General features: G+C 70.3%; 50 protein-coding genes and 2 tRNA genes (2 of these 52 cut by a window edge). 16 read left to right on the forward strand and 36 right to left on the reverse strand.

All coding sequences use genetic code 11. The annotated features are described in order from the left end of the window. Positions 1–178, reverse strand: partial view of an HU family DNA-binding protein gene (locus tag QRX60_RS02145; protein WP_285999109.1) — the beginning only. 488 nt of this gene lie to the left of the window's left edge; only the first 178 of its 666 coding nucleotides appear in the window; it begins with the start codon at positions 176–178; the stop codon falls past the left edge of the window. Between the two features lie 1,026 nt (positions 179–1,204). Here QRX60_RS02145 and QRX60_RS02150 point away from each other — a divergent pair. Then, a complete protein-coding gene (locus QRX60_RS02150) occupies positions 1,205–1,615 on the forward strand; it encodes a histone-like nucleoid-structuring protein Lsr2 (RefSeq protein ID WP_285999110.1) in 411 nt (136 codons plus the stop codon). A gap of 328 nt (positions 1,616–1,943) precedes the next feature. Here QRX60_RS02150 and QRX60_RS02155 read toward each other — a convergent pair. The 4 genes from QRX60_RS02155 to gltX form a co-directional block, all read right to left on the reverse strand. Further along, a tRNA-Glu gene (locus QRX60_RS02155) sits at positions 1,944–2,019 on the reverse strand. Positions 2,020–2,121: 102 nt separating this feature from the next. Beyond that, positions 2,122–2,193: transfer RNA gene (locus tag QRX60_RS02160), tRNA-Gln, on the reverse strand. Between the two features lie 49 nt (positions 2,194–2,242). Then, a complete protein-coding gene (locus QRX60_RS02165; protein WP_286003476.1) occupies positions 2,243–2,977 on the reverse strand; it encodes an HAD family hydrolase in 735 nt (244 codons plus the stop codon). Between the two features lie 202 nt (positions 2,978–3,179). Further along, positions 3,180–4,658 carry a glutamate--tRNA ligase gene (gene gltX / locus QRX60_RS02170; RefSeq protein WP_285999111.1) on the reverse strand — a complete coding sequence of 493 codons (1,479 nt, stop codon included), beginning with the start codon at positions 4,656–4,658 and terminating at the stop codon, positions 3,180–3,182. A gap of 95 nt (positions 4,659–4,753) precedes the next feature. Here gltX and QRX60_RS02175 point away from each other — a divergent pair, with 95 nt between their 5' ends. Then, positions 4,754–6,001 carry an FAD-dependent oxidoreductase gene (locus tag QRX60_RS02175; RefSeq protein WP_285999112.1) on the forward strand — a complete coding sequence of 416 codons (1,248 nt, stop codon included), beginning with the start codon at positions 4,754–4,756 and terminating at the stop codon, positions 5,999–6,001. A 63-nt stretch (positions 6,002–6,064) separates the two neighbouring features. Here the strand turns inward: QRX60_RS02175 and QRX60_RS02180 are convergent, their stop codons facing one another. From QRX60_RS02180 to QRX60_RS02205, 6 genes are all read right to left on the reverse strand, one after another. After that, the gene (locus tag QRX60_RS02180) at positions 6,065–6,835 is read right to left on the reverse strand and encodes a fumarylacetoacetate hydrolase family protein (RefSeq protein WP_285999113.1); all 771 of its coding nucleotides are present in this window, start codon (positions 6,833–6,835) and stop codon (positions 6,065–6,067) included. Between the two features lie 93 nt (positions 6,836–6,928). Further along, positions 6,929–8,533, reverse strand: coding sequence for a citramalate synthase (cimA, locus tag QRX60_RS02185; protein WP_285999114.1), 1,605 nt, complete (start codon positions 8,531–8,533; stop codon positions 6,929–6,931). A 389-nt stretch (positions 8,534–8,922) separates the two neighbouring features. After that, positions 8,923–9,963 carry a 3-isopropylmalate dehydrogenase gene (locus QRX60_RS02190; RefSeq protein WP_285999115.1) on the reverse strand — a complete coding sequence of 347 codons (1,041 nt, stop codon included), beginning with the start codon at positions 9,961–9,963 and terminating at the stop codon, positions 8,923–8,925. Between the two features lie 227 nt (positions 9,964–10,190). Next, positions 10,191–13,553, reverse strand: a complete 3,363-nt coding sequence (locus tag QRX60_RS02195) for a S8 family serine peptidase (RefSeq protein WP_285999116.1) — start codon at positions 13,551–13,553, stop codon at positions 10,191–10,193. Positions 13,554–13,786: 233 nt separating this feature from the next. Further along, a complete protein-coding gene (serA, locus tag QRX60_RS02200) occupies positions 13,787–15,385 on the reverse strand; it encodes a phosphoglycerate dehydrogenase (RefSeq protein ID WP_285999117.1) in 1,599 nt (532 codons plus the stop codon). 124 nt (positions 15,386–15,509) lie between these two features. Further along, the gene (locus QRX60_RS02205) at positions 15,510–16,073 is read right to left on the reverse strand and encodes a TetR/AcrR family transcriptional regulator (protein ID WP_285999118.1); all 564 of its coding nucleotides are present in this window, start codon (positions 16,071–16,073) and stop codon (positions 15,510–15,512) included. 87 nt (positions 16,074–16,160) lie between these two features. Between QRX60_RS02205 and QRX60_RS02210 the strand changes: the two genes are divergently transcribed. From QRX60_RS02210 to QRX60_RS02225, 4 genes are all read left to right on the forward strand, one after another. Then, positions 16,161–17,060 (forward strand): TIGR03620 family F420-dependent LLM class oxidoreductase, encoded by a 900-nt coding sequence (locus QRX60_RS02210; RefSeq protein ID WP_285999119.1) that lies wholly within the window; start codon positions 16,161–16,163, stop codon positions 17,058–17,060. After that, positions 17,057–17,887, forward strand: coding sequence for a TIGR03620 family F420-dependent LLM class oxidoreductase (locus QRX60_RS02215; RefSeq protein ID WP_285999120.1), 831 nt, complete (start codon positions 17,057–17,059; stop codon positions 17,885–17,887). Before QRX60_RS02210 ends, QRX60_RS02215 begins: the two co-directional genes overlap by 4 nt. Before the next feature lie 261 nt (positions 17,888–18,148). Further along, the gene (locus QRX60_RS02220; protein WP_285999121.1) at positions 18,149–19,477 is read left to right on the forward strand and encodes an ankyrin repeat domain-containing protein; all 1,329 of its coding nucleotides are present in this window, start codon (positions 18,149–18,151) and stop codon (positions 19,475–19,477) included. Positions 19,478–19,547: 70 nt separating this feature from the next. After that, on the forward strand, positions 19,548–20,411 hold the full coding sequence (locus QRX60_RS02225) for a nuclear transport factor 2 family protein (RefSeq protein ID WP_285999122.1): 864 nt from the start codon (positions 19,548–19,550) through the stop codon (positions 20,409–20,411). On the opposite strand, the gene QRX60_RS02230 is transcribed toward QRX60_RS02225, so the two are convergent. The 4 genes from QRX60_RS02230 to QRX60_RS02245 form a co-directional block, all read right to left on the reverse strand. Further along, positions 20,408–20,686 (reverse strand): DUF397 domain-containing protein, encoded by a 279-nt coding sequence (locus tag QRX60_RS02230; RefSeq protein WP_285999123.1) that lies wholly within the window; start codon positions 20,684–20,686, stop codon positions 20,408–20,410. The genes QRX60_RS02225 and QRX60_RS02230 overlap by 4 nt on opposite strands. An 86-nt stretch (positions 20,687–20,772) precedes the next feature. Continuing rightward, the gene (gene ilvC / locus QRX60_RS02235) at positions 20,773–21,786 is read right to left on the reverse strand and encodes a ketol-acid reductoisomerase (RefSeq protein ID WP_285999124.1); all 1,014 of its coding nucleotides are present in this window, start codon (positions 21,784–21,786) and stop codon (positions 20,773–20,775) included. Positions 21,787–21,822: 36 nt separating this feature from the next. Beyond that, a complete protein-coding gene (gene ilvN / locus QRX60_RS02240) occupies positions 21,823–22,329 on the reverse strand; it encodes an acetolactate synthase small subunit (RefSeq protein ID WP_003080760.1) in 507 nt (168 codons plus the stop codon). Position 22,330: 1 nt separating this feature from the next. Continuing rightward, positions 22,331–24,223, reverse strand: a complete 1,893-nt coding sequence (locus QRX60_RS02245; protein ID WP_285999125.1) for an acetolactate synthase large subunit — start codon at positions 24,221–24,223, stop codon at positions 22,331–22,333. 254 nt (positions 24,224–24,477) lie between these two features. Here QRX60_RS02245 and QRX60_RS02250 point away from each other — a divergent pair, with 254 nt between their 5' ends. Continuing rightward, positions 24,478–25,008, forward strand: a complete 531-nt coding sequence (locus QRX60_RS02250) for a PH domain-containing protein (RefSeq protein ID WP_408630252.1) — start codon at positions 24,478–24,480, stop codon at positions 25,006–25,008. A 107-nt stretch (positions 25,009–25,115) separates the two neighbouring features. Beyond that, entirely contained in the window at positions 25,116–26,960 is a 1,845-nt protein-coding gene (gene ilvD, locus QRX60_RS02255) for a dihydroxy-acid dehydratase (RefSeq protein WP_285999127.1), read from the forward strand. A 176-nt stretch (positions 26,961–27,136) separates the two neighbouring features. Here the strand turns inward: ilvD and QRX60_RS02260 are convergent, their stop codons facing one another. Together QRX60_RS02260 and QRX60_RS02265 are read right to left on the reverse strand one after the other, a co-directional pair. Next, positions 27,137–27,712 carry a DoxX family membrane protein gene (locus QRX60_RS02260; protein ID WP_285999128.1) on the reverse strand — a complete coding sequence of 192 codons (576 nt, stop codon included), beginning with the start codon at positions 27,710–27,712 and terminating at the stop codon, positions 27,137–27,139. 45 nt (positions 27,713–27,757) lie between these two features. Beyond that, positions 27,758–28,666, reverse strand: a complete 909-nt coding sequence (locus tag QRX60_RS02265; protein WP_285999129.1) for a 2-hydroxyacid dehydrogenase — start codon at positions 28,664–28,666, stop codon at positions 27,758–27,760. A gap of 65 nt (positions 28,667–28,731) precedes the next feature. On the opposite strand from QRX60_RS02265, the gene QRX60_RS02270 reads away from it, so the two are divergent. Continuing rightward, positions 28,732–29,940, forward strand: a complete 1,209-nt coding sequence (locus tag QRX60_RS02270; protein ID WP_285999130.1) for a PQQ-dependent sugar dehydrogenase — start codon at positions 28,732–28,734, stop codon at positions 29,938–29,940. Between the two features lies 1 nt (position 29,941). Here QRX60_RS02270 and QRX60_RS02275 read toward each other — a convergent pair whose 3' ends face one another. The 8 genes from QRX60_RS02275 to gatC all read right to left on the reverse strand — a co-directional run bounded on the left by QRX60_RS02275 (position 29,942) and on the right by gatC (position 38,056). Next, positions 29,942–31,084, reverse strand: a complete 1,143-nt coding sequence (locus QRX60_RS02275) for a Gfo/Idh/MocA family protein (RefSeq protein ID WP_285999131.1) — start codon at positions 31,082–31,084, stop codon at positions 29,942–29,944. Continuing rightward, on the reverse strand, positions 31,081–31,821 hold the full coding sequence (locus QRX60_RS02280; protein ID WP_285999132.1) for a cupin domain-containing protein: 741 nt from the start codon (positions 31,819–31,821) through the stop codon (positions 31,081–31,083). The genes QRX60_RS02275 and QRX60_RS02280 overlap by 4 nt, the downstream gene beginning before the upstream one ends. Beyond that, the gene (locus tag QRX60_RS02285) at positions 31,818–32,738 is read right to left on the reverse strand and encodes a DUF6807 domain-containing protein (RefSeq protein WP_285999133.1); all 921 of its coding nucleotides are present in this window, start codon (positions 32,736–32,738) and stop codon (positions 31,818–31,820) included. Before QRX60_RS02285 ends, QRX60_RS02280 begins: the two co-directional genes overlap by 4 nt. Continuing rightward, positions 32,735–33,877 carry a Gfo/Idh/MocA family protein gene (locus tag QRX60_RS02290; RefSeq protein WP_285999134.1) on the reverse strand — a complete coding sequence of 381 codons (1,143 nt, stop codon included), beginning with the start codon at positions 33,875–33,877 and terminating at the stop codon, positions 32,735–32,737. The genes QRX60_RS02285 and QRX60_RS02290 overlap by 4 nt, the downstream gene beginning before the upstream one ends. A 318-nt stretch (positions 33,878–34,195) precedes the next feature. Further along, complete coding sequence (locus QRX60_RS02295; protein WP_285999135.1) at positions 34,196–34,732, reverse strand: hypothetical protein; 537 nt, start codon at positions 34,730–34,732, stop codon at positions 34,196–34,198. Positions 34,733–34,740: 8 nt separating this feature from the next. Then, positions 34,741–36,246 (reverse strand): Asp-tRNA(Asn)/Glu-tRNA(Gln) amidotransferase subunit GatB, encoded by a 1,506-nt coding sequence (gene gatB, locus QRX60_RS02300; RefSeq protein ID WP_285999136.1) that lies wholly within the window; start codon positions 36,244–36,246, stop codon positions 34,741–34,743. After that, positions 36,243–37,760 carry an Asp-tRNA(Asn)/Glu-tRNA(Gln) amidotransferase subunit GatA gene (gene gatA, locus QRX60_RS02305; protein WP_285999137.1) on the reverse strand — a complete coding sequence of 506 codons (1,518 nt, stop codon included), beginning with the start codon at positions 37,758–37,760 and terminating at the stop codon, positions 36,243–36,245. The genes gatB and gatA overlap by 4 nt, the downstream gene beginning before the upstream one ends. Next, on the reverse strand, positions 37,757–38,056 hold the full coding sequence (gene gatC / locus QRX60_RS02310; protein ID WP_003080804.1) for an Asp-tRNA(Asn)/Glu-tRNA(Gln) amidotransferase subunit GatC: 300 nt from the start codon (positions 38,054–38,056) through the stop codon (positions 37,757–37,759). Before gatC ends, gatA begins: the two co-directional genes overlap by 4 nt. Positions 38,057–38,292: 236 nt before the next feature. Between gatC and QRX60_RS02315 the strand changes: the two genes are divergently transcribed. Beyond that, the gene (locus QRX60_RS02315) at positions 38,293–38,946 is read left to right on the forward strand and encodes an ACT domain-containing protein (RefSeq protein ID WP_285999138.1); all 654 of its coding nucleotides are present in this window, start codon (positions 38,293–38,295) and stop codon (positions 38,944–38,946) included. A 66-nt stretch (positions 38,947–39,012) separates the two neighbouring features. Here the strand turns inward: QRX60_RS02315 and QRX60_RS02320 are convergent, their stop codons facing one another. The 4 genes from QRX60_RS02320 to QRX60_RS02335 form a co-directional block, all read right to left on the reverse strand. Next, positions 39,013–39,507 carry a GNAT family N-acetyltransferase gene (locus tag QRX60_RS02320; protein WP_285999139.1) on the reverse strand — a complete coding sequence of 165 codons (495 nt, stop codon included), beginning with the start codon at positions 39,505–39,507 and terminating at the stop codon, positions 39,013–39,015. Beyond that, on the reverse strand, positions 39,500–41,680 hold the full coding sequence (gene ligA, locus QRX60_RS02325; protein WP_285999140.1) for an NAD-dependent DNA ligase LigA: 2,181 nt from the start codon (positions 41,678–41,680) through the stop codon (positions 39,500–39,502). The genes QRX60_RS02320 and ligA overlap by 8 nt, the downstream gene beginning before the upstream one ends. Before the next feature lie 11 nt (positions 41,681–41,691). Further along, on the reverse strand, positions 41,692–42,396 hold the full coding sequence (locus QRX60_RS02330; protein ID WP_285999141.1) for a hypothetical protein: 705 nt from the start codon (positions 42,394–42,396) through the stop codon (positions 41,692–41,694). Between the two features lie 84 nt (positions 42,397–42,480). Continuing rightward, the gene (locus tag QRX60_RS02335) at positions 42,481–43,518 is read right to left on the reverse strand and encodes a uroporphyrinogen decarboxylase/cobalamine-independent methonine synthase family protein (protein ID WP_285999142.1); all 1,038 of its coding nucleotides are present in this window, start codon (positions 43,516–43,518) and stop codon (positions 42,481–42,483) included. Between the two features lie 134 nt (positions 43,519–43,652). On the opposite strand from QRX60_RS02335, the gene QRX60_RS02340 reads away from it, so the two are divergent. The 5 genes from QRX60_RS02340 to QRX60_RS02360 all read left to right on the forward strand — a co-directional run bounded on the left by QRX60_RS02340 (position 43,653) and on the right by QRX60_RS02360 (position 48,079). Beyond that, positions 43,653–44,477 carry a phospholipid scramblase-related protein gene (locus QRX60_RS02340; RefSeq protein ID WP_285999143.1) on the forward strand — a complete coding sequence of 275 codons (825 nt, stop codon included), beginning with the start codon at positions 43,653–43,655 and terminating at the stop codon, positions 44,475–44,477. Positions 44,478–44,581: 104 nt separating this feature from the next. After that, complete coding sequence (locus QRX60_RS02345; protein WP_285999144.1) at positions 44,582–45,625, forward strand: MBL fold metallo-hydrolase; 1,044 nt, start codon at positions 44,582–44,584, stop codon at positions 45,623–45,625. Positions 45,626–45,704: 79 nt separating this feature from the next. Then, complete coding sequence (locus tag QRX60_RS02350; RefSeq protein ID WP_285999145.1) at positions 45,705–46,106, forward strand: GNAT family N-acetyltransferase; 402 nt, start codon at positions 45,705–45,707, stop codon at positions 46,104–46,106. 10 nt (positions 46,107–46,116) lie between these two features. Then, complete coding sequence (locus tag QRX60_RS02355) at positions 46,117–46,569, forward strand: GNAT family N-acetyltransferase (RefSeq protein ID WP_285999146.1); 453 nt, start codon at positions 46,117–46,119, stop codon at positions 46,567–46,569. Positions 46,570–46,798: 229 nt separating this feature from the next. After that, the gene (locus QRX60_RS02360; protein WP_408630199.1) at positions 46,799–48,079 is read left to right on the forward strand and encodes a DUF222 domain-containing protein; all 1,281 of its coding nucleotides are present in this window, start codon (positions 46,799–46,801) and stop codon (positions 48,077–48,079) included. Between the two features lie 7 nt (positions 48,080–48,086). Here the strand turns inward: QRX60_RS02360 and mnmA are convergent, their stop codons facing one another. The 4 genes from mnmA to QRX60_RS02380 form a co-directional block, all read right to left on the reverse strand. Next, positions 48,087–49,178, reverse strand: coding sequence for a tRNA 2-thiouridine(34) synthase MnmA (mnmA, locus tag QRX60_RS02365; protein ID WP_285999148.1), 1,092 nt, complete (start codon positions 49,176–49,178; stop codon positions 48,087–48,089). Positions 49,179–49,182: 4 nt separating this feature from the next. After that, positions 49,183–50,379, reverse strand: coding sequence for a cysteine desulfurase family protein (locus QRX60_RS02370; RefSeq protein WP_285999149.1), 1,197 nt, complete (start codon positions 50,377–50,379; stop codon positions 49,183–49,185). Positions 50,380–50,443: 64 nt separating this feature from the next. Beyond that, positions 50,444–51,811: an MFS transporter gene (locus tag QRX60_RS02375; RefSeq protein ID WP_285999150.1), complete on the reverse strand. Its 1,368-nt coding sequence runs from the start codon at positions 51,809–51,811 to the stop codon at positions 50,444–50,446. 44 nt (positions 51,812–51,855) lie between these two features. Then, positions 51,856–53,139, reverse strand: a complete 1,284-nt coding sequence (locus QRX60_RS02380) for a helix-turn-helix transcriptional regulator (protein ID WP_285999151.1) — start codon at positions 53,137–53,139, stop codon at positions 51,856–51,858. A 150-nt stretch (positions 53,140–53,289) separates the two neighbouring features. Here QRX60_RS02380 and QRX60_RS02385 point away from each other — a divergent pair, with 150 nt between their 5' ends. Then, positions 53,290–54,192: an NADP-dependent oxidoreductase gene (locus tag QRX60_RS02385; RefSeq protein WP_285999152.1), complete on the forward strand. Its 903-nt coding sequence runs from the start codon at positions 53,290–53,292 to the stop codon at positions 54,190–54,192. Positions 54,193–54,341: 149 nt separating this feature from the next. On the opposite strand, the gene QRX60_RS02390 is transcribed toward QRX60_RS02385, so the two are convergent. The 3 genes from QRX60_RS02390 to QRX60_RS02400 form a co-directional block, all read right to left on the reverse strand. After that, positions 54,342–55,226 carry a lysophospholipid acyltransferase family protein gene (locus tag QRX60_RS02390; protein ID WP_285999153.1) on the reverse strand — a complete coding sequence of 295 codons (885 nt, stop codon included), beginning with the start codon at positions 55,224–55,226 and terminating at the stop codon, positions 54,342–54,344. Then, positions 55,223–56,005, reverse strand: a complete 783-nt coding sequence (locus tag QRX60_RS02395) for a GNAT family N-acetyltransferase (RefSeq protein ID WP_285999154.1) — start codon at positions 56,003–56,005, stop codon at positions 55,223–55,225. Before QRX60_RS02395 ends, QRX60_RS02390 begins: the two co-directional genes overlap by 4 nt. Positions 56,006–56,162: 157 nt before the next feature. After that, positions 56,163–56,968, reverse strand: partial view of an electron transfer flavoprotein subunit alpha/FixB family protein gene (locus tag QRX60_RS02400; RefSeq protein WP_285999155.1) — the 3' portion only. It continues 157 nt past the right edge of the window; 806 of the gene's 963 nt are visible here — the last part of the coding sequence; the start codon falls outside the window, past its right edge; its stop codon occupies positions 56,163–56,165.

The raw sequence follows: 56,968 nt of genomic DNA on the forward strand, positions 1-56,968 counted from the left end.
CGGTACGGGCCGCACGGGCACGCTTCTCAAACACCCCGAAGCCGGTGATGTTGACCTTTTCGCCCTTGTTGACCGTCCGGATGATGATGTCCACCAGACCGTCAACGGCCTGCGAAGCCACCTTCTTGTCGCCCAGACGCTCCGACAGCGCCTCGATCAGCTGGGCCTTGTTCGTCATTCCAGTCCTCCATAGTGGAACTAGCAGTCAGGCCCATCTCGGCCGACGTCACACAGAGTATTACCAGGACGGCCGAAATTCCAAACAGGGGTGACTGAGAACTCCGTTGTGTCGCCGGGGAAGTCGGGCTTCGACAATGCCCGCTCAAGACCCGCCCCTCGGTACGAACATCCCCACGATCGGCCGCTGACCTGCGAACTTGCCGAAAAGCAGAGCGCGATGTCCATATAGGACAGGGACAGCACAGGCTATCCATTCGCTCAATTGTTCGACCTGAAGTCGCGAAAAACCCAGGCGGCTCAACGAGTAGGGGCCGCGGTTTGCGCGCCCGGCGGGTCGGAACCCGGCCCGAATCCGGAACCGGGACGCGGTGAACCGCAGCCGCGGACGGGGCCCGACGTGGCACGGCACCGCCGTCACCCCGGCCCGCCGCCAACGGCTTCCGGGGCACCCAGCTCGTGGGGCCGAGAGCGACGGCGTCGTGGTCGCCGGCGGGCCGCCCGAGAGTCCGATGTGGACTGCCCAGCGCCCGCAACCGGCAGGCAACGACGCCTCGGGCGGGCGGCAGGACGCCTTGGACGAGCCGGCGATCCGGTTCCGCGCCGACCGCCGACCGCCGACCAGGCAAGAAAGCAACACTTCACCCTGGGCCGCTATTCGTCATCTCGCCCCGGCGGACGTCGAACGCGCCGATCATTCGTCCGCGGCGAAACTGTTCTTCCCCCGCGGCGCCGTTTCGCAGTTGCCACTCCGAACGGATCGTCCGGATGGTCCAGCAACGAGCCCCGCACACGTGCAACTTGCACATACGCGGTGCTCCTTGCCGCTGTTTGCGGCTTCACGGTGGCTTCTCCTCCGCGGGCTCGCGTTTCCTCCGAGCCGCGCGTACCGGCGGCGTATTCGATACCTTCAGGCGAGATATCTCCACAAACCGACTGGTATGTATATACTCCACAGTGGAGCACCTAATTCATGCGCTCGGTCACCGCCACCCATAACTGGTATATACCGCTTCAAGGAGCAGGAATGGCCCAGAAGGTCCTCGTCGAGATGCTCGACGACATCGACGGCACCCCCGCCGCCCACACCGTCCCGTTCTCCCTCGACGGCGTCATGTACGAGATCGACCTCTCCGATGACAACGCCGCCGCCCTGCGCGACGAACTCGCCCGCTACATCGCCGCCGGCCGCCGCACCGGGGGGCGCAAGGTCCGCGTCGCGACCGGCCAGTCGACCACGACCAGCACGACCGACCGCGAACGCAACCAGCAGATCCGCGCCTGGGCGAACGCGAACGGCTACGAGGTCTCCGAGCGCGGCCGCCTGTCCTCCGAGGTGATCGCCGCTTACGAATCGGCTCAGGCGGCCGAGGCCGCGGCGCCGGCGGCTCCGCGCAAGCGCACCCCGCGCAAGAAGGTCGCCGCTGCCAAGAGGTAACCATGACGACGGCCGGTCACTGGGGAGAGATCACGCAGTCGTCCCCTCGATTCCGTCGGCGGCGAGGACGCCTCATCCTCGTCGCCGACGGCCACTTCTCCCCCGCGCGATCAGAGCGCCGACGGATGCCGGCGCACGGGCGTGCGAAGCCGTCAACGCCGGGCAGCGAGCGATTCCCGAGGGTTCGCACCGGCCGGCATCGCAGCTCGGCCCTGCCAGGTGATCAGCCACCCAAGACGGCGTTCACCGCGGGAACGATCTCCGAAGCCGGAGCGGAAACCAAAAAGCTCGCCTGACCTCGGTCAGACGAGCTTCGGTTCGCTACTGCTGGTACCCCCGATGGGATTCGAACCCACGCTACCGGCGTGAGAGGCCGGCGTCCTAGGCCGCTAGACGACGGGGGCTTAGGATCTTTCCCTGGTCTCCCAGGGGCTTTTCTGTTTTTCTTGCTGGAGAGAACTTACCAGAGGCGATTTCTCGCCCTGCAGGGGGGTCACTCTCCGCAGCTGGGGTACCAGGACTCGAACCTAGACTAACTGGACCAGAACCAGTCGTGCTGCCAATTACACCATACCCCAGTGAGGTACCTGCCGACCTTGCCGGTTCAGCACCGCACGAGGAGAAATACTAGAGCACGCCGTTCCGGACGGTGAACGCGGGGGTGCCACTTCCGCGCTGAGCGGGGACGCCGATCGTCGCGTACTCCGAAACCAGCAGCTCAGGCAGCTCGGCCAGGGCCCCCACCCGGTGGACCCCCTCCGGCGCGCGCTCGCCGATGGCGTCCCGGTCGAGCCAGACCGCACCCAGGCCCGCGTCGCGGGCGCCGATCGCGTCCGTGTCGAGTTTGTCCCCGACGTGGACGGCCTGGGCAGGTGCGCAGCCCAGGCCGAGACAGACCGTGTGGAACATCACCGGATCGGGTTTCGCCACCCCCAGCTCGCCGGCGATGGCGACGTGGTCGAAGAACGGTGCCAGCCCCAGGTCGGCGATCTTCTTGCGCTGGTGGACGCCCGAGGCGTTCGTCACGGCGGCCAGCATGAGGCCGGCGGCGCGCAACCACTCCAGGCAGTCGAGGACGTCGTCGAACAGCTGCCACGAATGGTCGAGCAGCTCTCTTCGGCGATGTTCGAACGAGCTCACCTGCTCGTCGTCGGCGAGGATGCCGATCTCCGCGAGGAAGCATTCGGTGCGCCGCTGGTGCATCGTCGCGTAGTCCAGCTCGCCGGCGACGACGAGGGCGACGTGCTCTTCGGTGATCAGGTCCCACAACGGCCACAGGTCGCCCCGGCCGGTCAGGATGTGGAGGCTGCGGCGGATCGCGGCCGTGCAGTCGATCAGGGTGTCATCGATGTCCAGGCACACCAGCCGCAGCTCCGGCGGCGCCCAGGGCTCGGGCGCCGCCTCGGCGGGGACGGTTCGCGACGGGGTCCGGGGTGCCAGGGCGAAATCCACCCAGTGAGGCTAGGGCAACCGCAGCGTTCGCGACGCTGCCAAAGAGGTGATTGCCGGTGGCCCGTTCCGGCGCACCGGTTCTACTCCCAGTTGGCGAACCGTCTTCTTTCGGTTATCCGACCAATGCGCGGCGAAGACGTCCCAGTGAAACGTCGCGGCCGAGCAGCTCCATCGACTCGTACAGCGGCGGCGAAACGGTCCGTCCGGTCACGGCGACGCGAACCGGCGCGAAAGCCTTGCGGGGCTTGAGACCCAGACCGTCCACAAGGGCGTCTTTGAGCGCCTGCTCGATGGCCCCTGCCTCCCAGGACGGCAGCGCCTCGAGTGCGGCGACAGCCGCTGTGAGCACCGGCTGCGCGGCTTCGCCGAGGTTCTTCGCCGCGGCGTCTTCCTCCGGCGCGAAGGCGTCTTCGGCAACGAAGAGGAAGCGCACCATCGCGGTCGCGTCCGAAAGCACCGTGACGCGTTCCTGCACCAGCGGCGCGATCGCGTCCAGCCGGGCCAGCTGCTCCTCGCTCGGCGATTCCGGAAGGACACCCGCGGTGACGAGGTAGGGCGTGACGCGCTTCACGAACTCGGCCGCGGGCAGAGCCCGCACGTGGGTGCCGTTGATCGCTTCGGCCTTCTTGAGGTCGAAGCGCGCGGGGTTGGCGCTGACCTTGGTGACGTCGAAGGCGGCGATCATCTCCTCGACGCTGAAGACGTCGCGGTCGTCGGCGATCGACCAGCCGAGCAGGGCCAGGTAGTTGAGCAGGCCCTCGCGGATGAAGCCGCGGTCGCGGTAGTTGAAGAGGTTCGACGAAGGGTCGCGTTTGGACAGTTTCTTGTTGCCCTCGCCCATCACGTACGGCAGGTGGCCGAACTGCGGCGTGAACTCCGCGACGCCGATCCGCTCCAGCGCCGCGTAGAGCGCCAGCTGGCGGGGCGTCGACGGCAGCAGGTCCTCGCCGCGCAGCACGTGCGTGATCTTCATCAGCGCGTCGTCGACCGGGTTGGTCAGCGTGTACAGCGGCTCGCCGTTGGCACGCACCAGCACCGGGTCGGGGATGGTGTTCGCCGGGAAGGTGATCTCGCCGCGCACCAGGTCGGTCCAGCCGAGGTCGGTGTCCGGCATGCGCAGGCGCAGCACCGGCGCGCGCCCCTCGGCGCGGTACGCGGCGCGCTGCTCGTCGGTGAGGTCGCGGTCGAAGTTGTCGTAGCCCAGCTTCGGGTCCAGGCCGGCCGCCTTGCGCCGCGCCTCGACCTCTTCGTTGGTGGAGAACGCCTCGTACAGCTCTCCCGCCTCGAGCAGCTTCGCGGCGACGTCGGCGTAGATCGCCCGCCGCTCGCTCTGGCGGTACGGCCCGTACTCGCCGCCGGCCTCGGGGCCCTCGTCCCAGTCGATGCCGAGCCAGCGCAGCCCGTCGAGGAGCTGCTCGTACGACTCCTGCGAGTCGCGCGCGGCGTCGGTGTCTTCGATCCGGAACACCAGCTGACCCTGGTTGTGCCGGGCGAAGGCCCAGTTGAACAGCGCCGTGCGGATCAGCCCCACGTGCGGGGTGCCGGTCGGCGAAGGACAGAAGCGCGCGCGAACCACCGATGTCTCACTCATAGCCCGATCAGCGTATCCGTCGCCACACGGCTTGACGCCGGGGACCGGCCGGGTGCATCCTCAGTTTATTCAACAGGCGATGAATAGATGGGGAGATGGTCGAGATGACCGAGCGCACGGGCTGCGTCGTCATCGGTGGCGGGCCGGCCGGGATGGTCACGGGACTCCTGCTGGCGCGGGCCGGCGTCGAGGTGACGGTGCTGGAGAAGCACGCGGACTTCCTGCGCGACTTCCGCGGGGACACGGTCCACCCGTCGACGCTCACGCTGCTCGACGAGCTGGGCCTCGGCGAGAAGTTCCACGCGCTCCCGCACAGCGAGCTGACCGCCGCCGGGTTCCCGCAGGAGAACGGCGAGCTGATGAAGCTGGCCGACTTCACCCGGCTGAAGGTCCCCCACCCGTACATCGCGATGGTGCCGCAATGGGACTTCCTCGACCTGCTCGCCGAGAGCGCGCGCAAGGAGCCGACGTTCGTCCAGCGCATGGAGACCGAGTGCACGGGCCTGGTCCGGGAGCACGGCCGGGTCGCCGGCATCACCTACCGCACGGCATCCGGAGAGACCGGCGAAATCCGCGCCGACCTGGTGATCGCCGCCGACGGCCGCTGGTCGCTGGCCCGGCGTGAGGCCGGCCTGGTGCCGCACGAGTACGCCTGCCCGTTCGACGTCTGGTGGTTCCGGCTCTCGCGCGGCGATGGTGAGCAGGGCGGCATGCTGCTGCCGAAGATGCGGGACCGCCGGTTCGCCGTGCCGCTCCCCCGGCCGGACTTCTACCAGGTCGCCTACCTCGCCCCGAAGGGCGAAGACCTGCGCAAGCAGGGCATCGAGGCGTTCCGGGAGAACGTGACGCAGATCTGCCCCGAGTTCGGCGACCGGGTGCACGAGCTGGCGACGATGGACGACGTCAAGTTCCTCGACGTGCGGCTCAACCTGCTGCGCCGGTGGCACGTCGACGGCCTGCTGTGCATCGGCGACGCGGCGCACGCGATGTCGCCGATCGGCGGGGTCGGCATCAACCTGGCGGTGCAGGACGCGGTCGCGGCGGCGACGCTGCTGGCCGAGCCGCTGCGGCGGGGGCGCCCGGCGGAGGCTGACCTGGCGAAGGTGCGCTCGCGGCGGCTGGCGCCGACGCTGCTGGTGCAGGGACTGCAGCGGCTCCTGCACCGGACGGTCGTGCGCGGCGTGATGACCGGCAGGCGCAACGGCCCGCCGATGCCGATGATCAAGGCGTTCGCGCGGTTCCCGAAGCTGTCGTACTTCCCGGCCCGGCTGCTGGGCCTGGGCCTGCGGCCCGAGCACGCCCCGGCGTTCGCCCGGCGGCCGATGGAGCCGGCCCGGCGCTGAAAAGCCGTGAATGGCCCATCGAGGGACTTCAAGTCCGTCGATGGGCCATTCACGGGCTTCGGGCTAGACGTTCTCGACCGGGTTGGTCAGGGTGCCGATCCCCTCGATGGTGATCGAGACGCTCTGGCCGCCCTCGATCGGGCCGACGCCCTCGGGCGTGCCGGTGAGGATGACGTCGCCGGGCAGGAGCGTCATGACCCCGGAGACGAACTCGACCAGCTCGGGGATCTTGTGGACCAGGTCTGAGGTGCGGCCGTCCTGCTTGAGCTCGCCGTCCACCTCGGCCCGCAGCGACAGGTCGGACGCGTCGAGCGACGTCTCGATCCACGGCCCGAGCGGGCAGAACGTGTCGAAGCCCTTGGCGCGGCCCCACTGGCCGTCGGACTTCTGGAGGTCGCGGGCGCTGACGTCGTTGGCGACCGTGTAGCCGAGGATCGCGCTCGCGGCGCGGGCGGCGGGCACGTTCTTCACTGGCTGCCCGATGACGATGGCCAGCTCGCCCTCGAAGTCGACGCGGCCGACGCCGGACGGGCGGCGGATGGCCGCGTTCGGGCCGATGACCGTGGTCGACGGCTTGATGAACAGCATCGGGGCGGCCGGGACCTCGTTGCCGAACTCGGCCGCGTGCTTGGCGTAGTTCCGGCCGACGGCGATCACCTTGGACGGCAGGATCGGGGCCAGCAGCCGGACGTCGGCCAGCGGCCACCGCTTGCCGGTGAAGTTGGGCTGGCCGAACGGGTGCTCGGCGATTTCCAGGACCTGGGCGTCGTCACCGTCCCCTTCGACCGAAGCGAACGCGACACCACCGGGATGAGCAATACGGGCTAGGCGCACGCGGCCAGTCTACGTGCGCCCACCCGACGGTCTTCGGGGGTTCCGGGTGGCGGAGCCCCCGGCACGGGCCGAAGACCCGGATGTCACGGTGACTCAGGCCACGGTCGTGCTCTTGTGGACCAGCGCGTCGCACAGGGCCAGCCAGCTGGCCTCGACGATGTTCCCGTGCACCCCGACCGTGGTCCACTCCCGTTCGCCGTCGGTGCTCTCGACCAGCACGCGCGTCACGGCGTCGGTCCCGGGGTGGCCCTGCAGGATCCGCACCTTGTAGTCGGCGAGCTCCACACTGTCCAACCAGGACAGGTGCGGCGACAGCGCCTTCCGCAGCGCGGCGTCGAGGGCGTGCACCGGGCCGATGCCTTCGGCGGTGGCGATGACGCGCTGGCCGCCGACGTGCACCTTGACCGTCGCCTCGGCGACGACCTCCGCGTCGGCGCGGTGGTCGAGCACGACCCGGTAGGACTCCAGCTCGAACGGGGCCTCGGCGGGGGTGTCGGCCTCCTGGCGCAGCAGGAGTTCGAGGGAGGCGTCGGCGGCCTCGAAGGACCAGCCTTCCGCTTCGAGGCGCTTGACCTTGGTGATGGCGCTCGTCAGCGCCTCGGGCCGGCCGGCAAGGTCGACCCCGAGCTCACGTCCCTTGAGCTCGAGGCTGGCCCTGCCGGCCATCTCGGTGACCAGTACCCGCATGTCATTGCCGACAGAAGCTGGATCGATGTGGTTGTACAGCAACGGATCCACCTTGATCGCGCTCGCGTGCAGTCCCGCCTTGTGGGCGAAAGCCGACGCCCCTACGTAAGCCTGGTGGGTGTAGGGGGCGAGGTTGGCGATTTCGGCAAGGGCATGGGAGACCCGGGTGAGCTCGGCGGCACCTCCGGTCGGGAGGACCTCCATCCCGAGCTTGGTCACCAGGTTTCCCGTCACGGCGAAGAGGTCGGCGTTGCCGGCCCGCTCCCCGTAACCGTTGGCGGTGCACTGGACGTGCGTCACGCCGGCCTGCACCGCGGCGACGGAGTTCGCCACGGCGCAGGAAGTGTCGTCCTGACAGTGGATCCCGAGCCGGAATCCGGTCTTTTCCTTGATGTCCCGCACGGTCTCGGCGAGCCCGAGCGGCAGCTGGCCGCCGTTGGTGTCGCAGAGGACGAGGACGTCGGCGCCCGCGTGCGCGGCGGCGTCGAGGACCCTGAGCGAGGTTTCGGGCGAATACGCGTAGCCGTCGAAGAAGTGCTCGGCGTCGAGGAAGACGCGGCGACCTTCCCGCACGAGGAAGGCGACGGTGTCGCGGACCATGGCGCACGCTTCGTCGACGTCGACCCGCAGGGCGCGTTCGACGTGCCGCAGATCGGACTTCGCGACGAGCGTGACGACCGGCGCTTCGCTGTCGAGCAGCGCCCGGACCTGCGGATCGGCGTCGGCGGTGGTGCCGGCCTTGCGCGTGGCCCCGAAGGCGACGAGGGCCGCGTGCTTCAGCGGCAGCTCGCCCTTCGCGGCACGGGCGAAGAACTCCGTGTCCTTGGGGAGCGCCCCGGGCCAGCCGCCTTCGATGAACCCGACGCCGAGCTCGTCCAGCAGCCGCGCGACGGCCAGCTTGTCCTGGACGGAGTAGGAGATGCCCTCGCGCTGCGCACCGTCGCGCAGGGTCGTGTCGTAGAGGTGGAAGGCGTCGCCGAGCGGGGTATCGGCGGGCTCCTGGCGGGTCACGATGGTCTCCTAGCGTTTCGAGGCAACAAAAAAACCTCCCGCATGGGTGCGAGAGGTTGCGCGCCGGGGGCTCTTGTGGAGCTATCGTCCGGCGCGCTCGTCGATAATGATCGCGAAGCTGGTCATGTTGGCATCATGCCACAGGGCTTCGACGGAAGTCCACAACCTGGGTCAAGCTCCCACCATCCGGGAAAGTCCAGACGTCGTGAATGACTCATTCATGTCCCCGGACGAGGTGAATGAGTCATTCACGACAGCACGGCCACGCTTTCGAACCGGCCGGGCCGGGCCCCAGAAGGTGCAGGCTCCGGGGCCAACGCAGCCCCGCGGCCCCGCGCACGAAAAAGCCCCGCACCACCAGGGTGCGGGGCTCCTCCGAAAGCGAAAACTCAGCCCGCTGTGCGCACGTTGGACGACACGAGCGCCGCCAGCCGGTCGCCGACCGCCGTCGTCGCGCCCGGGGACGCCTGGTCCCGCGTCGCCAGATCGAACGCCACCGAAGCCTCGATCCGCCGCGCCGCTTCCTTCTGGCCCAGGTGGTCCAGCAGCATCGACACGGAAAGGACCGCCGCCGTCGGGTCGGCCAGGCCCTGGCCCGCGATGTCCGGCGCCGAGCCGTGCACCGGCTCGAACATGCTCGGGTTGCGGCGGGTCATGTCCAGGTTGCCGCTCGCCGCGAGGCCGATGCCGCCCGTCACCGCCGCCGCGAGGTCGGTGATGATGTCGCCGAACAGGTTGTCCGTCACGATCACGTCGAACCGGGACGGGTCGGTCACCAGGTGGATCGTCGCCGCGTCCACATGCGAGTACGCGACCGTCACCTCCGGGTGCTCCAGCGAAACCTCTTCGACGATCCGCGACCACAGCGACCCGGCGAACGAGAGCACGTTGGTCTTGTGCACCAGCGTCAGGTGCTTGCGCGGCCGGGCCTCGGCGCGGGCGAACGCGTCCGCGACCACGCGCCGGACGCCGTACGCCGTGTTGATGCTGACCTCCGTCGCGATCTCGTGCTCGGTGTCCTTGCGGATCAGGCCCCCGGTGCCCGCGTACGGGCCTTCGGTCCCTTCCCGCACCACGATCATGTCGACGTCACCGGCGTCGGCCAGCGGCCCCCGGACACCCGGGTACAGCCGCGCCGGGCGCAGGTTGACGTGGTGGTCCATCTCGAACCGCAGGCGCAGCAGGAGGCCGCGCTCGAGGATGCCGCTCGGCACCGTCGGGTCGCCGACCGCGCCCAGCAGGATCGCGTCGTGCTGGCGGAGCTCGCCGAGCACCGACTCCGGGAGCAGCTCGCCGGTAGCGTGCCACCGCGCGGCGCCGAGGTCGTAGTTCGTGATCTCCGCCGTCGGTACTACCTCACCGAGCACCTTCAGCGCCTCGGAGACCACCTCGGGCCCGATCCCGTCTCCTGGGATCACCGCGAGCCGCATCCACACACCTCCGTCGACCGGGCCACCAGCGCACCGATGGCCCACCGCAACAAAACGCCAGCAGCCGGAAGGTTACCGGCCGTAGACAAACGGCCGTAGCCGCACCACCCTTATGCCGCATCCTCCCGCAGGGTGAGACACCCGATCGGGTTAACAAGAGCAGGGCGCCCCCGGCGGAGAACCGCCGGGAACGCCCCTGCTCCTGCATCGATCGATCTTGCCGGGAACTAGTGGTGACCAGCCCCGATCGGCTGACGGTCGTTCCCCGGCCGGGCGCCCTGGGCGGCGTCCACCTTGACCACGTTCGCCCGGTTGCCCGCGGCGTTGTGGTGCTCGATGGCGAGCAGCCCGAGCGCCTTGTCGGCCGCGGCCGAGGCCGCGTTCCGGTTCACGACCAGCGCCGTTCCCGGCTTCGCGACGTAGCCCAGCGCGGCGTCGCCGCCGCCCTGCACCGAGTAGCCCGGCGCGAGCGCGTCGAACGAGAGCGGCGTGCCGACGTAGTCGATCAGCCCGTTCGTCGTGCCCGGCGCGACGTAGAAACCGCTCACGCCCACCGTGTAGGAGATGCGGTGGCTGTCGGCACCTCCGTCGATGCCCAGCGCCGCCAGGGAAACCGGCAGCGTCAGCACGTTCGTGTCGAACACGTTCGTGTCGACGTCGCCGAGCTGGCCGTTGACGGCCTGGACGTCGACCTGCGGGAAGCCCGGGGTCAGCGCGACCGTGACGGCCAGCAGCACGTCCGTGGACGTCGCCTTGGTCACGTAGGTCTCGAAGTCCGGCGTCCCGTCCCCGGTGGTGTCGATGTCGACGAACGGCGAGGTGTTGCTGCCGATGTTCGCCCAGTCGCCCCAGGTGGACAGGCCGAACGCGAGGATCGCGTTCTCCGGCTCACCCTGCTCCTTCGCCAGCGGCGCGGTGGAAGCCGCGCCGATGTAGCGGAGGTCGCCGCCCTTCGCGGTCTTGTTCACCGTGCAGTCGGTGACCACGTCCGCGTCGCACTCGGGCAGCTGCGGGGACTCCGCCTGCAGCTCGAGCACGCTGATCAGCGAGCGGTACCGCTGCGCGCCGGAGCCCTGGTCGACGCCCTTGCCGCTCAGGTTCAGCACGGCCTGGGTCGCTTCGGGCGAGAACTTCACCGACTGCGGCGTCGAAATCGTCGAGACCGGCTTGGGTGCCGCGTAGACCGAAACCCGCAGCGGCACCTTGGCCCCGCTGACCGGGGTGAAGGCGACGCGGCCGGAGGCGTCGGCGACGAACTGCCGCGCCAGGCCGGCCTGGGTGGCCTGCATGGTCGGGTCCATGACCTTGCGCAGCGCCTTCGGGTCGGTGATCTTCAGCGTCACCTTGACCTTGGCGGTGCCGCGCGGGGTCAGCTTCACCGACTGCTTGTCCACTGTGTACTCGACGCCCGGGAGGGCGTTGACGGCCTGGTAGGCCACGGTGTACTCGGCGGGCGTGACGCCCTTGTTGACCAGCTTGATCGTCTTCGACAGCGTGACGGGGCCGCCGGCCTCGACCGTGCCGAAGCTGACGCTCACCGCGCCCGGGTCGTCCTGGACGTAGGCGAGCACCTGGTTGTCCAGCGCCGCCTTGGCGTCGATCCGGCCGCTGCCGACGCGCTGCGGCGCGTAGGTGTGGCCCGCGCCGTCGGAGACGTCGTGGCCGGCGGTGTCGATGACCGAGGCCTTGACCTCCTCGACCGACCAGTCCGGGTGGGACTGGCGGACCAGCGCGGTGATGCCCGCGGTGTGCGGGGCGGCCATCGACGTGCCCGAAAGGACGGTCCGGCCGTTGCCGCTGCCGCGGAACGCCGAGGTGATCGTGTCACCCGGCGCGGCGACGTCCGGCTTGACGGCCGGGCCGCGGGTGCCGCGCGAGGTGAACGAGCTCGGGGTGTCCACGATGGTCTTGTCGTAGGTCTGGGTCGAGGCGCGCCCGGCGCCGTAGAGCCGGACCTGCAGCGTGCCCGCGGTCAGCGCCGCGCGCAGCGTCTTCGTCGCGGAGCCGGTGAACTGGAACATCGGGATCGCCGCGTTGCCCGCGATGCCCGCGCTGAAGTGCTCCAAAGTGGACGACAGCAGCGCGCCCTTCGCCCCGGCCGCCTGGGCGTTGTTCGCCCGGGCCGCCGAACCGCACGCGCGGGTCGAGTCGTTGTCGTCCCACTCCAGCCAGACGAACTTGCCGGCGGCCTTCGCCTTGTCCTCCGCGGAGTACGGCGCGCAGCCCGCGTTGTTCGCGGCGGACAACGCGACGACCGGAGCCGTCAGGTCCAGGGTGTCGTAGCCGGTGTAGTTCTGGCTGTACTGCCCGGTCTTCTGGCCCGCGGTGTTCGCGGGGGCCTTCGCCTCGGCGGCGTCGCGCAGGATGCCCGCGTCGCGCGTGCTGGCCACGGTGAGCGCCTCGGGGGTGTTGCCCGGCGAACCGGCGATGTCGTTGATGTCGCCGCCGTTGCCCGCGGAGATCACCGGGAGCACGTTGTTCGCGGCGAGCTTGCGCACGAACAGCGAGTCCGGGTCGTCCGGCGCGCCGAAGTCGGAGCCCAGCGAGAGGTTGACGATGTCGAGGTGGTCGGTGAAGTCGCCGTCGCCGTCCGGGTCGAGCGCCCAGTCCAGCGCCTGCGAGGTGACGTTGGTCGAGCCCGCGCAGCCGAACACCTTGATGGCGTAGAGGAGCGACTTCGGCGCGGTGCCCGGGCCGATCTGCATCGCGTCGACCTTCTTGGCGTCCAGCTTCTTGTAGTCGCCCTTGAAGGTCTTGCCGTCGGCGGTGACGCCGAAGCCGCCGATGGTGCCGGCGACGTGCGTGCCGTGCTCACCGCAGGCGAGCGGGTTCGGGTCCGGCGCCGGGGTGGTCTTGCCCGGCGTCGCGGCGTCGTAGTCGTCGCCGACGAGGTCGGTGCCGCCGACGACCTTCGCGCTCGGGAAGAGCGGGGTCGGCTTGGTGCGGTCGACGCCGTTGTAGGCGGCCTTCGTGCCGGGGCCGCCGAAGTCGGCGTGGGTGTAGTCGATGCCGTCGTCGATCACGCCGACGCGGACGTTGTCGCCGAACTTGCCGGTCTGCTGCCACGCCGCGAGCGTGTTGGTCAGCTGCTCGGCGCTGGCGTTGGTGCGGGTCTTCGGCACGACCGTGCGCACCGAAACGACGTCCGCGCGCTTGGCGACGTCCCGCAGCTTCGCGGCGTCGGCGGTGACGACCACGCCGGGGACCGCGTTGGCGGTCTGGGTGACGACCTGCGGCTTGGCGTCGGCCGAACGCAGCTGGCCGAGGACCGAGTTCACGGCGGCGGCGGTGTCGTCCTTGGCGGCCCGGGCGGCGCGCTTGGCGGCTTCCTTGCCCTGGGGCTGCGCGGAGGTGAAAGCGTCGACGGCGGGCTTCTTGGCCAGCTCGACGAACGCGGTGACGCGGCCCTGCGCGGCGCCGAGCCGCGGCGAGAGCTTGCCCTGCAGCTTCGCGTCGTCGATCTTCGCCGGCGCCACCCCGTCGGCGAGCGGCGCGTCGGCGGCGGTGGCGACCGGCGCCCCCAGCGCGGCCGCCAGCACGACGGCGAAGAACGCCGTCGTGGCGCGCGCGGGTAAGCGGGATCTGCTCATGAGTCGGCCCCTTACTCGAGGTCTGGACCCGAACCTGCCAGCCGCTCCTAGCACCCCCGACGGTGAAGCACGGCGACCGCGCCGTGCCCTCGACGGCGCGTGGTTCAACCTCGCGGGGAGAACTTAATGCCCCAAAACACCTACTTCCGTAGGCAAAGGACTCCGTTATTCGAATGTGATTGCGCGAGAAGGCCCCCTCGCCGGACCGGCAAGGGGGCCTTCTCGCGGTTACGTCAGTTGAAGTCGACGGCGCGGATCGTGTGCGCCCCGACCGAAGCCCCGATCGGCTCCAGCAGGTGGGCGTCGATGTGGCGGTCGACGCGCAGGAGCATCACGGCGTCGGAGCCGTCGGTCGTCTGGCTGATCTGCGCGGCCTCGATGTTGATGCCCGCCTCGCCGAGCAGCGTCCCGACGCGGCCCATCACGCCCGGGCGGTCGCCGTACTCGACCAGCAGGACGGTGCCCTCGGCCCGCAGGTCGAAGCCGCGGCCGTTGACCTCGACCAGCTTCTCGACCTCGTCCTTGCCGGTGACCGAACCGGACACGGTCAGCACCGCGCCGTCGGCGTGCACCGCGCGAACCGTGACCAGGCTGCGGAACTTCGGGCTCTCCGACTCGGTCTCCAGCTCGACCTGCACGCCCAGCTTCTCCGCCAGCTGCGGCGCGTTGACGAACGTGACCTGGTCCTCGACCACGCCGGTGAACACCCCGCGCAGCGCGGCCAGCTGCAGCACACCGGTGTCCTCACTGGTCAGCTCGCCCTTGACCTGCACGGTCACCGACGTCGGCGCCGTCGGGTTCAGGGCGGTGAGCAGCTGGCCGAGCTTCTGCGTCAGCGTCAGGTACGGGCGGACGTGCTCGCCCACCGCGCCGCCGCCGGAGACGTTCACCGCGTCCGGCACGAAGTCGCCGCGCAGCGCCAGCAGCACGGACTTCGCGACGTCGGTGCCCGCGCGGTCCTGTGCCTCGGCCGTCGACGCGCCCAGGTGCGGCGTCACGACGACGTTCTCCAGCTCGAACAGCGGGCTGGAGGTGGTCGGCTCGGTGACGAAGACGTCGACGCCGGCACCGCCGACGTGACCCGAGCGCAGCGCGTCGGCCAGGTCCTCCTCGACGATCAGCCCGCCGCGGGCGGCGTTCACGATGATGACGCCCGGCTTGGTCTTCTTCAGCGCCTCGGCGTCGATGAGACCCTTGGTCTCCGGGGTCTTCGGCAGGTGGATGGAAATGGCGTCGGCGCGCGACAGGAGCTCGTCGAGGGTGACGAGCTCGATGCCGAGCTGGCCCGCGCGCGCGGCCGAGACGTAGGGGTCGTAGGCGATGATCTTGGTGTCGAACGCGGCGAGGCGCTGGGCGAACAGCTGGCCGATCTTGCCGAGGCCGACCACGCCGATGGTCTTGCCCTGCAGCTCCACACCCGAGAACGAGCTGCGCTTCCACTCGCCGCCGCGCAGGCTCTGGTCGGCGGCCGGGATCCGGCGCGCGACCGACAGCAGCAGGGCGACGGCGTGCTCGGCGGCGGAGACGATGTTCGACGTCGGGGCGTTGACGACCAGGACGCCGCGCTCGGTGGCGGCGGGCACCTCGACGTTGTCCAGGCCGACGCCGGCGCGGGCGACGACCTTCAGCTGCGTCGTGGCGCCGAGGACCTCGGCGTCGACCTTGGTGGCGGAGCGGACCAGCAGCGCGTCGGCACTCTTCACCGCCTCGAGCAGCGCGGACCGGTCCGTGCCGTCGACGTGCCGGACCTCGACCTCGTCACCGAAGACGCTCAGCACGGAGGGGGCGAGCTTCTCCGCGATGAGGACGACGGGTTTGCTGGGCTTGCTCACGATGCGGCTCCCACTATCTGGTCATTTCCAGGACGCTGTGTGTCGACAGACGGACTCAGCACGCCGTTGTGCCCCGGTCAGGCGGAGTTTAACCCGCTGGGCCGCCCCCTGGCTTCCCACGGTGTTAACTCGCCCGTAATCCCTCGAAAACAAGAGCCAGGAGGCGGTGCATGCCGCCCGCGCCCGGCAGGTGCCCACCCGCCCAGGATGCCGCGTGCAGCAAGAGAAGAAGCTCGTTCGTGGTGACGTCGGGGCGAAGCTCGCCTTCCCGTTTCGCACGTTCCACTAGATGGGAACCGGCCTCGCGCATAGCGTGGCACGACGCGTGCAAACGGGACGATTCGTCGTCGAGCGCGTCGGCGGTGAGTTCGACCAGGCCGCGGAACGTGCCGGTGGCGTCGCCGAGCCCGCCCAGCCAGGTCTGCAGCGCGGTCAGGGGCTCGGGGTGGGCGAGCAGTTCGCGCGCCCGCTCGGCCTGCGCGTCGAACCGGGCCCGCAGCAGGGTTTCGAGCAGGGCCTCCCGGGTCGGGAAGTGCCGGTAGAGCGTGCCGATGCCGACGCCGGCGCGGCGCGCGATGTCTTCCAGTGACGCCTCGACGCCGTGCTCGGCGAAGGCGCGCTGGGCCTCTTCGAGGAGGCGCTCGTAGTTGCGGCGGGCGTCCGCGCGCATCGGCTTGACTTCGGTCATCGCCCTTCCGACCTTACCGGGTAGCCAATCGGAGGCTACCTCCGTATATTAACCGGAGGCAGCCTCATATTACTGGAGGGAACGAGGATGACCCTGGTCGACGACACACGGGCCCGGCTCGGCGCGATCGGCGCCTGGCTGCCGAGCGCGCCCCTGCAACCACCGCCGGACGTCGAGCGAGCGGCCACCCGCCGGCTCGCCGACGCCGGCTACCGCTCGGTGTGGAGCGGCGAAGGACCCGGCACCCGCGAGGTGTTCGCCCACTTCGGCGACCTGCTCGCCTCGGTGCCGGACGTCGTGCTCGGCACCGGCATCGCGAACACCTGGGCACGGCCGGGACGGACCGCCGAGAAGGGCGGCACGACGCTCGCCCACGCCCATCCGGGCCGGTTCGTGCTCGGCATCGGCGTCGGGCACGCGTTCCAGGCGGCGAAGTACGGCGAGGACTACCGGCCGCGGGACCGGATGCGCGCTTATCTGTCCGAAATGGACGCCGCGGCGGCCGAAAACCCCGCGCCCGTGCCATTTCCGCGCGTACTGGCCGCCGTCGGGCCGAAGATGCTCGAGCTGTCCCGCGAGGGGGCGGACGGCGCGCACCCGTTCGCCCAGCCGGTCTCGCACACGCCGTACGCCCGCGAGATCCTCGGGCCGGACAAGCTGCTGATCCCGCAGCAGACCGTGCTGCTCGGCAGCCGCGAGGACGCCCGGGAGAGCGTGCGGCGCCGGGTGGCGCAGTCGCGCGAACACTCCGTCACGGTCTACCTCGCGGGCTGGAAGCGGCTCGGTTACACCGACGCCGACATCGCCGGCCCGAGCGACCGGTTCGTCGACGACCTCGTGCTCTGGGGTGACGCCGCGACCATCGCGAAACGTCTCGGCGAACTGCTCGACGCGGGCGCGGACCACGTGCTGCTGACGCCGTCGGCAGCCACCTTCGAGTCCACTGTGGACGTCCTGGTGGAGCTGGCCCCGGAGGTGGTCCGATGAGCGTCGGGATCTGGCGGTTCCTGGACGGCGCCCCGATCTCCGCGGTGCGTGAGACGGCCGCCGAGGTCGAGGAGCTCGGCTTCGACGCGCTCTGGTTCGGCGAGTACGCCGGGCGGGAGGCGTTCACGCAGGCCGCGCTGCTGCTCGCGGCGACGTCGACGCTGACGATCGCCACCGGGGTCGCGCGGTTCGACCAGCGTTCCCCGCTCGCGGCGGAAGGCGCCGTCCGGGCCCTGGGCGAGGCCTACCCGGGCCGGTTCGTCGCCGGGCTGGGCGGGCACCGGCCGGGCGCTCGGCCGCTGACGGCGTTGCGCGAATACCTCGACGGGATGGACTCGGCCGAGCTGCCCGGACTGCCGCAGCCGGCACCGCGGCCGCGCCGGGTGCTCGCGGCGCTGGGCCCGAAGCTGCTGGACCTGGCGGCCGAGCGCGCCGACGGCGCCCACCCGTACTTCGTCCCGCCCGAGCACACCGCGATGGCGCGGGAGCGGCTCGGACCGGGCAAGTACCTGGCGGTCGAGCAGGCGGTGGTCCTGGACGCTTCCCCGGACGCGGCGCGGGAGCACGTGGACCTGTACGTCCGGCAGGCCCCGCACCACCAGGCCAACCTGCGCCGGCTCGGCTTCACCGACGACGACCTCGCCGACGGCGGGAGCGACCGCCTGGTCGACGCCATCGTCGCGACCGGCGAACAGGCGGTGGCGGACCGGATCCGGGCCCACCTCGACGCGGGCGCCGACCAGGTCTGCGTCCAGGTCCTGGCCCGCACACCGGATTCCTACCGCCGCCTGGCCGACGTGATCCGAGGGGCATCACTCGTGTCCTGACGGGCATCACCTGTGATTGGCGGGGCATCACGCTGATGCCCCGCCAATCACGTGTGATGCCCCTCCGACCACGCGAAAAGCCCGTGGAATCACGCGTGGTGCCCCTTCCCGCACACGGCGGTAGGGTGACGGGGCGCGGTGAGGGCCGCGCCCCGTCCGCGGAAAGGGCCGAGCCCACCCCTGCAGCACCGCACCACCAGTTCCGCACCTTCTTTCCTGCCCGGTGCCGGCAGACCACGGGCGACGAGGGAAGGAGGCACCATGGGCACGCTGCCCGCGAAACCCAGCCTGGACCAGCTCCGCAAGCGCGCGAAGGACCTCGCACGCGCCGAAGGCGTCAAACTCTCCGAAGCGCAGTTCCGGATCGCCCGCGACCACGGCTTCCCGAGCTGGCCGAAACTCCGGGCGTACGTCCGGCGCGTCACCGAGCACGGCGAAACGCTGCAGCACCCCTACCACCAGGACGTCCACTACTACGCCGAGCGCGCGCTCGGGCTGCTCGCGTCCGCCGTAGACGAGACGCCCGGAGCCCGCGAACCGTTCGAACGCTGGGAGCAGCCGCTCACCCGGGACGGCGCTCTCGTGGTCGTCGCCCGCGAGCACGGTTTCGTTTCCTGGCGGGCACTCCGCGAGCACGTCAAGTCCCTTGTGGACAGTGGTGAGCCGTTCGCGCGGGCGTACCGGGCGGTCGAAGCGAGGGATCTCGACGGGCTCGACCGGCTCCTGCACGAGTTCCCCGGCCTGGTCACCGCCCGCGGCACCAACGGCAACGACCTGCTCGGCATGGCCGGCGCGACCTGCGACGAGCGGCTCAGCCGGCTCCTGCTCGACCACGGCGCCGACCCGTCACGCGGCAACGTCCACGGCTGGACCCCGCTGCACCAGGCCGCCTACCGCAACCTCCCACTGCTGCTCGACATGCTGCTGGACGCGGGCGCCCCGGTCGACGTCTCGGCTCGCGGTGACGGCGGCACTCCCCTGGTCGTCGCCCTGTTCTGGGGCCACCGCGAAGCCGCCGAAAAACTGGCGTCCCGCAGCCGGGCCCCCGGCAATCTGCGCGTCGCGGCCGGACTCGGCGACGCGGACCTCCTCGCCGAACTCCTCGAACCGGGCCACCCGGCCGCCGGCGCGCACCGGGGTTTCTACCGCCCGCACAGCGGTTTCCCGGCCTGGCACCCGGAAGACGACCCCGCCGAGGTCAAGAACGAAGCCCTGGCCTGGGCGGCCCGCAACGACCGCGCCGACGCGCTGAGGACACTCGTCGCCCGGGGCGCGGACGTGAACGCCGATGTCTACCGCGGCACGGCACTGACCTGGGCGGCGGCGACCGGGCGCGTCGCCGCGATCCGGGCGCTGCTCGACCTCGGCGCCGACGTGAACCACACCGGCACGTTCGGCGGCCCGAACCACGGCGAAGGCGTCACGGCCCTGCACCTGGCCGCGCAGTCCGGGCACCTCGACGCGATCCGGGCGCTCGTCGAAGGCGGCGCCGACCTCGAGGCGCGCGACGGCATCTGGAACACCACCCCCGAGCGGTGGGCGGAGGTGTGCGAGCAGCCGGCGGCGAGGGACCTCCTCCGAACCCTGTAGACAACCGGAGTCTGCAGTCCGTATCTTCGGAGACGGACTACGGACTCCGTTTTGCCCACTGGGAGGATTCATGACCACACCCCGCGACGTGTTCGCCGCCCTGTCCGACGGCATCAGCGAAGGACGGTTCGGCGAGCTTTCCGCGCTCTACGCCGAGGACACCGTCGTCGAGCACCCCCAGGCCGTGCCGCGGCCGACGCGCCTCACCGGCCGCGCCGCGGTCCACGAGCGCTTCACCGGCGCCCTGGCGGGCGCGTACCGGCTCAAGCGCAAGAACGTGGTCGTCCACGAGACGACGGACCCCGAGGTGATCGTCGCCGAATACGACTACGACGCCGAGTCGGTCGAGACCGGCCGGACGACCACGACGGCCAACATCCAGGTGCTGCGCGTGCGCGACGGCCTGATCGTCCACTCCCGCGACTACCACGACTACCTGCGGCTCGCCGTGATCCGCGACGGCGTCGACCAGCTTGTAAAGGCCTACGAGCAGGCACCGCCGCGCGAGCTGTCCCCGGTCACCCCGGAGAGCGCCGGCACGGTGTTCGAACGGCTCGTGCACGGCGTGGCGGGCGGACGCTGGGACGCACTTCCGGACCTGTACGCGGAGGAAACGCACGTGACGCACCCGTTCCTGCCGGGGTCGGCCGTGGTGCGGACGCACGACGAGCTGCGAGATCACTTCGCGGCGGGCAAGGCGCTGAACCCCGGGTTCGCGGTCGCGGACCTGGTCACCTACCGGGGCACCGATCCGGAGGTGCTGATCGGCGAGTTCGCCTACCAGGGCGAATACGGCGGGCGGCCGGTGCGGATCGCCAACATCTTTTCGATGCGCGTGCGCGACGGCCTGATCGTCGAGTCCCGCGACTACGGCGACCACCTCGGCATCGCCGGCGACACCGGCAAGATCCCCGAGCTGGCGGCGCGGCTTTAGGCCTCCGCGAGGTCCTCGGGCAGGTCGAACTCGCCGTCGCGGACGCCCTTGACGAACGCGTCCCACTCCGACGGGGTGAAGACCAGGATCACGCCGTCCGGCTTCGACGACTGCCGCATCGCGGTGTAGGTGACGCCGTCGGTGTGCTCGACGAAGGCGTACTCGACGCAGTCGTCGAGGGTCACGCCCTCCGGCTCGGCCCGGATCCACTCGGCCTTCGTGAAGTCGAGGTGGTGCCGGATGTGCGCCTTGTCGTCGACCGGCTGCTCACTCATGTCGCAAGCGTAGCGAAACGACCACCCAGCGCACTGAAGGGGACGCCCGGTGCGGGCGTCCCCTTCAGCGTCTTGCGAGTAAGGACTCAGGCGGTCTCGGTGATCGGCCGGTCCACCCACGACATGAGCGCGCGCAGCTTCTTGCCGGTCTCCTCGATCGGGTGCTGGTTGCCCTGCTCCTCGAGCTTGGTGAAGTTCGGCCGGCCGGCCTCGTCCTCGGCGACCCATTCGCGGGCGAACGTGCCGTCCTGGATCTCGCCGAGGATCTTCTTCATCTCTTCCTTGACCGCCGGCGAGATGACGCGCGGGCCGCGGGTCAGGTCGCCGTACTCGGCGGTGTCGGAGATCGAGTAGCGCTGGCGCGCGATGCCGCCCTCGTACATGAGGTCGACGATCAGCTTCAGCTCGTGCAGCACCTCGAAGTAGGCGATCTCCGGGGCGTAGCCGGCCTCGGTGAGCACCTCGAAGCCGGTCTGCACCAGCGCGGACGCGCCACCGCAGAGCACGGCCTGCTCGCCGAAGAGGTCGGTCTCGGTCTCCTCCGTGAAGGTCGTCTTGATGACGCCGGCGCGGGCACCACCGATGGCGGCGGCGTAGGAGAGGGCGAGCGCCTGGGCGTTGCCGGAGGCGTCCTGCTCGACCGCGATGAGCGCCGGGACGCCCTTGCCGTCGACGAACTGGCGGCGGACCAGGTGGCCCGGGCCCTTCGGGGCGACCATGGCGACGTCGACGTTGGCCGGCGGCTTGATCAGGTCGTAGCGGATGTTGAAGCCGTGCCCGAAGAAGAGCGCGTCGCCATCCTTGAGGTTCGGCGCGATGTCCTGCTCGTAGATGAAGCGCTGCTTCGTGTCCGGCGCCAGGATCATGATCAGGTCGGCTTCGGCCGACGCCTCGGCCGGGGTGAGCACGCGCAGGCCCTGCTCCTCGGCCTTCGCCCGCGACTTGGACCCCTCGGGCAGGCCGATGCGGACGTCGACGCCGGAGTCGCGCAGGCTCAGCGAGTGGGCGTGGCCCTGGCTGCCGTAGCCGATGACAGCGACCTTGCGCCCCTGGATGATCGAGAGGTCGGCGTCGTCGTCGTAGAAGATTTCCACTGCCATGGGGGTTACTGCTTCCTTTCCTGACTTACAAAGTTTTTAACGGGGCGAAGTCGCGGTGATGGAACGGGCACCACGCCCGACCGCGACCATGCCCGACTGCACCAGCTCGCGGATGCCATACGGCTCCAGCATCCGCAGCAGCGCGCCGATCTTGTCCGACGTCCCGGTGGCCTCGACGGTGAGCGCCTCCGGGGAGACGTCCACCACCTTGGCACGGAAGAGCTGGACGGTTTCGAGGACCTGGCTGCGCACGGTGTTGTCGGCGCGAACCTTCACGAGCAGCAGTTCGCGCTGCACGGCGGTCGACTGCTCCAGCTCGACGATCTTGATCACGTTGACCAGCTTGTTGAGCTGTTTGGTCACCTGCTCGAGCGGTAGCTCTTCGACGGCGACCACGATCGTCATGCGGGACACCTCGGGGTTCTCCGTGGGCCCGACGGCGAGGGACTCGATGTTGAAACCGCGGCGGGAGAACAGGCCCGAAACGCGCGCGAGCACACCCGGCTTGTTCTCGACCAGGACACTCAGCGTGTGGACGCTCATCTCAGCGCTCACCTTCCCCAGCGGCTTCCGCGGCGGCCTCGGTCGTCTCGACCGAAACCTCGTCGTCGTCGAACAGCGGCCGGATGCCCCGGACCGCCATGATCTCGTCGTTGCCGGTGCCGGCCGCGACCATCGGCCACACCTGGGCATCCTTCCCCACGACGAAGTCGATCACGACGGGGCGGTCGTTGATCTCCATCGCGCGGCGGATGGTGGCGTCGACGTCTTCCTTCGTCTCGCAGCGCAGGCCGGCGCAGCCCAGTGCCTCGGCCAGCAGCACGAAGTCCGGGATGCGGTGCTTGTGCGTGCCGAGGTCGGTGTTGGAGTACCGCTCCGAGTAGAAGAGGTTCTGCCACTGCCGGACCATGCCCAGGTTGCCGTTGTTGATGACGGCGACCTTGATCGGCGCGCCCTCGATGGCGCAGGTGGCCAGCTCCTGGTTGGTCATCTGGAAGCAGCCGTCGCCGTCGATCGCCCACACCTGCGTGTCCGGGACGCCGAACTGCGCGCCCATCGCGGCGGGCACGGCGAAGCCCATGGTGCCGAGGCCGCCGGAGTTGATCCAGGTGCGCGGGTTCTCGTACTTGACGAACTGCGCGGCCCACATCTGGTGCTGGCCGACGCCGGCGGCGTACACCGCGTCCGGGCCGACGAGCTCGCCGATCCGCTCGATGACGTACTGCGGCGACAGCGAGCCGTCGTCGGGCCACTCGTAACCGGCCGGGTAGTTCGTGCGCCAGTCTTCGGCCTGGGTCCACCAGTCGGTGAGGTCGGGCTTGGCGCCGTGGTCGAACTCCGTCTGCACGGCCGTGATCAGCTCGCCGATGATCTCCTTGCAGTCGCCCACGATCGGGACGTCCGCCTTGCGGTTCTTGGAGATCTCGGCCGGGTCGATGTCGGCGTGCACGATGGCGGCGTCCGGTGCGAACGACGAGAGCTGCCCGGTGACGCGGTCGTCGAACCGGGCGCCGAGCGCGATCAGCAGGTCGGCGCGCTGCATCGCGGCGACCGCGGCGACCGAGCCGTGCATGCCCGGCATGCCGAGGTGCTGCGGGTGCGAGTCGGGGAACGCCCCGCGCGCCATCAGTGTGGTGACGACGGGGATGTTCGTCAGCTCGGCGAGCTGCTTCAGCTGCTCGTGCGCCTCCGCCTTGATCACGCCGCCGCCGACGTAGAGCACCGGGCGGCGCGACTTCGCGATGAGCTTCGCCGCTTCGCGGACCTGCTTGCCGTGCGGGCGCAGCGTGGGGCGGTAGCCCGGCAGCCGCAGCTCGGTCGGCCAGGAGAACGAGGTCATCTCCTGCAGCACGTCCTTGGGGATGTCCACCAGGACCGGGCCGGGTCGGCCCGTGGACGCCAGGTGGAACGCCTCGGCGATGGTCCGCGGGATCTCCGCGGGGTCCGTGACGAGGAAGTTGTGCTTGGTGATCGGCATGGTGATGCCGCAGATGTCGGCTTCCTGGAACGCGTCGGTGCCGATCAGCGCCCGGCTCTGCTGGCCGGTGATGGCCACGACCGGGACGGAGTCCATGTTCGCGTCGGCCAGCGGGGTGACCAGGTTGGTCGCGCCCGGGCCCGAGGTCGCCATGCAGACGCCGACCTTGCCGGTGGCCTGCGCGTAGCCGGTGGCGGCGTGCCCCGCGCCCTGCTCGTGGCGGACCAGGATGTGGCGGACCTTCGTCGAGTCCAGCAGCGGGTCGTAGGCCGGCAGGATGGTGCCGCCCGGAATGCCGAAGACCACCTCGGCGCCGACCGCCTCGAGCGAGCGCACGAGCGACTGGGCGCCGGTGACGCGCACCGGGGTTCCCGCCGGTGGCGCCGGCTTCGGACGTGCTCCGGGCGTTCCGGGCGTCGGCCCGGGTTTCGCGTCGCTGCGCGACGTGGCACTGGTCATCGGTTCTGCCTCGTGGGTCTCGGTGTCACTCGTTCGGGTCGGTTTTGTGCGGTGGGGCGGGGAATCTCTTCCCGTGGGCAACAAAAAACCCTCGCCGACCGTAAGGTCGCACGAGGGTTCGCGCGTCGACGCAGCGGAAAGACTTCCCTAAGCGTCGACGCGCTTGGGAAGTACGAGGCCGGTCAGCGGTGTCACGACGCTGACGCTAGACCGAAGGCCTCGCAGGTGTCAACTCTGCGGGATGGCGGGTCCAGATCGTGGACACTCGAGCGGCGCATGTCACCCGCGTCCGACCCGGCTCCCGGCCGGTCCGCGCCGCGGTGCACCATTTCGGGGTGGCCGAAAAAGAGCAGGACGAAGGCCGGAAGGCCGTCTTCCGGATCCCCCGCACGTCGTTCATGGCGATCGCCCTCCTGACGATCTGCGTGACGCCGATCGCCCTCGGGGAGATCCCGTACCTGCAGTGGCTCTACCTCTTCCCGATCGCGCTCGCCGTGTTCGTGGTCCGGACCCGCACGATCGCGACGCGCGAAGGGCTCGCGACCCGCACGATGTTCGGCCACCGCGACGTCCCCTGGTCGGCGCTGAAGGGCTTGGCGATCAGCAAGAAGTCGCGCGTGCAGGCCGTGCTCAAGGACGACACGAAGGTGCCGCTGCCGACCGTCCGGACCCGGCACCTGCCGGTGCTTTCGCTGGTGAGCGAGGGACTGGTCGCCGACCCGAGCGGGCTCCTGGACGCCGAGGACATCAAGCCGGCCGAGACCGAGGCGCCGGCCGGGGAGTGACCCCCGTCGCGGACAGGCGCCGCCCGCGGGTCTAAATTGGTAGGACCAGTTTCGCCGGAGTGTCCCCGACCTCCGCCTGGCCCCACCATCCGACCTGGGAGTTCGCCGTGCCGCCTCTCCGTTCCCGGACCACCACCCACGGCCGCAACGCGGCGGGCGCGCGCTCGCTCTGGCGCGCCACCGGCATGACCGACAGCGACTTCGGCAAGCCGATCGTGGCGATCGCCAACTCCTACACCCAGTTCGTGCCCGGCCACGTGCACCTCAAGGACCTCGGCGAGATCGTCGCCGGCGCGGTGAAGGAAGCCGGCGGCGTCGCGCGCGAGTTCCACACGATCGCCGTCGACGACGGCATCGCCATGGGCCACTCCGGCATGCTCTACTCGCTGCCCTCGCGCGAGATCATCGCCGACTCGGTCGAGTACATGGTCAACGCGCACCAGGCCGACGCGCTGGTCTGCATCTCCAACTGCGACAAGATCACCCCGGGCATGCTCAACGCCGCGATGCGGCTGAACATCCCGGTCGTGTTCGTCTCCGGCGGGCCGATGGAGGCCGGCAAGGCCGTCGTCGTCGGCGGTGTCGCGCAGGCCCCGACCGACCTGATCACCGCGATCGCGGCGTCGGCCAGCCCCGAGGTCGACGAGGACGGCCTCTCGATCGTCGAGCGCTCGGCGTGCCCGACCTGCGGCTCGTGCTCCGGCATGTTCACCGCGAACTCGATGAACTGCCTGACCGAGGCGCTGGGGCTTTCCCTGCCGGGCAACGGTTCCACGCTGGCGACGCACGCCGCGCGCCGGGCGCTGTTCGAGGAGGCCGGCCGCACGGTCGTCGAGCTGTGCCGTCGCTGGTACGAAAACGACGACGACTCGGTGCTGCCGCGCTCGATCGCGTCGAAGGCGGCGTTCGAGAACGCGATGGCCCTGGACATGGCGATGGGTGGCTCGACGAACACCGTGCTGCACATCCTCGCCGCCGCCCAGGAGGGCGAGGTCGACTTCACGATCGCCGACATCGACGCGATCGGCCGCCGCGTGCCGTGCCTGTCGAAGGTGGCGCCGAACTCCGACTACCACATGGAAGACGTCCACCGGGCCGGCGGCATCCCGGCGATCCTGGGCGAGCTGTACCGCGGCGGGTTGCTGAACACCGACGTCCGGTCGGTGCACTCCCCCGACCTCGAGTCGTGGCTGGGTGCGTGGGACATCCGGGCCGCTTCGCCTTCCGACACCGCGGTCGAGCTGTTCCACGCGGCGCCGGGCGGGGTCCGCACGACGCAGGCGTTCTCGACGGAGAACCGCTGGTCGTCGCTGGACACCGACGCGGCAGGCGGCTGCATCCGCGACGTCGAGCACGCGTACACGAAGGACGGCGGCCTGGCGATCCTGCGCGGCAACCTCGCCGAGAACGGCGCGGTGATCAAGGCGGCGGGCATCGACGAGGACCTGTGGCACTTCGAAGGCCCGGCACGCGTGCTGGAGAGCCAGGAAGAGGCCGTGTCGGCGATCCTCAAGAAGGAGATCCAGCCGGGCGAGGTGCTGGTGATCCGCTACGAGGGTCCCGCGGGTGGCCCGGGCATGCAGGAGATGCTGCACCCGACGGCGTTCCTCAAGGGCTCGGGTCTCGGCAAGAAGTGCGCGCTGATCACCGACGGCCGCTTCTCGGGCGGCTCGTCGGGCATCTCGGTGGGCCACATCTCGCCGGAGGCGGCGGCGGGCGGCCTGATCGGCCTGGTGGAGAACGGCGACCGCATCCTGCTGGACATCCACGAGCGGCGGCTGGAGCTGCTGGTGGACCCGGAGGTGCTGGCCGAGCGGCGCTCGAAGATGGAGGCGTCCGAGCGGCCGTGGCAGCCGAAGGACCGCCAGCGCCCGGTGACGGCGGCGCTGCGGGCGTACGCCCGGATGGCGACGTCGGCCGACACCGGCGCGGTCCGCGACGTGAACAAGTAAGCCTGGCTCGACCCGAAAGGCCGTCCCGCTCCCGGGGCGGCCTTTCCGGCTTCAGGGGGGCCGGCCGTGAGGGGGACCCCCGATTTCAACGCTACCGGTGAGCGCCGACAAATCCCGGCCCGCGAAGCCGGGTTGTCCACAAGCCCGGTCCGCACCGCCGAGTTGTCCCCAGCCCACTACCGAGTCAGGACGATGACCACCACCGCGGCCGCCGCGGCCAGCAGCAGCGAAACCAGCCCCAGCGGCAACGGCCGCTTCCGCCACGGCGTGTTCCGCTCCAGCGAGATCGGCCCGGACCCGGTGAACAGCAGGCTCAACGCCGAAGCCCCCAGCAGCAGCTCGAACTCGAAACCCTGCCCCTGCCCCTCGAAGAACCCGCCGTGGAACTTCGCGTACACGGCGTTGGCCATGACACCGAGCAGGCCTGCCGCGGCCAGCGGCGTGAACAGCCCGACGACCACCAGCACGCCGCCGCCCAGCTCGGTGATGCCGGTGATCCACGACAGCAGCGTCGTCTGCTTGTGGTAGCCGAACGTCTCCAGCACGCGCGCGAACCCACCGATGCCCGGCCCGCCGAACAGGCCGAACAGGTGCTGCAGGCCGTGCGCGCCCATGGTCACGCCGAGCGCGAGCCGCAGGATCAGCAGGCCGAGCCCGAGCCCGCCCTGGGTCGGGGTGTCGTCCGCCCGGTCGTCCTCGACGCCCGACAGGAGGCTGGTGGGCTGCTGCGAAAAGTCGTCTCCACTGCTCACGCGCGAAGGGTAGGGGATCCGCGGGGGCCTGGCGAGCCGCCGCGCTCAGTACTCCCCGTGCACGAGGTTGTCCGGCAGCTCGCCGCCGGCGTACCGCGCGATCTCGGCCGCGGCGACGGCGTACGACCGGCCCCGCACGCCGCGCACGGCCCCGCCGACGTGCGGGGTCAGCAGCAGCCCCGGCGCCGTCCACAGCGGGTGCCCGGGTGGCGCCGGCTCGGGATCGGTGACGTCGAGCGCGGCGCGCAGCCGGCCCGTGGTCAATTCGGCGACCAGGGCGTCGGTGACCACGACGGCGCCGCGGGCGACGTTGACCAGCACCGCGCCGTCGCGCATCTCGGCGAGGAACTCCGCGTCGACCATCCCGCGGGTGCGCGAGGTCAGCGGCACCATCAGCACGACGACGTCGTGCAGGCCGAGCAGCGACGGCAGCTCCCGCACCCCGTGCACGCCCTCCCGCGCGGTCATCCCGACCATCGTGCACCGCGCGTCGAACGGCTCGAGCCGGCGCCGCAGGTGCTGGCCCAGGTCACCGGCCCCGATGATCAGCACGCGCTTGCCCTGCAGCGTGTCGGTGCTCTGCCGGTCCCAGCGGCCCTCGCGCTGCGCGCCGGCGAAGACGTCCAGCTTCCGGTACATCGACAGCAACGCGGCGACGACCCATTCGGCGGTGCTCCCGCCGTGCGCGCCCCGGCAGGTGGAGAGCAGGACGCCGTCGGGCACCTTGCCGACCCAGTCCTCGGCGCCGGCGGCCAGCAGCTGGATCAGCTTCAGGTTCGGCAGCGTGCGCCACAGCTCCTCGCCCGGCGGGTGCTTGCCGGGGATGAGCACCTCGGCTTTCGCGGCCTCGGGCGGCACCGGCTCGCCCCACTGGTGGCGCACGGGCAGGACCCGCGGCACCTCGGCGAGCACGGTCATGCCCTCGTCGTCGGGCACCAGCACGGTCAGCGTCATGATCCTCACCGTAATCGAGGAGTACTCACCCATGGTTCACGCATCGGCCCCTAGGCTGGGGGATCATGCGAACCCGGTACCGGTCGGCCCTGCTGGCGATCCTGGCCTGCGGCGCCCTGCTGCCCGCCGGGTGCGCGCGGTTCGACGACACCGCGGCGGGCCAGACCTTCAGCCCCGCCCCCGTGCCCAGCCCCGAGTCGCCGCCCGAGGTCCAGGGCCCCGGCGCGGACTCCGGCGGCGACGGCAGGCAGGCGCGGCCCGGCCAGTCGGCCACGCCCGTGCCGCCGCCGCAGGGGTGCAAGGACTTCGACCCGTCGGTGATCGCGACCTGCCTGGACACCGTCGCCGCGGTGGCGGGCCTACCGGGTGACGGCTCCACGCCGAGCGCGCTGGCCGGCGAGCGCAAGAGTGGCCGCGTGCTGCTGGCGACGGCGGGCAAGGATGCCACGGACTTCGCGAAGCTCGACGTCCAGGCGGCCGGGGACGGCGGCCTGACCGGGCTCGCGCTTTCGCCGTCGTACGTCGAGGACCAGCTGGTGTTCGCCTACGTGACGACCGCGACGGACAACCGCGTCGTGCGCTTCGCGAAGGGGCAGACGGCGAAGCCGGTGCTCACCGGGATCCCGAAGGGCACGACCGGCAACCGCGGCACCATCAGCGCCGACAACCGCGGCGCGCTGCTCGTCGCCACCGGCGACGCCGGCAACCCGAACGCCGCCGCCGACCCGAACTCCCTCGCCGGGAAGGTGCTGCGGATCGACACGTCCGGCAAGGCCGCGGCCGGCAACCCGAACGGCTCGCTGGCCGTGGCGGCCGGGCTGCACGCGCCGGGCGGGCTGTGCACGTCCGCCGACGGCGGCCGCGTCTGGGTCACCGACCGGCTCGCCGACAAGGACGCCATCTACCGGGTGCAGGCCGGGCAGCCGCTGACGACGCCGGCGTGGACGTGGCCGGACAAGCCGGGGGTCGGGGGTTGCGCCGACTTCGTCGACGCGAACGGCTCGGTCTCGGTCGGGATGTCGCTGGCCGGGAACCTGCAGAACCTGCCGGTGACGGCGGAGGGCGCGATCAGCGGCAAGCCGACGGTGAGCCTCGACGGGAAGACCGGCAAGCCGCCGGAGACGTTCGGGCGGCTCGCCGGGATGAGCATGATCAACCCGCAGCTCGCGGTGGCCGGCACGGTCAACAAGGACGGCGGCACCCCGGTCTCGAGCGACGACCGCGTCGTCCTGATCACCCCGGCGACGTCCGGCGGCGGAAACGGCAAGGACTGACCTACGCCGGCGGCTTCAGCTCCACCCGCCGTCCCTCCGCCGAGGACGTCAACCCGGCCTCCGCGAGCTGCAACCCCCGCGCGGCCGAGAAGAAGTCGTACCGGTGCTGCCGCCCGGCGACGACGTCCCGGACGAACTCCTCCCACTGCGCCTTGAAGCCGTTGGCGAACTCGGCGTTGTCCGGCACCTCCTGCCACTGCTCGCGGAACGGCTCGGTGGCCGGCAGGTCCGGGTTCCAGACGGGCTTCGGCGTCGCCGAGCGGTGCTGGACGCGGCAGCGCCGCAGGCCGGCGACGGCGCTGCCCTCGGTGCCGTCGACCTGGAACTCGACCAGCTCGTCGCGGAAGACCCGCGTCGACCACGACGAGTTGATCTGCGCGATCGCCCCCGACTCGAGCTCGAAGATGCCGTACGCGGCGTCGTCGGCTGTCGCCGTGTACGCCTCGCCCTGCTCGTCCCAGCGGCGCGGGATGTGCGTGACCGCCTTCGCCGTCACCGCGCGGACCGCGCCGAAGAGGTTCTCCAGCACGTAGTTCCAGTGGCAGAACATGTCGAGCACGATCCCGCCGCCGTCCTCGGCGCGGTAGTTCCAGCTCGGCCGCTGCGCCTCCTGCCAGTCGCCCTCGAAGACCCAGTAGCCGAACTCACCGCGCACCGACAGGATGCGCCCGAAGAACCCGCCGTCGATCAGCCGCCGCAGCTTCCGCAGCCCCGGCAGGAACAGCTTGTCGTGGACGACGCCGTGGCAGATCCCGGCGTCCCGCGCGAGCCCGGCCAGCTCCAGCGCCGCCGGCAGCGTCTCGGCCAGCGGCTTCTCGGCGTAGACGTGCTTCCCGGCGGCGATCGCCGCTCGCACCGACGGCTCGCGCGCCGACGTCAGCTGCGCGTCGAAGTAGATCCCCACGTCGCCCAGCGCCGAGCCGACGTCGGTCGTCCACGCGGTCAGGCCGTGCCGGTCGGCGAGTTCCTTGAGCTTCGTCGCGTTGCGCCCGGCGAGGATCGGCTCGAGCTGCACGCGCGTGCCGTCGGGCAGCTCGACGCCGCCCTGCTCGCGGATGGCCAGCACCGACCGGAGCAGGTGCTGCCGGTAGCCCATCCGGCCGGTGACCCCGTTGAGCAGCACTCCGATGGCGGTCCGGTTCATCGCTGACGGCCTTCCTGGTCGAGGGCTTCCCCGCCGTGCGGCGAGAGGTCGTATTCGGCGCGGCGCCCGCACATGCCGTAGCTGTCGGGGTTCGACGGCGTCACGACCCGGACGCCCGACTGATCGAGGTGGCTCCCGTCGCCGTCGGCGAGGGCCTTGAGGTGCGCCCCGGTCAGTTCGGCCGCCTTCAGCGCCCCGGCCTGCCAGCGCGGTTCCCAGTCTCCGATTTTCGGCGACACCAGCGCGACGGCCGCCCGGTGGAAAGTCCGCAGCGGCTCCGGGTCGCCGTCGAGCAGGGCTTCCCGCAGCGGCAGGTAGCCGCGAATCGCCAGGTCACGACGTTGCCGGGCGGCGTCGTCGGTTTTCGGCAACGCGGCGGCCTCGGCGTATCGAGCGGGGTCGGCGAGTACCTCGGGCGGGAAGGTGAACACGGCGTCGCCCGCCTCGGGCAGGCCGCTGTTCTGCATGAGGACGGTGACGCGCAAGCCACCGCCCTGCACCATCCGGTGGACGGTTCCCGGCGCGAACCAAGCGATCACGCCGGCTTCGAGCGGTGTCTCCGCGTACCCGCCGGTGCTCAGCGTCTGGACGGCGCCTCGTCCGGCCGTGACGACGTAGGCCTCGGTGCAGGCCAGGTGCAGGTGCGGGCTGCCGCCGCAGACCCCGTCCTCGGCTTCCCAGTCGTAGGCTCGCAGGTGCGAAACGCCAATGCCACCCGGTAGCGGGAATTCGTTCATGACCATCCGTGCCCGTCGAGGTATTCGGCCACCTGATCGCGGTCCCAGGCGCCATCGGCGACGACGACCCGATAGCGGTACGTGAAGCTCTCGCCCGGCGGGAGGACGAATTCTTCGAAGAACGCCCACGAGAAGGCCACCATGGGCGTGTCCTTCGACCGGACGAACCAGTGCGACTCGTGGATGGCGTGGTCGTTTTCCGGCGAGTGCGCGAAGACGAGCGTCGAGTGCGCGTCGACGTCGTCGTGCTCGCCGACGAAGGCCAGCCACGGCGCCTGCGCGCCCATCATGTCGTCGCCGCCGAGACCACCAGGACCGAGGACGCGGCCGCCGCTGAAGTCACGCGGGCCCCGCCAGTGCAGGCCGGTGTACCCGGCCTGCTCGCGGCCGGCGGTGGTCGGGCTGCCGAACACGAGCGGTGCGTCGCGGACGTTGGTCAGCTCGATGCCCCAGTCGATCGCCCAGGCGCCCTCGTCGGGCTCGACGGAGTGGACGACGATGTCGCGCCGCTCGCGCGCCCACCCGTCGCCGCGGTGGGTCACCCAGGTGAGCCGTTCGGCGAAGGTGAGCCGGTCACCGTCGACGGTGAAGCCGGCGAACCCGTCGTGCCGCATCGAGCCGATGCGGTCGGGCAGGTCCTGGTACCAGTGGCCGGGGACGTAGGTGTGGCCGCCCCAGAAGTTCTGACCGGACAGGTGGCTCGACGTCATCTGCAGCCCCTTGTGCCACCGGTGGTCGGCGGGCCGGTACCCGCTGACGCGCCGGCCGCGGAGGGTGCGCAGCGGGTGGGTGTACGGCTTGCGCGACTCGTACGCGACAGGGTCGGGCTTGTACACATAGGACATGAGCTGGACGCCGGCGGCCTCGACGGTCACGCGGTCACCGTGCCGGTGCGTGACGGTGATCGCCGCGCTCACCGGTCCTTCCCCTCGGCGCCGGCCATGGCGCGGTAGAAGGGGTCACCGGGCCCGATCTCCCCGCGACGAACGCTCTGCCCGGTGAAGGCGGCCTTGTAGAGAGCGGCGACGAACTCCAGCACCCGCCGCCCGTCCCGCCCACCGCACGGCGGCCGCCGCCCGGCCCGGTAGGCGTCCAGAACGGGCTTCAACGCAGCGGCGTGCGAGCTGCCGACATCCTCCGCCGGTTCGGTCTCGATCCTGTTCGCATGAGGCGCGGGGGTGTATCGCCAATTTTCGGCAACGTGGCCGTAGAGGTGCGTGAGCTCGACGGTGGCACGTTCGCAGTCGATCCGGATCCGGCTCACTTCGTCGGGCGAAAGGACACTGTTGACGACGGTGGCCAGCGCCCCGGACCCGAACCGGACGAGGGCGGTGGAGACATCCTCGGTCTCGACGTCGTGCACGAGCCGCGCGGTCATCGCCTGGACTTCGGCCCACTCGCCGTCCCCGCCGTCACTGTCCCCCTCGCCGGCGAGGAGGTGGAGCAGCAGATCCATCTGGTGGATGCCATGCCCCATGGCGGGCCCACCGCCTTCGGTCTCCCACCGCCCCCGCCACGGGACCGCGTAGTAGGCGGCATCGCGGTACCAGGTGGTCTGACAATGGGCGACGAGCGGACGGCCGAGCTCACCCTTCGCGAGCAGTGCCCGGAAGCGGGCGACGGCGGAGCCGGACCGCTGCTGGTAGACGAAGGAGACGTACGGCCCGCCTTCACGTTCGGCGGAGATCATCTCGTCGTACTCGGCGAGCGAACGGCACGGCGGCTTCTCGCACCAGACCCAGGCGCCGCTCTCGAGGACCTTTTTGGTCTGTTCGACGTGCAGGCCCGGTGGAGTGCAGATCGAGACGAGGTCAGGTTTTTGCTCGGCGAGCAGGGTGTCGAGGTCGCGGTAAGGCTTGGCATGTTCGGTGGTCGCACAGAAGTCAAGCACCCGAGCCTCATCGACATCCGCGGCGGCCACGAGATCGACATCATCGTGGTGAGCCCGGTAGGCGGCGCGATGACTGCCGGCAATAGCCCCAGCCCCGACGACGGCAACCCGCAAGCGCTTTCCGTGAGCCAACCCGGACTCCCTCCTCACCAACCTCGACGGCATCCCTTTCGCCGGCGCACTCCCCGTTTCGCCGCGCTGATCCAGCAGCGTCTTCGCCGTGCGAGCCCTCTCCCGTCAGCCTGTTCCGCCGAGCGAATCTTCTCCGCGCATCGCCCCGCGAGTCCCTCCTGCGGCACTCCCCGACCGTCTCAGAAAGCGCTTTCTCACGCAACGGCCACCATCGATGTCAACGTTGTCACCCCAGGTCCTCAACCGGAACGGACGACTCAGCCGCCTGACCGACCACAAACCGCGCACAACCAGCAATTCGCGAGCATCGAGCCCCGGTCACCTCAGGTAGGCGAGGTCGCCGACAACCCGTCAGCGAGTCTTGCTGCGGGGCTCACGTTTCCGCGGCTGCCGGCTCTCGGCCCGCGCGGCTCGCATGTCCAAGAAAGCAGCCACGCCCGACACGAGCGCAGCCAGGAACCCGAGGAACCGGCCGAAGCCCGGGGCGATGGCGATGCCGGCGGCGTCGAAGATGCCGCGCTGGTCAGCGTCGAACTCCCAGTCCAGCGTGAACCAGCCGACCACCATCAGCAGCAGCGACGCCACGGCGACCACGAGCCACAGGTGCGGCAGGCCGCTGACCCGCGCTTTCCGGTTTCGCCCGAAGATGACCACGACCAGCCCGGCCAGCAGCAACGGCAGCGGCGGACACCACGCGAAGAAGCTCGAGTGCCACGCGTCGCGGACGACGTCGCTGTGCGGCAACGACGAGAGGACGACCTCGATGTCCGGTTTGTTGGTGCTCAGCGTGGTCCACGGCAGGAACATCGAGCCCAGCGCGAGCAGCCCGGCCGCCAGGCCGAGCCACTCGCGCCAGGTGACGCTTTTGACGGAAAACGGCTGTGTCATGAAATCGGTCAGGAACCGACGCGCTCGATGATCAGCTCACGGACCCGCTTGGCGTCGGCCTGCCCCTTGGTCGCCTTCATGACCGCGCCGACGATCGCGCCCGCCGCGGCCACCTTGCCGCCGCGGATCTTGTCCGCGACGTCCGGCTGCGCCGCCAGGGCGTCGTCGATCGCCGCGAGCAGCGCCGAGTCGTCCGAGACGACCTTCAGCCCACGCTTCTCGACGACCTCGCGCGGCTCGCCCTCACCGGCGAGCACGCCCTGGACGACCTCCTTGGCCAGCTTGTTCGTCAGCTCACCGGACGAAACCAGCCCGATGACCTCGGCGACCTGCTTCGGCGTGATCGCCAGGTCGGCCAGCTCGACCTCGCGGGTGTTCGCCTCCTGAGCCAGCGTGTTGACCCACCAGCCGCGGGCTTCGTCCGGCGATGCGCCGGCCTCGACCGTGGCCGCGACGAGGTCGACGGCACCGACGTTCAGCAGGTCACGCAGGGCTTCGTCGGAAAGTGACCACTCCTGCTGGATCCGCTTGCGCCGCTCGGACGGCATCTCCGGCAACGTGCCACGCAGTTCCTCGACCCACTCGCGCGCCGGCGCGATCGGGACCAGATCGGGCTCCGGGAAGTACCGGTAGTCCTCCGCGGTCTCCTTCGTCCGGCCGGACGACGTGGTGCCGTCGGCCTCCTGGAAGTGCCGCGTCTCCTGCTTGATCGAACCGCCCTCGGCGAGGATCGCCGCCTGCCGGGTCATCTCGTAGCGAACGGCCCGTTCGACACTGCGCAGCGAGTTGACGTTCTTCGTCTCGGTGCGCGTACCGAACTCGGTCGCGTCCTTCGCCATGAGCGAAACGTTCGCGTCGCACCGCAGCGAGCCCTGGTCCATGCGGACGTCGGACACGTCGAGCGCGCGCAGCAGATCGCGCAGGGCGCTCACGTACGCCCGCGCGACCTCGGGGGCCCGCTCGCCGGTTCCCTCGATCGGCTTGGTGACGATTTCGATCAGCGGAACCCCGGCCCGGTTGTAGTCGAGCAGCGAGTGCTCGGCACCGTGGATCCGGCCGGTGGCGCCGCCGACGTGCAGCGACTTGCCGGTGTCCTCCTCCATGTGCGCGCGCTCGATCTCCACGCGCACGACCTCGCCGTCGTCGAGCGTGACGTCGAGGTAGCCGTCGAAGGCGATCGGCTCGTCGTACTGCGACGTCTGGAAGTTCTTCGGCATGTCCGGGTAGAAGTAGTTCTTCCGGGCGAACCGGCACCACTCGGCGATCTCGCAGTTCAGCGCGAGACCGATCCGGATCGCGCCCTCGACGGCCTTGCCGTTGAGGGTCGGCAGCGCCCCGGGCAGGCCGAGGCAGGTCGGGCAGACCTTCGTGTTCGGCTCGCCGCCGAACTCGTTCGGGCAGCCGCAGAACATCTTCGTGTTGGTGTTCAGCTCGACGTGCACCTCGAGCCCCAGCACGGGGTTGAACCGCTCGATGACGTCGGCGTAGTCCATCAACTCGGCCACGGCAGTCACTTCGTTCCTCCCAGCTCCGGGACCTTGTGGACGAGCGACCCACCGGCGGCGGCGTCGCGGGCGGCCTCGTAGGCGGCGCCGATCCGGTAGAGCCGGTCGTCGGCGAGCGCCGGGGCCATGATCTGCAGGCCGACCGGCAGCCCGTCTTCGTCGGACAGCCCGCTCGGCACGCTCATCGCGGCGTTGCCGGCCAGGTTCGACGGGATCGTGCACAGGTCGGCGAGGTACATCGCCATCGGGTCGTCGACGCGCTCGCCGATCTTGAACGCCGTGGTCGGCGTCGTGGGCGAAACGAGGACATCGACCTTTTCGAAGGCAGCCGCGAAGTCACGCGTGATGAGCGTGCGCACCTTCTGCGCCGAGCCGTAGTAGGCGTCGTAGTAACCGGACGACAGCGCGTAGGTGCCCAGCATGATCCGCCGCTTGACCTCGGCGCCGAAGCCCTTCTCGCGAGTGAGCGACATGACCTCTTCGGCGCTGTGCGTGCCGTCGTCGGCGACGCGCAGGCCGTAGCGCATGGCGTCGAACCGGGCGAGGTTCGACGAGCACTCGCTCGGCGCGATCAGGTAGTACGCCGGCAGCGCGTAGACGAAGTGCGGACAAGACACCTCGACGACCTCGGCACCGAGCGCACGCAACTGCTCGACCGCGGCCTGGAACGACCGCTCCACGCCCGGCTGGTAGCCGTCGCCGCCGAACTCCTTCACGACGCCGACCTTGACGCCCTTGAGGTCACCCTGCATACCCTGCCGGGCGGCGGCGACCACCGGCGGCACCGGCGCGTCGATGGAGGTCGAGTCGAGCGGGTCGTGCCCGGCGATGACCTCGTGCAGCAGGGCGGCGTCGAGCACCGTCCGCGCGCAGGGCCCGGCCTGGTCGAGCGAGGACGAAAACGCGACGAGCCCGTACCGCGACACCCCGCCGTAGGTCGGCTTGACCCCGACGGTGCCGGTCACGGACCCGGGCTGGCGGATCGAACCGCCGGTGTCGGTGCCGATGGCGATGGCGGCTTCGAAGGCCGCGATCGACGCCGACGAGCCACCGCCGGAACCGCCCGGGATGCGGGCGTGGTCCCACGGGTTGTGCGTCGGACCGTACGCCGAGTTCTCGGTCGACGAGCCCATGGCGAACTCGTCCATGTTCGTCTTGCCGAGAATCACGACACCGGCCTCGCGCAGCTTGCGCGTCACGGTCGCGTCGTACGGCGGGATCCAGCCTTCGAGCGTTTTCGAACCACAGGTCGTCGGCACGCCCTCGGTGGTCAGCACGTCCTTGAGCGCGAGCGGCACGCCGGCCAGCGGCGACGCGGGCGCGCTACCACCGGCGATGCCCTCGTCGACGGCCTTGGCCGCGGCCAGCGCGCCCTCGGTGTCGACGTGCAGGAACGCATGGATGTGGTCGTCGACCTCGGCGATCCGGTCCAGGTGGGCCTGGGTGACCTCGACCGCGGACACCTCACGCGAGTGGATCTTCTCCGCCAGTTCCGCGGCGGTCAGCTTGATGAGCTCGGTCACTGCTCTTCCCCCAGAATCCGCGGCACCCGGAAGCGGCCGTCCTCGGCGGCCGGCGCACCGGCCAGCGCCTGCTGCTGCGTGAGCCCGGGAACGACGACGTCCTGCCGGAAGACGTTCGTCAGCGGCACGGCGTGCGAGGTGGGCGGCACGTCGTCGGCGGCGACCTCGCTCACCTTGGCCACCGAGTCCAGGATCTGGTCGAGCTGGCCGGCGAAGACGTCGAGCTCGTCGTCGGTCACGGCCAGCCTGGCCAGCTTCGCGAGGTGCGCGACCTCGTCTCGGGAAATATTGGGCACGCGGGTGACTCCCGGGTTGTGCTGTGCGGGTTGTCTCGGAAGCTGCAAGTCTATGGTGACGACGCCGGACGACTCGACTGGGTTACGCCCGGCGCAGGCCGGGTGCCGTCCGGCGACGCTCGCATCCCGCCCGGCGGACAGCGGGTCCCGCACGCCGGGTGGGTCTGTCACAATCGGCGACCGGCATCGAGCGTCCCACGGCAAGGCTGGGACGCCAGAGGTGAGAGGGGCGCGTGGTGTCGTTCCTGATCCGGGTCCTCCTTCCGGACAGCCCGGGGACCCTCGGCGCGGTCGCCACGGCGCTCGGCACGGTCGGCGCCGACATCCTCAGCGTGGACGTCGTCGAGCGCGGCACCGGAGTGGCGGTGGACGACCTCGTGGTCGAACTCCCGTCCGGCCGGCTGCCCGACGCGCTCATCACGGCGGCCGAGAGTGTCGAAGGCGTCGAAGTGGACGCGGTCCGCCCCTACGCGGGCGTGCTGGACACGCACCGCGAGCTCGAACTCGTCGAAGAAATCGCCGCGCAGCCGAAGACCGGCCTCGCCATCCTCGCCGAGGGGGTGCCCCGCATCGTCCGCGCAGGCTGGGCGATGGTCGTCGAACACGCCGAGACCGGCGCGATCCGGCTGGCGTCGTCGAGCGCCGCCCCGGAGACCCCGATCACCGACCTGCCCTGGCTCCCGCTCGAGCGCGCGACGGTGCTCGACGGCGAGGAAGCCTGGATCCCGGAGACGTGGAAGGAGCTCGGCACCGAGCTGGCGGCCACCCCGCTCGGCAAACCGGGCAAGGCGCTGCTCGTCGCGCGCCCAGGAGGTCCGGCCTTCCGCGCGGCCGAGGTCGCCCGGCTCGCCCACCTCGCCGGGATCGTCGCGGTCGTCCTCGACGGCTAGCCCCCACGCGTTGCCGAAAAGGGGACGAGTCCACGTGGGCTCGTCCCCTTTTCGACGAACACCAGGTCAGACGTCGATCTGGTAGGCGATCAGGCTGATGTGCGGGAACGGCTGCCAGTCGCGCTCGGTCAGTCGCGCGAACCCGAGACGCTCGTAGAGCCGGTGCGCGGAGTGCATCCGGTCGAGGCTGCTCAGCACCACCCTGCGGATGCCCAGAGCCCGCGCACGCTCGAGCACGGCCCGCGTCAACGCCTCACCGACACCACGACCACGCGCCGACGGCGCCACCGCGAGCATCCGGAACTCCAGCTCCCCCGGCCGCGAGATCTCGGCGTACGGCGACCCCGGCCGCACAACGGTCACGGTGCCGAGCACTTCCCCCGCCGAGTCGACGGCGACGAGCACCTCGGCCAGCTCGGCCCGGCTCGCGACGTCACGCAACATCGCGTCGTACCCGACGTCGTCGGCCAAGTGACCATCGACGTCATACGCCTGAACCGTGACCTCGCCCGCGGCGGCGTACTCCTCGGGCCGCGGTGGCCGGATTTCGACATCACCCATCCGTCCCCCCAGTCTCGTCTTCGGCGGTCTCGTCGCCGGCCGGCAGCGCCACCTCTTGCGCCGCCTCGGGCCCCCGCTCCAGCAGGACGCGGAAGCCGGCTTCGTCGAGCACCGGCACCTTGAGCTGCACGGCCTTGTCGTATTTCGAACCAGGCGAGTCCCCGACGACGACGAAGGAGGTCTTCTTCGAGACCGATCCGGCGGCCTTGCCGCCGCGAGCCATGATGACCTCCTTGGCCTCGTCGCGGGAGAAGCCGTCGAGCGAGCCCGTCACTACGATCGACAAGCCTTCGAGGTTGCGCGGGACGGACTCGTCGCGCTCCTCCTCCATCCGCACGCCGGCGCGTCGCCACTTTTCGACGATCTCGCGGTGCCAGCCGACCTCGAACCACTCCTGAGTCGCGTGCGCGATGGTCGGGCCGACGCCGTCGACGTCCGCCAGCTCCTCCTCGGTCGCCTGCTCGATGCGCTCGATCGAGCCGAACTCGCGGGCCAGCGCCTGCGCCGCGGTCGGCCCCACGTGCCGGATCGACAAAGCGACCAGCACCTTCCACAGCGGCCGGTCCTTCGCCACGTCAAGGTTGGCGAGCAGCTTTCGCGCGTTCGCCGACAACTCGCCGGCCTTCGTACGGAACAGCTCGACCTCGGCGAGGCTGTCCTCGTTCAGGTCGAAGACGTCGCCCTCGTCGGCGACCACCCGCGCGTCGAGCAGCGCGACCGCGGCCTCGTACCCGAGGACCTCGATGTCGAAGGCGCCGCGCCCGGCCAGGTGGAAGAGCCGCTCCCGCAACTGCGCGGGACAGAACCGCGTGTTCGGGCAGCGGATGTCCTTGTCGCCTTCCTTCTGGTAGGCGAGCTCGGTGCCGCATTCCGGGCAGTGGGTGGGCATGACGAACTCGCGTTCGTCACCAGTCCGCGCGTCGACCACCGGCCCGAGGACCTCCGGGATGACGTCGCCGGCCTTCCGGATGACGATCCGGTCACCGATGAGCACACCCTTGCGCTTGACCTCCTCCTGGTTGTGAAGGGTGGCGCGCGCGACGGTCGACCCCGCGACCACGACCGGCTCGGTGACCGCGAACGGCGTGACCCGCCCGGTCCGCCCGACGCCGACCTGGATGTCCAGCAGCGTGGTGATCGCCTCTTCCGGCGGGTACTTGTAGGCGATCGCCCACCGCGGCGCGCGCGACGTCGTACCCAGCCGGCGCTGCAGCGCCACTTGGTCGACTTTGATGACGACGCCGTCGATCTCGTGCTCGGCGTCGTGCCGGTGCTCACCCCAGTAGGTGATGTGCGCGGCGAGCTCCTCCGCCGTGGTCAAAACCTTGCTGTGCGGTGACACCGGCAGCCCCCACGCGGCCAGCGCGTCGTACGCCTCCGACTGCCGCGCGGGTTCGAAGCCCTCGCGCTTGCCGAGCCCGTGGCAGATCAACCGCAGCTTGCGTTCCCGGGTGATCTTGGGGTCCTTCTGCCGCAGCGAGCCCGCCGCGGTGTTGCGCGGGTTCGCGAACGGCGGCTTGCCCGCTTCGACGATCATCGCGTTCAGCTTGAGGAAGTCCTCGACCCGGAAATAGACCTCGCCGCGCACCTCGACCAGGGCGGGCACCGGGAACTTGCCGGTGCCGGTCAGCGTCTCCGGCACCTGGTCGAGCGTGCGGACGTTCAACGTGACGTCCTCGCCGGTGCGGCCGTCACCCCGGGTGAGCGCCCGGGTGAGGTGGCCGTTTTCGTACAAGAGGTTGATCGCGAGGCCGTCGATCTTCAGCTCGGCGAGGAACTCGGTGCGACCGACCTCCTTCTCGACGCGCTCCACCCACGCCACGAACTCGTCCTGGTCGAACACGTTGTCCAGGCTGAGCATGCGCTCGAGGTGGTCGTACGCGGTGAACTCGTTCGAGAACGTGCCGCCGACGCGCTGGGACGGCGAATCCGGCGTGACCAGCGCCGGGTGCGCGTCCTCGATCTGCTGCAGTTCGCCGAGCAGCTCGTCGAACTGCCCGTCGGAGATGATCGGCGAGTCCAGGACGTAGTAGCGGAACTGGTGGTTACGCAGGTCTTCCGCGAGGGCGGCGTGCCGTTCGCGGACCTCGGCCGGGACGTCGGCGACGTCCTCGGCGGCCACCGGGGCGTCGACCGCCGCGACTTGGTCCTGAGAGAGTTCGGTGCTGCTCACGGGTGGTAACCCTAGTCGGGGGCACCGACATTTTCGCTGGGACCGTTGCCCAGTCCGCGGACCAGTTCACGGAACTCCAGAAGGGTGATCGCACCGGCCGGCTCGGCCGCCGCGGTCTCCACGCGCCGTAGCCGTTCGGCGGCGAGCCGTTCACCCAATGTCGCATCGAGCGGCAGGAACGTCATGGTCTGCCGGGCGGCGTCGTCGAGGTTGCCGAAGCCCGGGTGGAATACGGCGACGTCGACCACGTGCTCGTCTTCGTCGACCTGCGCGACGACCCGGACGTCGGCCAGCGCGATCCGCTGCTCGCCGAGGTTGACGGTGACCTCGGTCGGATCGGGTACGGGCGGGACCGAGTCGTGGTACTCCCAGATCGCGTCCTCCGGTGGCGCGGCTACCCGCCACGCGTCGGTGAACGGCCGCAGCTCCGGGTCCTCCTGGCCGGTCACGACCAGCGCGTAGACCGCCCGGTGACCACGTTCGAGCGAAAAGTGCAGCCGCGGGTGCAGCGCCTCGACCAGCTCGCAGAGCTCGTGCTCGACCCGGTGCGGCTCACCCTCGCCGAGCGCCGCGCTGACCATCGGCAGCAGGTCGTACCAGCCCTGCCAGAACGTCGCCGCGGCGGCAGCCGGGTCGTCCGGTACATGCTGCTCCGGCCACGCGGTACGCGGGTCGGGCGGATCGGCGGCGGTGCTCTTGCGGCGGAAAAGGCGCATGGCTACGGGTGGTCCTCGTTCGGTCGGCTACCCCGCCACGCTACTGGCCGGGTGGGGCGGACGTCGGCGAGTTGCCGGATTCCGTCACCAGCCTTCCGGAGGCTCCACGAAGGCCTTGCCGAGATCACGCGACAGTGCGAGGGCGCGGCGCATCCAATCAGGTGTGGCGCCGACGAGGCCGCACGCGGGGGTCGGCACCGCGCGTTCGGCGAGGACGCTGCGGTTGAAGCCGAGCCGGTCGGCCAGCCGGAACGCGGGCTCGCCGACGTCCTTCAAAGTGAGCGGGGACGCGGGTGCGGTCGTCGGGACGGCGCCCAGGAACAGCGTCGCCCCGCCGTCCCAGACCTCGCCGATCTCGTCGAGGAACGCGGCGGACGCACCGTCGAGTGCGGCGAGGTCGAAAGCCAGTGCGTCGGCACCGGCTTCGCGCAGCAGGCCGAGCGGCGGCTTCGCGGCGCAGCAGTGCAGGATCACCGGCTGGCCGGTGATCGCCTTCGCGCCGTCGATCACCGTTGCGAGCAAGTCACGTGCCTCGGGCTCCGGCACGGCGGAGACGTTCCCGTAGCCGGATGGCGTCGACAGCCCGCCGGCCAGCACCGCGGGCAACGACGGCTCGTCGAACTGGACGACCACGGGCGCCCCGGTCCTGGCCTGGACCTCCGCGACATGCCCGGTGAGGCCGTCCAGCAGGGAGGACGTGAAGTCCCGCAAGGCGCCGTGGTCGGTGAGCACCCGATGACCTCGGGGCAGCTCGATCCCGGCACCGAGCGTCCACGGTCCGGCCAGCTGGACCTTGAAGACCGGCGGGGTGACTCCGGCTTTCTCCCGCGCCTCCTGCAGGGCGTCGAGATCCCACCGAAGCAGGTCGACGGCCCGACGGTGCTCGTGCCCCGGCCGGGCCGCCACACGGTAGCCGCTGGGCACGACGTCGACGGCCAGGTCGACCAGCAGCGCGGCGGTCCGGCCGAGCATGTCGGCACCGACACCGCGGGCCGGCAGCTCCGGCAGGTGCGGGAAGTCCGGCAGCTCGCCGAACACGATCGCCGCCGCTTCCGCGGGGTCCGTGCCCGGCATCGAACCGATCGCCGTCGCGGCACCGCTGGGCCAAACTCGCTCGTTCACGACCTCTGATTCTGGTCGACCACCCGCCGGCAACGCCGACCGGGCTGCCGCGCCGAGCTGCCCGGAGGCAGACATACGACGCATTTGCCTTTACCGGCACCGCGGCGGGGCCCGCGCGGATAGGCTCACCCGCCATGACGAGTTCGCCACCGCAACCGGGCTGGTATCCCGACGCGCGGGACCCCCGTCTGCACCGTTGGTGGGACGGACGGGCCTGGACCGCCAACACCCGGCCGGCCTACCAGGCACCACCACCGAGCGATTCCGAGCCCATCGAGCTGGACATCGAGCGGGCCCACGACCCGGCACGCGTCCAGGAGCAGGTCAATCGCGCCACGCGCGGCCGAGGCGCCGGGCGCGTCGGTGGCGGGACGCTGTTCACCGAGCCGGTCCTGGTGGTCAACCAGCGCGCGAAGCTGATCGAGATGGCCAACGAGTTCGGCGTCTTCGACCAGCACGGCAATCGGCTCGGCGGAGTCGTCCAGGTCGGCCAGAGCACCCTGAAGAAGGCGATCCGGCTGCTGACCAACTACGACCAGTTCCTGACCCACAAGTTCGAGGTCCGGGACGCCAACCACAGCACCGTGCTCAAGGTGACCCGGCCCGCCAAGGTCTTCAAGTCGCGGTTCCTCGTCACGAGGGCCGACGAGACCCCGATCGGGGAGATCGTCCAGGAGAACGTCTTCGGGAAGATCCGCTTCGGCTTCGTAGTCGACGGCCGCACGGTCGGCGGGATCTTCGCCGAGAACTGGCGTGCCTGGAACTTCTCGATCCGCGACCACGCCGGCACCGAGGTCGCCCGGGTGACCAAGACGTGGGGTGGGTTCCTCAAAGCCGCCTTCACCACCGCCGACAACTACGTCGTGGAGATCCCCCACCCGCTGCCCGATCCGCTCGCCAGCATGGTGGTCGCCGCGGCCCTCACGATCGACACCGCCCTGAAGCAGGACACCAACTGATCGAGTGACCGGCGTCTCAGCCTCTCCAGGTGGACAGCAGGCCCGGCACGGCTCAGGGTGAATGAAGGCCGGGACGCCGCAGTCTCGCCGGGACGGAGGTCACCGTGGAACCGTTGCCGGAAAGCAGCGACAGGAACTGGACCGAACCCGGAATCTACGAGGTCTCGGCCGGCGTCTACCGGATCCCGTTGCCCCTGCCCAACGATGCTCTGCGCGCGGTCAACGTCTACGCGGTCACCGATGGCGAAAAGCTGGTCTTGGTCGACTCGGGGTGGGCGTTGACCGTGGCGCGGCAACAGCTCGCGAGCGCGCTCGGCGGAATCGGCGCGGAGCTCGCCGATGTCGGCGAGTTCCTCGTGACCCACGTGCACCGTGACCACTATTCGCAGGCTGTCGTCCTTCGTCGCGAATTCGGTTCGAAGATCGCCCTGGGCCAGGACGAAGAGCCATCACTGAAGGCTTCCGGCAACCCTGACCGGCTGCCGATGGAAGCTCAGGTCGATCTGCTGTTCCAGGCCGGCGCCGGCGAAGTCGTCAAAGCTCTGGCCCGCGACTTCGGTACGGACCGGCGGCACACGGAAGCCGACCTCTGGGAAGCGCCCGATGAGTGGCTGACTCCGGGACGACGCCCGATCCTGCCCGGCCGCGAGTTCGACGTCGTCGCCACTCCCGGTCACACGGCCGGCCATGTCGTCTTCGTCGACGACACCGCCGATCTGCTGTTCTCCGGCGATCACGTGCTGCCGCACATCACGCCTTCGATCGGATTCCAGCCCGTCCCGGCCGAGTTGCCGCTCAACGACTTCATCGACTCGCTGCGCCTGGTGCGCGCGATGCCGGACCGCCGCATGCTTCCCGCACACGGTCCCGTGTCCGAAAGCGTGCACACGCGGGTCGACGAGCTGCTGGAACACCATCGACAACGCCTGGAGACGATCGGCTCCCAGATCGCAGCCGGCGCGAGCACGGCCTTCGAGGCCGCGCACCGGATCGGCTGGACCCGCCGCAACCGCAAGCTGTCCGAAATGGACTCGTTCAACCAGACGCTTGCCGTCCTGGAGACGGCGGCACACCTCGACCTGCTGGTGTCCCAGGGCAAACTGGCCGCTCAGGTCGTCGACGGCGTCCGGCACTTCGCGACGCCCTGAGCGGCGTGGCAGCCGACGCCGCGGGTGACGACGTCGCCGCATTTACGACGTCTGGCAGGCTTCCTGCATACTGGGTGAAATGGAAGTCATCAGACGTGCCAGAGCTACGGACGTCGAGGCGCTCGCGCGTCTGTTCGGCGCACCTGGCGAGCCGCTGGCGGTCGCACTTCGGGAACTCATGAACACCCCGCACGTCACGCTGGTCGTCGCCGAGGACGACAACGGCGTCGTCGGTACCGCGCAGCTGACGGTGCTGCGGGGGCTCGCGTGGGAAGGCGCGACCCGCGGATTGCTCGAAGGCATTCGCGCCGCCCGGCGCGGAGTGACCAGCGCGCTTCTGACCTGGGGCATCGACGAAGCCCGCCGGCGACGATGCAGCCGGCTTCACCTCGATTCCGGCCTCGCGCGCGCCGACCTGCGCGACTTCTACGCCCGCTTCGGGTTCGAGCAAAGCTATCAAGGATTCACCCGCGTCCTGTGATACTGGCGCCGTGAGCGACTACACCATCCGCAGGGCACGGCGCGAGGACATCGGCGCGATAGTGCGCATGCTCGCGGACGACCAGCTCGGTGCGACCCGTGACGATCCCCATGACCTCGAGCCCTACCTGCGCGCTTTCGCGCAGATCGACGCAGACCCGAACCAGCTTCTGGTCGTCGTGACCTCCGGCGACGAGCCGGTCGGGACATTGCAGCTGACGATCATCCCCGGCCTCGCCCGCCGCGGCGCACTTCGTGGTCAGGTCGAAGCCGTCCGGATCCACGCTGACCACCGCGGCTCCGGACTCGGCGCCGACCTCATGCGCTGGGCGATCGACGAGTCGCGGCGCCACGGATGTGCACTCGTCCAGCTCACGTCGGACGTCTCGAGGGCCGACGCCCACCGGTTCTACGAGCGGCTTGGTTTCACCCCGAGTCACACCGGGTTCAAGCTCAAGCTCTGAGCGCCGATTGCATTGGCACCAAACAGATTCCCTTCTATCCACATAGGACATAAGCTTGATCACTTCCCCTCCCGGAATCGGCGACGCACACGTCCACGCACGCGAACCATTCCGAATCAATTCGAGTACGTCAAGTCGCGAAGGGCGCGAACGGACCGTTCGCTCCCTTTTACACCCATTCTTCTGAATCTCGGTGACATTCGCCGCGAGGGCTCGTACGGTCGCACTCATGGCACCTTCACAACCACTCCGCAAACTCGCTCCTCCGGCCGATTCCGGGAGCTCCTACGACAAGCTCCCGCTCGTGCTGAGGGCGATCCGCACCGACCCGGAGACGCTGCAACGCATGCAGGACGAGCAAGTCGTGGATCTGATCCGCATCACCGATGCGGAGATCTCCAAGCTGCAAGCCCTGCAGCTACGGGCGATCGCAGATCTCAGCGTGCGCCGGAGACGGGCGCCCGGTGCAGCCTCGGAAGTGGCGTTGGCCCTGTCCATAACGGAACACCGGGCCGGCGCCATAGTCTCGGCGGCGAACGCGCTGATCGCCCGGCTCCCCCGCATGCTCAACCTCATGGACGACGGCCGACTCGACCTCTATCGCGCCATGAAGGTCACGGATGCGACGTCGTGGCTGTCCAGGGACCACGTACGCCTCGTCGACGCGATGCTCGAGGACCGCGTTCCGGGGCGCAATGCAACTCAGGTCCGCCGTGCCGCGGCCTATGCAGCCGCGAAAGCAGATCCAGAGGGCGCGGCGCAGCGCACCGAACGGAGCCTCGTCGAACGGCGGTTGACCCTGCACCACCAGGACACCGGTGTGACCGGTCTTTCGATCAACAACGCGCCCACCGAGAAGGCGACTGCGGCTTACGCACGTATCGTCCGGGCCGCTCGGGCGTTGAAGACCCCCGACGAGGCTCGGACGCTGGACCAGCTCCGAGCGGACGTCGCCATGGATCTGCTGCTCAGCGGAACGGGCGGCCCGAGCGAGCGCACCGAGGTGTTCCTGCACGTCGACCTGGCGACCTACCTCGGCGTGAACGACTTCCCAGCGGCTCTTGCCGGACGCGGGCCCGTCGCGGCGTCAGTGGCCCGTCGCATCATCAGCGGCTCCGACACAACGCTCCGACGAGTTCTCACCGATCCGCGTTCCGGCCGAGCGATCGAGCTGTCGCCCGCGCGATACCCGCTGGACCCGGCGCACGACGAGTTCATCCGGGTCCGGGACCGCGAGTGCCGGCAGCCCGGATGCACACGTCCCGCGCAGAACTGCGGGATCGAAGCGACCCGGGCGCAGGGCGAGGCCAAAGAGAGTGCGGATCAGCCGGTCACGTACTGCTCGCGGCACCGCAGGTTGAAGAGCCAGCCCGGTTGGGACTACGAAGTCACGCCTGACGGCACGGTGAACGTCGCAACACCGGCCGGCCGGGTGCACTCGACAACACCGCCGTCAATGCATTCCGGGCGACGGCGAGCGAACCGAAGCCGCAAGAAGCCACGGCTATGACCGACGGTCAGCGCGTGCCCGAGATCTTCGCGCTGCCCAGGACGATGTCCCCGCCCTCGGCATCCGGCCGGTAGAGCACGACGACCTGCCCCGGGGCCACCCCGCGCAGCGGTTCGCGCAGATGGACCGTCATGGTGTCGGAGTCCACGTCGGCGACCGCGTCGACGATTCCTCCGTGGGCCCTGACCTGCGCCACGCATTCGGTCGGTTCGGTCAGCGGCTCACCGCTGGGCCAGATCGCGCGGTCGGCTTCGATCGTCTTGATCCCGAGCCCTGCTGCGGAACCGACCTTGACGGAGCCGGAAACCGGTTCGAGCGACAGGACATATCGAGGCCGGCCGTCGGACGCCGGAGCCTCGATTCCGAGCCCCTTGCGCTGTCCGACGGTGAATCCGTGCACGCCGGTGTGATGGCCAAGCACTGCGCCGGTCTCCGCGTCCACGAGTTCGCCAGGACGCTGGCCCAGCCGGTTCTCCAAGAACTTCTTGGTGTCACCGTCGGGAATGAAGCAGATGTCGTGGCTGTCCGGCTTGTTGGCGACGGACAGCCCACGTCGCTCCGCCTCGGCCCGCACGTCAGTCTTCCAAGAGTCGCCCAAAGGGAACATGGCGTGGCTGAGCTGCTCCGCGGTGAGGGAGGCGAGCACGTAGGACTGGTCCTTGCCGCTGTCGGCACTGCGGCGCAGCTCGGGCACGCCATCCACCACGGAGAGGCGCGCATAGTGGCCCGTGGCGACCGCGTCGAAACCGAGCGCCATCGCCTTCTCGAGGAGGGCTTCGAACTTGATCTTCTCGTTGCAGGTGACACACGGGTTCGGCGTACGTCCGGCGGCGTATTCACCGACGAAGGTCTCGACAACCTCTTCGGTGAAGCGCTCCGCGAAATCCCAGATGTAGAAAGGGATTCCGAGGATGTCGGCGGCCCGTCGGGCGTCGTGCGAGTCTTCGATCGTGCAGCACCCACGCGATCCGGTTCGCAAGGTGCCCGGCTTGGCCGACAACGCCAAGTGCACGCCGACGACGTCGTGCCCGGCATCGACTGCACGCGCCGCGGCGACCGCCGAGTCCACTCCTCCGCTCATCGCGGCCAAAACCCGCATTGCCTTACACCTCTTGCTTCTGGTTCTGCTTGCGCATTCCGGCCAAGCCGGCCTGCCGGGCGCGTGTGACGACTCCGCCGATCTCGGCGGCGACCGCTTCAACATCCGCGGCAGAGGATGTGTGGCCGAGGGAGAAACGAAGAGAGCCGCGAGCCGCCGCGGGGTCGGCGCCCATGGCGAGCAGCACGTGGCTCGGTTGGGCGACGCCTGCCGTGCAGGCGGATCCCGTTGAGCATTCGATGCCCTTGGCGTCGAGCAGCATCAGCAGGCTGTCGCCGGCGCACCCCGGGAATGTGAAGTGAACATGGCTGGGCAGCCGTTCACCATCTCCGCCGTTGAGGATGGCGTCGGGCACTTCGCGCTGAATGACTTCGATGAGTCCGTCGCGGAGCTCCTCGACGCGCTTTGCGTAGTCGGCTCGAGTCGCGACGCTGGCTCGGACCGCAGCTGCGAAACCGACGATCGCCGGGACGTCGAGGGTGCCGGAACGAACGCTGCGTTCCTGGCCTCCGCCGTGCAGGAGGGGTACGCACGTCACGTCGCGGCCGAGCAAGAGGGCGCCCACGCCGAAGGGACCACCGAGCTTGTGTCCGGTGAGGGTGAGAGCGGCGGCACCGCTGGCCGCGAAGTCGACCGGGACAGCGCCGACGGCCTGTACCGCGTCGGTGTGGAGCGGGATGTCGAACTCGGCGCAGACCGCGGCCAGCTCGGCGATCGGATTGATCGTCCCGACCTCGTTGTTGGCCCACATCACCGTCACCAGTGCCACGGTTTCGGGATCCGTGGCAATGGCGGTGCGGAGCACATCGGGCGAAACGCGGCCCTGGCTGTCGACTTCCAGCAGCGTGATCTCGGCGCCGCAGTGGGATTCGAGCCATTCGACCGTGTCGAGTACGGCGTGGTGCTCCGCGGCTCCGCACAGGATGCGGCGACGCTGCTCCTGCTCATCGTGGCGAGCCCAGAAGATGCCCTTGAGCGCGAGGTTGTCGCTCTCGGTGCCGCCGCCGGTGAAGATCACCTCGGAGGGGCGGGCGCCCAGGGCGTCGGCGATGGTTTCGCGGGCTTCCTCGACCATCCGCCGAGCGCGGCGGCCCGAAGAGTGCAGCGCGGAGGCGTTGCCCACGTTGGACAGCGCCTCGGTCATCGCCGCTACGGCTTCGGGCAACATCGGAGTGGTCGCCGCGTGGTCGAGATAGGTCATCGCTTCTTCAGAGTAGTCTGCTCCACCGCGTGACGAAGCCCACCCTGGCCCTCGAAGTGGGCTGTCACACCTTCGACGGCCACCGTCCGGTCAGCCGGACCCCCAGCAGCGCGAGGGCCACCAAGGCAACTGTGAGCAGGGCCATCGCAGGCGACGGGTCGAGGACCGAGCCCGCCACGCCGAGCAGGACGCCGCCCAGGCCGATGAGCAGGGCGGAGCCCACCCAGTCGGCCAGCTGCATCGCCGAGGTGTTGAAGCCGCGCTCACCCTCGGGTGAGTAGCGGAGCAGGAGGACGGAGATCGCGGGCATCGCGATCCCCATGCCGGCGCCACCGACCGCGCAGGCCACGAACGCCGGCCAGGCGGGGAACCAAGGCTGCGATACCAGGCCGAAGCCGGCCAAACCGGCCGCGACCAGCCAAAACCCTGTGCGAAGCGACGCCTCCCTGGACCAGTTGAGGAACCGGCCTTGCGCCGCCGAGGCCGCTGACCAGCCCAATGCCGTGATGGTCAGCGGTAGGCCGGCAAGCGCCGGGCTGTAGCCGTGGACCGCGCTCATCGTCAGAGGCAGGTACGCCTCCATCCCGGCGTACGCGCCGGCGATCAGGGCGCGGGACGCGACGACCGTCGGCAGGCCGGGGCGGGATGACAGCGTTCCGGTCGGGAGCAACGTCCGGAGGGCGTAGCCCAAGGCGACGAGCCCGGCCGTGCCGTAGGCGAGGGCCAGGAGCGACTGGTGCTGGGCCGCCCACGTCAACGCCGCGACGCCGAGGGCCGCGATGATCGCCTGGACCACACCTGCGCGGCGGCCGTCGACGGACGGTGAGTGCGCGGGGAGGCGGCGGACGACCACCGCCAGCATCGTCACACCGACGACGACCAGCGGAACCAGGCCGAGGAAGACCCAGCGCCAGCCGATGCTGACGGTCACCACGCCGGCCACGGACGGCCCGATCACCGCCGGCAGGACCCAGGCGGCCGCGTTCGCCGCGTAGATCACCGGGCGTTCCTGGTCGGTGAACGTCAACGCGATCAGGAGCGAGACCGAGACCAGCAGCAGTCCCGAGCCGAAGCCCTGCAGTGCGCGACCGAGGAGGAACATCGGCATCCCGGTCGCCGTCCCCGCGACGACCAGGCCCACCGCGAACAACACCGGCCCTGCCAGCAGTGCCGGTGCCGGACCGCGGCGATCGCCGAGCCGGCCCGACAGCACCGTCGCGACCACGCTCGAAATGAGGAAGATCGTGAACGGCCACGAGTACAGCGACAGCCCGTGAAGGTCGGCGACCAGGGTCGGCATCGCCGTCGCGACGCCCATGTTCTCGAAAGCGACCAACGTGACCACGAGCAGCAGCGCGATCGTCGTCAGGCGGTGTTCCGCGGTCCAGAGCACGCTGCGGCGACGGGGTGCGGAGTCGAGCGTCGAGGCCATGATCAGCAGCGTGCAACCTCCAGCCCGCTGGAGGTCAAGCCGGCTCAGGCCGTGCGGTGCGCCACTGGCTCCAACCGCAGGTCGCGGGCCAGCGCGGCGGCCTCGCCGCGGGAGCTCACGTCCAGCTTGTCGAGGATGTTGCGGACGTGGAACTTCACCGTGTGCTCGCTGAGCTGCAGGTGTTCGGCGATCTGCCGGTTGCGCAGGCCCTGAGAGATCCCGGTCAGGACCTCGATCTCACGCGGGTTGAGCCGGTCGAGCGGACGCAGCTCCGGCGGTTCGGCGACGCCGAGCGGGAGGACCGCGGTGACCGTCGTGCCCCAGCCGGGCACCGCGTCGACCTCCCAGTGGCCACCGAGGGCGCTGAGCCGGTCGGTCAGCCCGCGAGCTGGGATCGCATCGACGACTTCGGGGCTGTCGTCGCGGACCGTGATCCGCAGTACCGAGCCGTCGAGCCGCCACGACGCCCGCAGGCGCGTGGTCGACGGACGGTCCAAAGCGGCGAGCACCAGGCCGCGGGTCATCGTCCGCGCGGTGTGGGCGATGTCCTGCGGGAGCGACGCGTCGCCGGCCGGATCGACCAGGTCGACGTCGACCTCGGTGTGGCGGACCAGGTCGGCGAGCTGGGCCCTGAGCAAGGCGAAGGCCGCGGCCGCCCGTTCCTCGGAAAGCGCCTGGTCGCGGTCGACGACGCCCTTCAGCTCGAGCAGCGCGTCGGTCGCCAGGTCGACCGCCGTGCGGCGGGCAACGCCGTCGGACAGTCGTCCCGAGCGCAGCACGGCCAGGAGCGTGGCCAGGGTCGCCGCGTGGGTCTGGCCGAGGTCGGTGATCGCCTGGGCCCGCGCGGTGGCCGCCGCGAGGTTGCTGGCCAGTACGTCCGGGCCCGGATCGGCCGCGCGTTGGCCGACGTCGGTGCTGAGGACGTGCCACAGCTGCGCGGCCAGCTCCAGCTCGACCGTCGGCAGCTCCGTGTCCTCCGGCACGACGGCGAGAACCGCCCCTTTGCCGACCGCCGGCATCGACGAAAGAAGGACGAGCCAGCGTTCGACGCCGCCGAGCACGCCGTCGACCACCAGGGCCCTGCCCGGCTCGCTGCGGTCGACCAGCCGTTGCAGCTCGACGCTCGTCACGGCGTCGGCGATCGCCTGGTCACCCACGACCTTGAGCGGGCTGCGGGGGCAGTCCCCGGTCTGCATGGCGGCCGCGTGGTGCGGGATCAGCTTCCCCAGCTCGGCGGAGAACCTGAGCAGCAGGTGAGGCCGCGGTGCCGACAGCAGCCGGTCGACGACGTCCAGCACGTGTCGCGGATCGGACCAGGAAGCGTCCATGCGTCCAAAGTAGGCGCGTCCACGTTCGGCCGACCTGCTCGTCCGGCTAGTGAACGCTGCTCGTCCGGGTGGTTCGGTGGAATAGCCGGGCCGAGTTGACTGCTTAGGGAGGACATTCGAAGTCACAACCCGAGGAGCGCAGCGAACACCATGCGAGCGATCACCTTCTCCGCCTACGGCGGGCCGGACGTCCTGCAGCTGTCCGAGGTTCCGGTACCGGAGCCCGGCCCGGGACAGGTGCGGCTGGCCATCCGGGCCGCCGGGATCAACCCGATCGACTGGAAGATCCGCAGCGGCTTCATGCAGCAGAACTTCCAGGTCGCCTTTCCGCACATCCCCGGCCTCGAGGTGGCCGGTGTCGTCGACGCTGTCGGCGAGGGCGCGGACTTCGCCGTCGGTGACGAGGTGTTCGGCTGGTCCGAGACCGGCGCGTACGCCGAGTACGCGCTGGCGAAGACGCTCGCGCCGAAGCCCGCCGGTATTTCGTGGGCCGACGCGGCCGCGCTGCCGGTCGCCGGTGAGACGGCGCTTCGCGTTCTCGGACTGCTCGACGTCCGCGAAGGCGAGACGCTGCTGGTCCACGGCGCCAGCGGCACGGTCGGGCGGTTCGCCGCGCAGGTGGCCGTCGCCAAGGGACTGACCGTCATCGGCACCGCCGGCAGCCGGAACCTCGACGACCTGAAGTCGCTGGGCGTCGTGCCGGTGCTCTACGGCGACGGCTGGCTGGACCGGGTCCGCGAGGCCGCGTCCGGGCCGGTGGACGCCGTGTTCGACACCACCGGACACGGGGTGCTGCCCGGGTCGGTCGAGCTGCGGGGCACGAAGGACCGAGTCATCACGATCGCCGACGGTGCCGCGTTCGAGCTCGGCATTCCGTTCTCGAGCGGGGGTGAGCAGTCGCGTGAGGTCCTGACCGGGATCGCCGGCTGGGTGACCGACCGCGGGGTCCGCATCGCCCAGGGCAGGAGTTACCCGCTCGCCGAGGCCGCCGCCGCGCAGATCGAGAGCCAGGACGGGCACCCCGGCGGGAAGCTCACGCTCGCTGTCGGCTGAACGAGCCGGCCGAGCGGTTCCATGCGAACCGACCGCCCGGACACAGCGAACAGGCCTGTCATCGGATCACGATGACAGGCCCGCGCTCACAAGACCGCTGACGCCTCCCAACCCGGGCCTGTCGCCGGATCGCGGCGACAGGGCCCGGATCACTTCGCGGGAGGCGAAGCCAAAGGGATCGGCTGGGGACGCGGGGTCCGCCGCCGCTGCTGGGCCGGGATCTTCACCGTCCCCAGCGCCGAATGCACCGACGCCTCGGCGAGAGCCGCCAGTTCACGCCGGTTCTCCGCACGACCCGGGGCGATCTCCGGGCAGATGTGGATCTCGAGCACCAGCCCGCGCAACGCCGAGACCCGGCGCAGGGACGCGATCAGCGACTCCGGGCCGATGAACGCCGGGCGGCTCGTCTCGCGGCCGTCCGCGAGGCGGTACCTCAGCGCGATCGGGCGGACCGGCACACCGCCGTCGATGGCCGCCTGGAACGTCGCCGTCGTGAAGCGGCCGGACGCCAGACCGCACCACGTGGTCCCCTCCGGGGTCACGCTCACCAGCGACCCCGTCCTCAGCGCATCGGCCAGCGACGCCATCGTGGCCGGCAGCGTCGTCAGCCGCTCGCGGTCGAGGAAGATGCTGCCGCCGCGGCGGACCAGGCCGCCCAGCACCGGCCAGCCCGCGATCTCCTTCTTGGCCAGCGCGCGCATCGGCCGCAGCGCGTTGATCGCGACGATGTCCAGCCACGAGATGTGGTTGTTGACCACCAAAGCACCACGACCGGCCGGTGCGGTCAGGAAGTCCTCACCGCCGTGGACGAGAAGCCGGACGCCGAACGCCCGCAGCACGCCGCGGAAGATCAGCCGGACCCGGCGCTCGCGGCCCCACGACACCAGCAGCAGGGGCGCCGTCAGCATTGCCGAAAAAACGACGAAGATCGCCGCGGTGACGCGCAGTACGCGCCGCGGAAAGCCGACCACCGGGTCGCCGTCGGTCAAGCAGCCGTCGCCGCAGGGCGAGGTCGGCATCCAGGCGTGGCTCATACCTGGACCCCGAGGAAGAACTTCAGGTACCGCTCGTCGACGTTGTGCAGATCCAGCACGACGAAGAAGTCCGCGACACCGAAGGCGGCGTCGAGCGCGGGCGGTCCGTAGGCCTTGGCGCCGAGCCGGACGTAGCCCTTGATCAGCGGCGGCAGGACCGAGCGATCCGGGCGTTCGATCCCGGTGGCGTCCCACGGGATCAGCGGCGAGACACGCGTGGCCTCGTCCGAGTAGTGCTTGGTGCGCAGGACGTCCCAGACGCCGGCGGCGAACGAACCGCCGTCCACCAGCGGGACCGACGCGCAGCCGGCGAGGTAGCGGTGGCCGGACAGCAGCATGTAGCGGGCGATCCCGGCCCAGACCAGGCTGACGACGGCGCCACTGCGGTGGTCCGGGTGCACGCACGACCGGCCGGTTTCGACCAGGGACGGCCGCAGCCCGTCGAGCGCGCTCAGATCGAACTCGCTGTCGGCGTAGAGCTTCCCGGCCACGGCGGCGCGATCGGGCGGCAGCATCCGGTAGCAGCCGACGATCTCGCCCGTGTTGTCGTCGCGGACCACGAGGTGGTCGCAGAATTCGTCGAACTCGTCGACGTCGAGACCGGCGATCGGCGAGTGCAGCCGCGCGCCCATCTCCTCGGCGAAAACCCGGTGGCGGAGCTTCTGTGCGGCGACCACTTCTTCGTTCGCGTGGGCGACGAGGAGGGAGTACCGGGGAGCGTCCGCGGGGAGGTCGGCACCCGCCTGATCAGTGCTGACGAGGAGCTGTGACGTCGTCATGGTCAAGGTGTACCTGCGCGTTGGAAGCCGCGGAGAGTGCCATCCGATGACCGATTAGTGCACGTTCAGTTAATTGCGGGTTCTCAGGCTTCTCTCAGGTCCCGAAAACGCACGAAGGGCCTTCCAGGTGATCCCGGAAGGCCCTTCGGAGCAATGGTCAGCCCTTGCGCTTCTCGACCGCTTCGGTCAGCTGCGGCGCGACGTTGAACAGGTCGCCGACGATGCCGAAGTCGGCGATCTCGAAGATCGGCGCCTCCGGGTCCTTGTTGACGGCGATGATCGTCTTCGACGTCTGCATGCCGGCGCGGTGCTGGATCGCGCCGGAGATGCCGAGCGCGATGTACAGCTGCGGCGACACGGTCTTGCCGGTCTGGCCCACCTGGAACTGCGCCGGGTAGTAGCCGGAGTCGACCGCGGCACGCGACGCGCCGACAGCCGCGCCGAGCGAGTCGGCCAGCTTCTCGACGACGTCGAACTTCTCCGCCGAGCCGACACCGCGGCCACCGGAGACCACGATCGAGGCCTCGGTCAGCTCCGGACGGTCACCGCCGGTCACCGGCTCGACGCCGGTGATCTTGGTGGCCTTCGCCGCGTCGGTGGCGGGGATCTCGACGGTCTCCTCGGCCGCCGCACCCTCGGCCGGCTCGGCCTCGACCGCGCCCGGGCGGATGGAGACGACGACCGGCGCACCCTTGGTGGACTTCGACTTCACCGAGAACGCGCCACCGAAGATCGACTGGTCGATCACGCCGTCGCCGTTGACGCCCACGGCGTCGTAGATCAGGCCGGAGCCCAGGCGCACGGCCAGGCGGGCGGCGACCTCCTTGCCCTCACCGCTGGCGGTGACGAGCACGGCGGCCGGGGACACCTGCTGCGCCAGCGCGGCGAGCACGTCCACCTTCGGCGTGACCAGGTAGTTCGCGGCGTCGTCACCTTCGGCGACATACACCTTGGCGGCGCCGT

Source organism: Amycolatopsis mongoliensis (genome assembly GCF_030285665.1).
Lineage (GTDB): Bacteria > Actinomycetota > Actinomycetes > Mycobacteriales > Pseudonocardiaceae > Amycolatopsis > Amycolatopsis mongoliensis.

Bases quoted from the DNA above. Each gene is read 5' to 3' on its own strand.
- QRX60_RS02150 (WP_285999110.1), top strand. From the start codon at position 1,205: ATGGCCCAGAAGGTCCTCGTCGAGATGCTCGACGACATCGACGGCACC.
- gltX (WP_285999111.1), bottom strand. From the start codon at position 4,658: ATGAGTGAGACATCGGTGGTTCGCGCGCGCTTCTGTCCTTCGCCGACC.
- QRX60_RS02175 (WP_285999112.1), top strand. From the start codon at position 4,754: ATGGTCGAGATGACCGAGCGCACGGGCTGCGTCGTCATCGGTGGCGGG.
- QRX60_RS02190 (WP_285999115.1), bottom strand. From the start codon at position 9,963: ATGCGGCTCGCGGTGATCCCAGGAGACGGGATCGGGCCCGAGGTGGTC.
- QRX60_RS02195 (WP_285999116.1), bottom strand. From the start codon at position 13,553: ATGAGCAGATCCCGCTTACCCGCGCGCGCCACGACGGCGTTCTTCGCC.
- QRX60_RS02205 (WP_285999118.1), bottom strand. From the start codon at position 16,073: ATGACCGAAGTCAAGCCGATGCGCGCGGACGCCCGCCGCAACTACGAG.
- QRX60_RS02210 (WP_285999119.1), top strand. From the start codon at position 16,161: ATGACCCTGGTCGACGACACACGGGCCCGGCTCGGCGCGATCGGCGCC.
- QRX60_RS02215 (WP_285999120.1), top strand. From the start codon at position 17,057: ATGAGCGTCGGGATCTGGCGGTTCCTGGACGGCGCCCCGATCTCCGCG.
- QRX60_RS02220 (WP_285999121.1), top strand. From the start codon at position 18,149: ATGGGCACGCTGCCCGCGAAACCCAGCCTGGACCAGCTCCGCAAGCGC.
- QRX60_RS02225 (WP_285999122.1), top strand. From the start codon at position 19,548: ATGACCACACCCCGCGACGTGTTCGCCGCCCTGTCCGACGGCATCAGC.
- QRX60_RS02230 (WP_285999123.1), bottom strand. From the start codon at position 20,686: ATGAGTGAGCAGCCGGTCGACGACAAGGCGCACATCCGGCACCACCTC.
- ilvC (WP_285999124.1), bottom strand. From the start codon at position 21,786: ATGGCAGTGGAAATCTTCTACGACGACGACGCCGACCTCTCGATCATC.
- ilvN (WP_003080760.1), bottom strand. From the start codon at position 22,329: ATGAGCGTCCACACGCTGAGTGTCCTGGTCGAGAACAAGCCGGGTGTG.
- QRX60_RS02245 (WP_285999125.1), bottom strand. From the start codon at position 24,223: ATGACCAGTGCCACGTCGCGCAGCGACGCGAAACCCGGGCCGACGCCC.
- QRX60_RS02265 (WP_285999129.1), bottom strand. From the start codon at position 28,666: ATGACGCTGACCGTGCTGGTGCCCGACGACGAGGGCATGACCGTGCTC.
- QRX60_RS02270 (WP_285999130.1), top strand. From the start codon at position 28,732: ATGCGAACCCGGTACCGGTCGGCCCTGCTGGCGATCCTGGCCTGCGGC.
- QRX60_RS02275 (WP_285999131.1), bottom strand. From the start codon at position 31,084: ATGAACCGGACCGCCATCGGAGTGCTGCTCAACGGGGTCACCGGCCGG.
- QRX60_RS02280 (WP_285999132.1), bottom strand. From the start codon at position 31,821: ATGAACGAATTCCCGCTACCGGGTGGCATTGGCGTTTCGCACCTGCGA.
- QRX60_RS02290 (WP_285999134.1), bottom strand. From the start codon at position 33,877: ATGCCGTCGAGGTTGGTGAGGAGGGAGTCCGGGTTGGCTCACGGAAAG.
- QRX60_RS02295 (WP_285999135.1), bottom strand. From the start codon at position 34,732: ATGACACAGCCGTTTTCCGTCAAAAGCGTCACCTGGCGCGAGTGGCTC.
- QRX60_RS02320 (WP_285999139.1), bottom strand. From the start codon at position 39,507: ATGGGTGATGTCGAAATCCGGCCACCGCGGCCCGAGGAGTACGCCGCC.
- QRX60_RS02330 (WP_285999141.1), bottom strand. From the start codon at position 42,396: ATGCGCCTTTTCCGCCGCAAGAGCACCGCCGCCGATCCGCCCGACCCG.
- QRX60_RS02340 (WP_285999143.1), top strand. From the start codon at position 43,653: ATGACGAGTTCGCCACCGCAACCGGGCTGGTATCCCGACGCGCGGGAC.
- QRX60_RS02350 (WP_285999145.1), top strand. From the start codon at position 45,705: ATGGAAGTCATCAGACGTGCCAGAGCTACGGACGTCGAGGCGCTCGCG.
- QRX60_RS02360 (WP_408630199.1), top strand. From the start codon at position 46,799: ATGGCACCTTCACAACCACTCCGCAAACTCGCTCCTCCGGCCGATTCC.
- mnmA (WP_285999148.1), bottom strand. From the start codon at position 49,178: ATGCGGGTTTTGGCCGCGATGAGCGGAGGAGTGGACTCGGCGGTCGCC.
- QRX60_RS02370 (WP_285999149.1), bottom strand. From the start codon at position 50,379: ATGACCTATCTCGACCACGCGGCGACCACTCCGATGTTGCCCGAAGCC.
- QRX60_RS02375 (WP_285999150.1), bottom strand. From the start codon at position 51,811: ATGGCCTCGACGCTCGACTCCGCACCCCGTCGCCGCAGCGTGCTCTGG.
- QRX60_RS02380 (WP_285999151.1), bottom strand. From the start codon at position 53,139: ATGGACGCTTCCTGGTCCGATCCGCGACACGTGCTGGACGTCGTCGAC.
- QRX60_RS02385 (WP_285999152.1), top strand. From the start codon at position 53,290: ATGCGAGCGATCACCTTCTCCGCCTACGGCGGGCCGGACGTCCTGCAG.
- QRX60_RS02390 (WP_285999153.1), bottom strand. From the start codon at position 55,226: ATGAGCCACGCCTGGATGCCGACCTCGCCCTGCGGCGACGGCTGCTTG.
- QRX60_RS02395 (WP_285999154.1), bottom strand. From the start codon at position 56,005: ATGACGACGTCACAGCTCCTCGTCAGCACTGATCAGGCGGGTGCCGAC.